42 protein-coding genes, 1 tRNA gene, 2 pseudogenes and 1 CRISPR repeat array (2 of these 46 running past the window's edge) are annotated in these 57,671 nt (G+C 28.4%); of the genes and pseudogenes, 10 read left to right on the forward strand and 35 right to left on the reverse strand.

Annotated features, from left to right (window positions below; all coding sequences use genetic code 11):
* A protein-coding gene (hypE, locus tag ACA135_RS05585; RefSeq protein WP_409197779.1) for a hydrogenase expression/formation protein HypE crosses the window boundary here: on the reverse strand, positions 1-65 show its 5' portion. It extends 946 nt beyond the left edge of the window; 65 of the gene's 1,011 nt are visible here — the first part of the coding sequence; its start codon is at positions 63-65; its stop codon lies beyond the left edge, outside the window.
* A gap of 212 nt (positions 66-277) precedes the next feature.
* Positions 278-655, reverse strand: a complete 378-nt coding sequence (locus ACA135_RS05590) for a 30S ribosomal protein S8e (RefSeq protein WP_409197780.1) — start codon at positions 653-655, stop codon at positions 278-280.
* Between the two features lie 679 nt (positions 656-1,334).
* On the opposite strand from ACA135_RS05590, the gene ACA135_RS05595 reads away from it, so the two are divergent.
* Together ACA135_RS05595 and ACA135_RS05600 are read left to right on the forward strand one after the other, a co-directional pair.
* Positions 1,335-2,012, forward strand: a complete 678-nt coding sequence (locus tag ACA135_RS05595) for a DNA polymerase domain-containing protein (RefSeq protein ID WP_409197781.1) — start codon at positions 1,335-1,337, stop codon at positions 2,010-2,012.
* A gap of 84 nt (positions 2,013-2,096) precedes the next feature.
* Positions 2,097-2,804, forward strand: a complete 708-nt coding sequence (locus ACA135_RS05600; protein ID WP_409197782.1) for a TIGR02253 family HAD-type hydrolase — start codon at positions 2,097-2,099, stop codon at positions 2,802-2,804.
* Positions 2,805-2,873: 69 nt separating this feature from the next.
* On the opposite strand, the gene ACA135_RS05605 is transcribed toward ACA135_RS05600, so the two are convergent.
* The 5 genes and pseudogenes from ACA135_RS05605 to ACA135_RS05625 all read right to left on the reverse strand — a co-directional run bounded on the left by ACA135_RS05605 (position 2,874) and on the right by ACA135_RS05625 (position 8,018).
* Entirely contained in the window at positions 2,874-3,647 is a 774-nt protein-coding gene (locus tag ACA135_RS05605) for an exodeoxyribonuclease III (RefSeq protein ID WP_409197783.1), read from the reverse strand.
* A 35-nt stretch (positions 3,648-3,682) separates the two neighbouring features.
* Positions 3,683-5,233: a phenylalanine--tRNA ligase subunit alpha gene (locus ACA135_RS05610; RefSeq protein ID WP_409197784.1), complete on the reverse strand. Its 1,551-nt coding sequence runs from the start codon at positions 5,231-5,233 to the stop codon at positions 3,683-3,685.
* Positions 5,234-5,355: 122 nt separating this feature from the next.
* Complete coding sequence (locus ACA135_RS05615; protein ID WP_409197785.1) at positions 5,356-6,258, reverse strand: triphosphoribosyl-dephospho-CoA synthase; 903 nt, start codon at positions 6,256-6,258, stop codon at positions 5,356-5,358.
* Between the two features lie 34 nt (positions 6,259-6,292).
* Positions 6,293-7,288 (reverse strand): porphobilinogen synthase, encoded by a 996-nt coding sequence (gene hemB / locus ACA135_RS05620; RefSeq protein ID WP_409197786.1) that lies wholly within the window; start codon positions 7,286-7,288, stop codon positions 6,293-6,295.
* Between the two features lie 12 nt (positions 7,289-7,300).
* Positions 7,301-8,018: pseudogene (locus tag ACA135_RS05625) on the reverse strand (endonuclease III domain-containing protein).
* Positions 8,019-8,191: 173 nt separating this feature from the next.
* On the opposite strand from ACA135_RS05625, the gene aroC reads away from it, so the two are divergent.
* Positions 8,192-9,325 carry a chorismate synthase gene (gene aroC / locus ACA135_RS05630; RefSeq protein WP_409197787.1) on the forward strand — a complete coding sequence of 378 codons (1,134 nt, stop codon included), beginning with the start codon at positions 8,192-8,194 and terminating at the stop codon, positions 9,323-9,325.
* Positions 9,326-9,338: 13 nt separating this feature from the next.
* Here the strand turns inward: aroC and ACA135_RS05635 are convergent, their stop codons facing one another.
* A complete protein-coding gene (locus tag ACA135_RS05635; RefSeq protein WP_409197788.1) occupies positions 9,339-10,223 on the reverse strand; it encodes an MBL fold metallo-hydrolase in 885 nt (294 codons plus the stop codon).
* A gap of 27 nt (positions 10,224-10,250) precedes the next feature.
* The gene (locus tag ACA135_RS05640; RefSeq protein ID WP_409197789.1) at positions 10,251-11,174 is read right to left on the reverse strand and encodes a DUF2121 domain-containing protein; all 924 of its coding nucleotides are present in this window, start codon (positions 11,172-11,174) and stop codon (positions 10,251-10,253) included.
* Between the two features lie 247 nt (positions 11,175-11,421).
* Here ACA135_RS05640 and ACA135_RS05645 point away from each other — a divergent pair, with 247 nt between their 5' ends.
* From ACA135_RS05645 to ACA135_RS05660, 4 genes are all read left to right on the forward strand, one after another.
* On the forward strand, positions 11,422-11,808 hold the full coding sequence (locus ACA135_RS05645) for a desulfoferrodoxin (protein WP_409197790.1): 387 nt from the start codon (positions 11,422-11,424) through the stop codon (positions 11,806-11,808).
* A gap of 338 nt (positions 11,809-12,146) precedes the next feature.
* Positions 12,147-14,384, forward strand: coding sequence for a DHH family phosphoesterase (locus ACA135_RS05650; RefSeq protein ID WP_409197791.1), 2,238 nt, complete (start codon positions 12,147-12,149; stop codon positions 14,382-14,384).
* Positions 14,385-15,016: 632 nt separating this feature from the next.
* Positions 15,017-15,292 carry a hypothetical protein gene (locus ACA135_RS05655; RefSeq protein WP_409197792.1) on the forward strand — a complete coding sequence of 92 codons (276 nt, stop codon included), beginning with the start codon at positions 15,017-15,019 and terminating at the stop codon, positions 15,290-15,292.
* Positions 15,293-15,339: 47 nt separating this feature from the next.
* The gene (locus ACA135_RS05660; protein WP_409197793.1) at positions 15,340-15,612 is read left to right on the forward strand and encodes a hypothetical protein; all 273 of its coding nucleotides are present in this window, start codon (positions 15,340-15,342) and stop codon (positions 15,610-15,612) included.
* 185 nt (positions 15,613-15,797) lie between these two features.
* On the opposite strand, the gene nifU is transcribed toward ACA135_RS05660, so the two are convergent.
* The 3 genes from nifU to ACA135_RS05675 all read right to left on the reverse strand — a co-directional run bounded on the left by nifU (position 15,798) and on the right by ACA135_RS05675 (position 18,901).
* Positions 15,798-16,175, reverse strand: a complete 378-nt coding sequence (gene nifU, locus ACA135_RS05665; protein WP_409197794.1) for a Fe-S cluster assembly scaffold protein NifU — start codon at positions 16,173-16,175, stop codon at positions 15,798-15,800.
* A gap of 22 nt (positions 16,176-16,197) precedes the next feature.
* Positions 16,198-17,406 (reverse strand): cysteine desulfurase NifS, encoded by a 1,209-nt coding sequence (nifS, locus tag ACA135_RS05670; RefSeq protein ID WP_409199094.1) that lies wholly within the window; start codon positions 17,404-17,406, stop codon positions 16,198-16,200.
* Between the two features lie 172 nt (positions 17,407-17,578).
* Positions 17,579-18,901: an O-acetylhomoserine aminocarboxypropyltransferase/cysteine synthase family protein gene (locus ACA135_RS05675; protein ID WP_409197795.1), complete on the reverse strand. Its 1,323-nt coding sequence runs from the start codon at positions 18,899-18,901 to the stop codon at positions 17,579-17,581.
* A 344-nt stretch (positions 18,902-19,245) separates the two neighbouring features.
* On the opposite strand from ACA135_RS05675, the gene ACA135_RS05680 reads away from it, so the two are divergent.
* Entirely contained in the window at positions 19,246-20,739 is a 1,494-nt protein-coding gene (locus tag ACA135_RS05680) for a transposase (RefSeq protein WP_409197796.1), read from the forward strand.
* 461 nt (positions 20,740-21,200) lie between these two features.
* Here ACA135_RS05680 and ACA135_RS05685 read toward each other — a convergent pair whose 3' ends face one another.
* The 10 genes and pseudogenes from ACA135_RS05685 to ACA135_RS05730 all read right to left on the reverse strand — a co-directional run bounded on the left by ACA135_RS05685 (position 21,201) and on the right by ACA135_RS05730 (position 35,510).
* Entirely contained in the window at positions 21,201-23,651 is a 2,451-nt protein-coding gene (locus ACA135_RS05685; RefSeq protein WP_409197797.1) for a hypothetical protein, read from the reverse strand.
* A 269-nt stretch (positions 23,652-23,920) separates the two neighbouring features.
* Positions 23,921-26,017, reverse strand: coding sequence for an acetate--CoA ligase family protein (locus ACA135_RS05690; protein WP_409197798.1), 2,097 nt, complete (start codon positions 26,015-26,017; stop codon positions 23,921-23,923).
* A gap of 257 nt (positions 26,018-26,274) precedes the next feature.
* On the reverse strand, positions 26,275-27,681 hold the full coding sequence (gene cysS / locus ACA135_RS05695) for a cysteine--tRNA ligase (RefSeq protein WP_409197799.1): 1,407 nt from the start codon (positions 27,679-27,681) through the stop codon (positions 26,275-26,277).
* A gap of 103 nt (positions 27,682-27,784) precedes the next feature.
* Positions 27,785-27,856: transfer RNA gene (locus ACA135_RS05700), tRNA-Cys, on the reverse strand.
* A 156-nt stretch (positions 27,857-28,012) separates the two neighbouring features.
* Positions 28,013-28,390, reverse strand: coding sequence for a transcriptional regulator (locus tag ACA135_RS05705; protein WP_409197800.1), 378 nt, complete (start codon positions 28,388-28,390; stop codon positions 28,013-28,015).
* 263 nt (positions 28,391-28,653) lie between these two features.
* Positions 28,654-29,343 (reverse strand): annotated as a pseudogene (gene cysE / locus ACA135_RS05710) (serine O-acetyltransferase); the annotation flags it as partial.
* A gap of 173 nt (positions 29,344-29,516) precedes the next feature.
* The gene (gene cysK, locus ACA135_RS05715; RefSeq protein ID WP_409197801.1) at positions 29,517-30,509 is read right to left on the reverse strand and encodes a cysteine synthase A; all 993 of its coding nucleotides are present in this window, start codon (positions 30,507-30,509) and stop codon (positions 29,517-29,519) included.
* A 262-nt stretch (positions 30,510-30,771) separates the two neighbouring features.
* The gene (gene nth / locus ACA135_RS05720) at positions 30,772-31,395 is read right to left on the reverse strand and encodes an endonuclease III domain-containing protein (protein WP_409197802.1); all 624 of its coding nucleotides are present in this window, start codon (positions 31,393-31,395) and stop codon (positions 30,772-30,774) included.
* 11 nt (positions 31,396-31,406) lie between these two features.
* Positions 31,407-32,723 (reverse strand): 3-phosphoshikimate 1-carboxyvinyltransferase, encoded by a 1,317-nt coding sequence (gene aroA / locus ACA135_RS05725; protein WP_409197803.1) that lies wholly within the window; start codon positions 32,721-32,723, stop codon positions 31,407-31,409.
* A gap of 72 nt (positions 32,724-32,795) precedes the next feature.
* Positions 32,796-35,510 (reverse strand): valine--tRNA ligase, encoded by a 2,715-nt coding sequence (locus ACA135_RS05730; protein ID WP_409197804.1) that lies wholly within the window; start codon positions 35,508-35,510, stop codon positions 32,796-32,798.
* A 263-nt stretch (positions 35,511-35,773) separates the two neighbouring features.
* Between ACA135_RS05730 and ACA135_RS05735 the strand changes: the two genes are divergently transcribed.
* Positions 35,774-36,130 carry a hypothetical protein gene (locus tag ACA135_RS05735; protein WP_409197805.1) on the forward strand — a complete coding sequence of 119 codons (357 nt, stop codon included), beginning with the start codon at positions 35,774-35,776 and terminating at the stop codon, positions 36,128-36,130.
* A gap of 64 nt (positions 36,131-36,194) precedes the next feature.
* A complete protein-coding gene (pheT, locus tag ACA135_RS05740) occupies positions 36,195-37,844 on the forward strand; it encodes a phenylalanine--tRNA ligase subunit beta (protein ID WP_409197806.1) in 1,650 nt (549 codons plus the stop codon).
* Between the two features lie 20 nt (positions 37,845-37,864).
* Here the strand turns inward: pheT and ACA135_RS05745 are convergent, their stop codons facing one another.
* The 13 genes from ACA135_RS05745 to cas1b form a co-directional block, all read right to left on the reverse strand.
* The gene (locus tag ACA135_RS05745) at positions 37,865-38,560 is read right to left on the reverse strand and encodes a 4Fe-4S double cluster binding domain-containing protein (protein WP_409197807.1); all 696 of its coding nucleotides are present in this window, start codon (positions 38,558-38,560) and stop codon (positions 37,865-37,867) included.
* 36 nt (positions 38,561-38,596) lie between these two features.
* Positions 38,597-39,286 carry a 4Fe-4S double cluster binding domain-containing protein gene (locus tag ACA135_RS05750; protein ID WP_409197808.1) on the reverse strand — a complete coding sequence of 230 codons (690 nt, stop codon included), beginning with the start codon at positions 39,284-39,286 and terminating at the stop codon, positions 38,597-38,599.
* Between the two features lie 29 nt (positions 39,287-39,315).
* Complete coding sequence (locus ACA135_RS05755) at positions 39,316-40,002, reverse strand: hypothetical protein (RefSeq protein ID WP_409197809.1); 687 nt, start codon at positions 40,000-40,002, stop codon at positions 39,316-39,318.
* Positions 40,003-40,075: 73 nt separating this feature from the next.
* Entirely contained in the window at positions 40,076-40,486 is a 411-nt protein-coding gene (locus ACA135_RS05760) for a C-GCAxxG-C-C family (seleno)protein (protein WP_409197810.1), read from the reverse strand.
* A gap of 80 nt (positions 40,487-40,566) precedes the next feature.
* Entirely contained in the window at positions 40,567-40,974 is a 408-nt protein-coding gene (locus tag ACA135_RS05765; RefSeq protein ID WP_409197811.1) for a secondary thiamine-phosphate synthase enzyme YjbQ, read from the reverse strand.
* A 263-nt stretch (positions 40,975-41,237) separates the two neighbouring features.
* Positions 41,238-41,777, reverse strand: coding sequence for a flavodoxin family protein (locus tag ACA135_RS05770; protein ID WP_409197812.1), 540 nt, complete (start codon positions 41,775-41,777; stop codon positions 41,238-41,240).
* Between the two features lie 41 nt (positions 41,778-41,818).
* The gene (gene mch, locus ACA135_RS05775) at positions 41,819-42,781 is read right to left on the reverse strand and encodes a methenyltetrahydromethanopterin cyclohydrolase (protein ID WP_409197813.1); all 963 of its coding nucleotides are present in this window, start codon (positions 42,779-42,781) and stop codon (positions 41,819-41,821) included.
* A 95-nt stretch (positions 42,782-42,876) separates the two neighbouring features.
* Positions 42,877-43,572 carry a thymidylate synthase gene (locus ACA135_RS05780; RefSeq protein WP_409197814.1) on the reverse strand — a complete coding sequence of 232 codons (696 nt, stop codon included), beginning with the start codon at positions 43,570-43,572 and terminating at the stop codon, positions 42,877-42,879.
* Between the two features lie 33 nt (positions 43,573-43,605).
* Positions 43,606-44,568, reverse strand: a complete 963-nt coding sequence (locus ACA135_RS05785; protein ID WP_409197815.1) for a methionine synthase — start codon at positions 44,566-44,568, stop codon at positions 43,606-43,608.
* Positions 44,569-44,595: 27 nt separating this feature from the next.
* Positions 44,596-44,907, reverse strand: a complete 312-nt coding sequence (locus ACA135_RS05790; RefSeq protein ID WP_409197816.1) for a DUF1894 domain-containing protein — start codon at positions 44,905-44,907, stop codon at positions 44,596-44,598.
* 2 nt (positions 44,908-44,909) lie between these two features.
* Complete coding sequence (locus ACA135_RS05795; RefSeq protein WP_409197817.1) at positions 44,910-45,380, reverse strand: DUF1890 family protein; 471 nt, start codon at positions 45,378-45,380, stop codon at positions 44,910-44,912.
* Between the two features lie 639 nt (positions 45,381-46,019).
* A CRISPR array of direct repeats spans positions 46,020-56,708; the repeat unit is 30 nt; unit sequence ATTTCAATCCTATATTAGTCTTATTCAGAT.
* 345 nt (positions 56,709-57,053) lie between these two features.
* Positions 57,054-57,317: a CRISPR-associated endonuclease Cas2 gene (gene cas2, locus ACA135_RS05800; RefSeq protein WP_409197818.1), complete on the reverse strand. Its 264-nt coding sequence runs from the start codon at positions 57,315-57,317 to the stop codon at positions 57,054-57,056.
* A gap of 3 nt (positions 57,318-57,320) precedes the next feature.
* Positions 57,321-57,671 carry the 3' portion of a type I-B CRISPR-associated endonuclease Cas1b gene (gene cas1b, locus ACA135_RS05805; RefSeq protein ID WP_409197819.1) on the reverse strand. Its footprint extends 618 nt past the window's final position, so 351 of the gene's 969 nt are visible here — the last part of the coding sequence; the start codon falls outside the window, past its right edge; its stop codon occupies positions 57,321-57,323.

Here is a 57,671-nt window from a genome sequence, read left to right on the forward strand (position 1 = left end):
ATAGTGTCTTTTATAAGGTTTTCCATAACCTCTCCACCGGCTCCATGGTTCATTCCTATTTTCATAAAGTATACTCCATTGTTTTTAATAATTTGTATTTAATTAAATAAAAAGAAACGATTAATTATCTTTTTATTTTAAAATTAGATTTATAAAATTAAAAAATAACATTATGTAATATATTATAAGTATTTAAAATAGTTTATGTAAATAAAAATAGTTTGTTTATAATATATAAAAATAATGAGTTAAATAAAAAAAAGATTAATTAGTATGCTTAAATAAGCACACCGTTAATAACACCATCTTGACCAGGACGACTAGTTACTTTTGCTTTACCAGCGCTAGTTTCAACAATAGCTCCTTTGGTTATGATGTTACGTCTAACATAGTTTGGATTAGCTTTGTTTTCAATAACATTATATATTTCAGCATTTTCAGCAGTGTTACTTTCAGGGTTTATAATGTTTATAGTGTTTCCTTCAGCTAATCTGTTTTTAAAATTACCACCGTGGGTTCTTATTTTTCTAAGATTCTTTTCACCAAGTCTGGTTTCTGCAGGATCTCTTCCTAATTCGAATTTTCTTTTTCCACGCATTGAAATGTTTCTTTTACCAGATGGTCCTCTGGTAGATTTTCCTTGACTAATTGCCATTTTATAATCACCATTTTATAAATTAATTATACATTCTTTTTTTTTAATAATAATAGTTTTTTCCAAAATTTTCTTTTGGAAAAGTTAATTAAAATAAAACTCTTTAAAAAGTTTTTTCTATTAAATAATTTTAATAAACAATAAAAATTATTTTTCTATATTTTTTATATAATTGAAAAAAATTAGAGTCTTCTTTATAAGTATAATATCAAAATATTATGTTTAATATTATATATAAATATTATGTCGAAACATACAAATTTCAAATTTTTACAAAAATTTTTCCCAAAAAAAATTTTATTAAAGGTTCTATTTTATTGTATAAACAAATATTTTTTCGAGACAAAAAAAATATTTTACTAATAAAAATTAAGCAAGTAATTAATGTTAATTATTCTAATTTATTGAATAATTTTTTTGAAAATGCAAGAATTATAATCAAAAAAACAGATAATTAGAATTATAATATAATATATGTATTTGCATATTATATAAACATTAGCATTAATTGTTAAGACTTATTAAATACTAAAAAAAAATGGAATAAACTTGATAAAATTAAAAAAAATATTAATTCTTAGAATTTAAGGCTAAATAGTTAAAAAATTTATTATAAGATAAAAAACAAATTAAATATAATTAAATTGAAAAGAAATATTTTTTCAGGTGCCACTTAAATATGGAATCTAAAACACAAACAGAAAAAGAAATTGAAATTCAAAAAAAAGTTAAAGAATTTTTAGGCACTTTTAATAGTACATTACCTTCAACTATGGAATTAGAATATGAAGGATTTTATCGTAGAGGATTCTTTTTAACCAAAAAAAGATATGCTGTAATTGAAAATGGAAAAATAATAGCTAAAGGATTGGAATTAGTTAGAAGAGATTGGGCTCCAATAGCAAAACAAACCCAAGAAAACATTTTAGAAGCTATCCTTAAAGAAGGTAACATTAGCAAGGCAGTTAAAATAATTGGTAAAAATTTAAAAAAAATAAAATCAGGAAATGTTAATTTAGAAGATTTAGTTATTCATACTCAAATTACTAAAAAATTATCAGAATATAAACAGATAGGTCCTCATGTAATAGCTGCAAAAAAAATGGAAGAAAAAGGTATGGAAATTGGAAAAGGAACCATTATACGTTATGTGATAAAAAAAGGTAAAGGATCTATAAGTCAAAGAGCAGTTCCTTATGAATTGAGTGAAGATGTAGTTTATGATGCTGATTATTATATTAATAATCAAGTTTTACCTGCTGTATCAAGAATAATGCAATCTTTAGGATATACTAAGGAAGATTTAGCTAATTTAGCAACTAATGAAAAACAGCAAAGTTTAGATGATTTCTTTTAAAATTGAAATTTTTTTTTTAATAATAATTTATATAAACTTTAAAAAATATAAATAAGAATTAATATTTATAATGTGTGAATAAGAATGACTAAATGTGGAGATAATAAATTGGATGAAAAAGCAGTATTTTTTGATATAGATGATACATTATTAGATACTTCAAGCTTCGCTGAAACAGCTCGAAGAGCTGCAATTGAAATGATGGTGGAAAATGGATTACCATTAGAAAAAGATGAAGCTTACGATTTACTTAAAGAAATAATTGAACAAAAAGGAAGTAATTATGATAAACACTTTAATGTATTAACTAAAACAGTTTTAGGAGAAGAAGATCCATTCCTCATAGCATTAGGAATGACTACTTACCATAATGTGAAATTCGCATTACTCCGACCATTTCCTCGAACTACTCAAACATTATTATACTTAAAAACTAAAGGTTATAAATTAGGAGCAATAAGTAACGGAATCACAATAAAACAATGGGAAAAATTAATCAGATTAAATATCCATGGATTTTTTGATGAAGTAATAACTTCAGAAGAAGTAGGATTCAAAAAACCAAATCGTCACATTTTCGAAGAAGCTCTATCAAAAATGAATTGTAAAGCAGAAAAAAGTATAATGGTAGGGAATAAACTAGATGTAGATATTATTGGAGCTGCAAATGCTGGAATGAAAACCGTACTTGTAAATTCAAATATTGATTTAGAATCTGAAGAAAGAATAATTGAAGAAAATATTGATTTAAAAGTTTTAAACAATATCTCAGAATTAAACACTATATTATAAAAAAATAGTAAAAATAATAGGGGAAAATATAAATTTTCCCTTTATGAAAAAAATTTCATCCTTATTTTTTTATAAATCTAATTTTAAACCTATTGGGCAATGATCAGATCCCATTACATCAGATAAAATGTAGGAATCAACTACTTTATCTAAAAATTCTTCATTTACAAAGAAATAATCTAATCTCCAACCTACATTTCGGTCTCGTGCTTTAGTACGATAACTCCACCAAGTATATTGATCAGGTTCTTGGTTGAATTCACGAAATGTGTCTACATAACCATTACTTAAGAACTTAGAAACCCATTCTCTTTCTATAGGTAGGAATCCTGAAACTTCTTCATTAGCTTTAGGTCTTGCAAGATCTATTGGATTGTGGGCTGTGTTTAAATCACCGCAAATTACAAGATTATTTCCTTCATCACGTAGTTTATTTGTATAATCTAGGAAAGCATCATAGAAATCTAATTTATATTGTAAGCGTTCTTCTCCAGATCCACCATTTGGATAGTAAATATTTAATAGGGTGAATTCATCGTAATCTATTCTTAATAGGCGACCTTCAGTATCGAATTTGTCTATTCCCATTCCGTTTATAACATTTTGGGGTTTAATTTGTGAATAGGTTGCTACTCCACTGTATCCTTTACGTTCTGCACTGTTGAAATAGCTAGTGTAGTCTGGTATATTGATTAATTTTTTTGGTAATTGGTCTATTTGGGCTTTGGTTTCTTGTATTGAAATTATATCTGGTTTATTTTCACTTAACCAGTCTATGAAACCTTTACGATGTATAGCTCTTATACCATTCACATTCCAGGATATTAATTCTAACTCAGACATTTATATTCCAACCTATTTTTTTTAATCTTTTTTTTTTAATCTAATTTTATTCCTTTATCTAATGGTAGTTCTCTTAACCATTTGATATCACTTTTATAAAGCATTCTTATATCGTTTATATCATAACGTAACATTGCTAATCTTTCTATTCCTAAACCGAATGCTAATGCTGGGGTATCTATTCCTAATGGTTTTAATACTTCAGGACGGAACATTCCTGCTCCTCCTAATTCTATCCATGAATCTTTTTCTTCAAAGAATACTTCGGTTTCTATACTTAGATAAGTGTAAGGGAAATATGCTGGTCTGAAACGTACTTGTGTGAATCCTAATTTTTTATAGAATTCTCTTAGGATTCCTAAAAGGTTTTGGAAATTAATGTTTTCACCAGCTACTACTCCTTCTACTTGATGGAATTCTGGTAAGTGTTTATAATTAATTGTTTCTCTACGGAATACTCGTCCTACACTGAACATTTTAAATGGAGGTTCATGGCTTTCTAAGTATTTTGTACTGATTCCTGTTGTGTGAGTTCTTAGTACTGATTGTTTTGCAACTTCTACATCCCATTTATAACCCCAACCTTCAGATGAAGTTTCCCCACCATCTTCGTGAGTGCGTGCAACACGTTCGACTAGTTCTTCATCAGGTAAATCTACACGTGCAGGGTTTTTAACATAAAAGGTATCTTGCATTTCACGTGCTGCATGGTCTTGTGGTTGGAAGAGTGAATCAAAATTCCAGAATGCACTGTTTAAAATATCACCATCTGATTCAGTAAATCCCATGTTTAAAAATATATCACGTATTTCTTCTATGATTTTTCTAAGTGGATGCATTTTACCAGGGAATATGTTTGGTGATTCTGCATTAATATCATATGGTCTGTATGATAATTTTTCATATTCTCCACTTTCTAATTGTTCATGTGTTAATTGTGTTGCTTGTTCTTTTATGGTTATTCCTGTTTCTAAAATTTTTGAACCTAATGGTGTTAATTTAAATGAGTGATCTACTTTTTTAGTATCTTTTAATAAATTTTTACGGTTTTTTAATTCATTTAATCCTTTTAGTAAATTATTAGGTAATTCGAATGGGTTTATAATATGTTTAATTTTTAAGATACTGAGTAATTCTTCGTCAGATCCTAAATTATTAAATGCATTTTCCCCTTTTTCTGTTATGCTTATTACACCTTTATCGATTTTAGCCCAGTTTTTACGAACTAACCAACCCATTGCAATGTTAACTTCGAATTTTTGTAATCCTGCTGCACCCATAAGGTCTTTCATTGGTATTTGTTTCTTTTCTTTTAGTACATTGATTACTCTACGTTCTGGTAGACCTTCATCTGCAAATAGTGCACCATCAGATGTTAATTGGAAATGTTCTTCTACATCTTTTTCCATGATAATTATATCTTTTGATGCAAGAGATCCTGCTGCACTCATAACTGATTTAATATCCATACCTGTGTTTTCAGCTATTTTATCTGGTGTTATGTTTTCGTCTTTTTCTAACTCTTTTAAGAGTTTTTTTTCATAAATATGTAATTCATTAATAATTTTTGTAATATCGTCACTCATTTTATGTTCAACCGTAAAAAAAATTTTTAATATAAAATAGAATAATAATGTTTTTGTTTTAATAAGTTTATATATTTTTTTTAAAATGGGGGAATTATAAAAAAATAATTTTAAATATTTTTTTATTCCATTTCATCTTTTAAGTAACTTAACATTATACTTGCAGCTGTTAAATCTGCTGTAGTTCCTGGATTATAATTATTTTCATAAAGATAGTCATCAAAGTAATTTAAATCTTTATCAAAATATTCTTCACCGTATTCGTTTAGTAAAGTTTTAGCACTTTCACTAACTTTTGATGATTCTTCTTCACCATATTTACGACTAATTAAAGTATCTGGTACTTTTGAAAGGATTGTTAAAAATGTTTGAACTGTTGCAGTGTTGGTTCTTTTCTCTTTTCTTAATTCATCAAAAGTTTTAAATCCAATATTAAATATTTTTGGCATTTTATTTGTTAATTCAAATGCTAATTGATCCCAACCTGCAGAAATTTCTAATACATCGTACATTGTTTGATTATTTTTTCGAAGTTCATCTTTTGCATTGTCACTTTGAACATCATACTCTTCTTGTTCACCCATTCCTCCGGCACTTGCAAGATTTATTGCATCATAAAGGTTTATTGCATCTTCAACTGTTGTAGCATCTAATAATTTTCCAACATTTTCTTGGATTTCAGTAAAATCATTACTAATACTTGCAGCTTGAGCTATTGGAACTTCTAACATCATTATACCTAGGTTAGTATTATTTTTAATCCAATTATCAGTTTCTTTAACTGCTTCTAAAATATATTTACCTATTTGTGCTTTACTATAATCATTATCTTTTAGTATTTCTTTTGCTTGGGTTGCTGCTGATGTGATAATGTTTTGTGTTACTACTCCGCTGATGAGGAAATCTTCAAAGGACATGTCGAAAAAGTCTCGTGTACGATGAACGTTTCCAGGTTTTGGATATCCGCTTACTTCTAAAACACTTGATATTGATGAGATTTTACCTATGAGTTCTGGTTTTAACATTAAAATTTAGCTCCTTTATTAATAATTTAATTTTTTATAATTTATCTAATAAGTCTGGTGCAAAGTTAGTTATTATTAATTCTGCTCCTGCTCTTTTAATTGCTACCATAGCTTCAATTATGGATTCTTCAGGTAAAACTCCTGCTTGTATTGCTGTTTTAAGCATAGAGTATTCTCCACTTACACTATAAGTAGCTATTGGCATGTTGAAATTTTCACTTACACGGTTAATAATATCTAAACATGGAATTGCAGGTTTGACCATTACAATATCTGCACCTTCTAAGATGTCTAATTCTACTTCACGTAAAGCTTCATTAGTGTTTGCTGGATCCATTTGATAACTTTTACGATTCCCTTCACCTGGAGCACTGCAAGCTGCGTCTCTAAAAGGTGCATAAAATGTTGAAGCGTATTTAGCAGAATAAGCCATGATTATTACATCATCATAACCATTTTCATCTAAAGCTTCTCTAATTGCACTTACTCTACCATCCATCATATCTGATGGTGCTACAATATCTGCTCCTGCTTCTGCTTGACTTACTGCTACTTTACATAAATATTCTAATGATTCGTCATTTAAAATTTTTAAATTATTATCACAGTTTTCATCTTCAGTTATTAATCCACAGTGACCATGAGATGTGTATTGGCATAAGCATACATCTCCTATTACTACGAGATTTGTTTCGGCTTTTAATTTACGAATAGTTTTTTGAACAATTCCTGTAGATTTAAATGCTGGTGTACCTATTTCATCTTTTTCTGCAGTTAATGGTACTCCGAAAACTATTATTGACTTTAAACCTTTGTTTTCTAATGTTTTAGCATATTCTACGGCATCATCTATACTGTATCGGTATTCATCGGGCATTGTTGGAATTGGTTCTTTTTTACCATTTTCTAATCCGTCTTTAACAAAGATTGGATAGATTAAATCTTCTTTTAAAAGTTTTGTTTCACGAACCATATCACGTATATTTTCATTTTTTCGTAGTCTTCTCATTCTAGTTGTTGGAAAATCCATAATTTTCTCCCCCTATTTTTTAAATTTTTTTAATAAATTGTCATTTAAACCATATGGTTTTTTATTATAATAATTTTTAGCATGTTCATCAATTAGTGAATGATATTCTTGATAATCATTTACTGAACCTTTAAAATTATTTTGAAAAAATTTTTTAATTTCCATATAATTATCTTTAGGTCCGATTAAACCTAGATTAATGAATATCCTTTTAAGGTATGTGTCTACTATGAATTCTTTCTGTTTGTATGCAAATAGTAGAATAGAATCTGCTGTTTCATTCCCCACTCCCTTAACATTTAATATTTCTTTTCTTGTTGGGATTTGACATTCTAAGTCTTGGTAGAACTCTAAAACATTAATGAGGTAATTATATTTTTGATTGTAATAACCACTAGGTTTTATAGATTCTTTAAAATTTTCTTCATTATTATAAGCATAATTTAAAATTTCAGGTGCTGTGAAATCTATTTTTTGATTTAAGTTTTTTAATGATTTAACAACACTTGACCAGGAAGTATTTTGGGTTAGTACACTTCCTATAATTATTTCAACTTTTTGTGATTCTGTCTTTGGGAAATTATAAAGGCCTGGGATGATAACCTGATATACTACCTGTTTTTGTTGGATTAACCCCATCATAATTTAGAAATGGCCACCAGCCTTGATAATCATATTTTTCAAGTAGTATTGTATAGATTGTATTTAAAATATTTTCATTAGTTTTCATATAAAAATAATCCTAAATTCTTAATTTTTTTTTGATTGTTTTTTAAAAATTAATTATAATTAGTTTATAATATTGTTTAAATAGGACTTAATATAAAATTTATATTAGTTTGTATATTATAATATTAATTTTATTTTATTTATACTAAAAAAAATTATGGAAATGATGTTTATATGGTGAATACTACAGGAAAAATGTTTCAAATAACTACTTTTGGTTCTTCCCATGGTCGAGCATTAGGGGCAGTAATTGATGGTTGTCCAGCTAATTTAGAATTAAGTGAAAAGGATATTCAAATAGAATTGAATAAAAGACGCCCTGGTACTAGTAAATTAACTAGTCAGAGAAATGAGAAAGATCATGTTGAAATTTTATCTGGAATATTTGGGGGACGAACAGATGGAACACCAATTGCATGTATTGTTTTAAATAATAATCAACATTCTAAAGATTATAGTAATCTTAAAAATGTTCCTCGTCCAGGTCATGGTGATTATTGTTGGTATAGTAAATATGGTAACTATGATTATAATGGTGGAGGTCGTGGTAGTGGTAGAACTACTATTGGGCAAGTTATTGGAGGAGCTATAGCTAAGAAATTATTAAAAACTCATGGTATTGAAATCATTTCACATGTTACTCAAATTGGAAATGTAGTGGCTGAAGATATACCTTTAAATGAAATTCCTAAGAAAGTTAAATTAAATCCTGTTCGTTGTGCTGATAATGATGCTGCAAAAAGAATGGAAAGATTGATTTTGGAATGTAAAGATTCTGGAGATAGTGTTGGTGGAATAGTTGAAACTATAGCTACTGGTGTTCCAACTGGATTAGGTGAACCTGTCTATGGAAAATTAGATGGAGATTTAGCTAAAGCTTTAATGGAGATTAATGCTGTTAAAGGTGTTGAAATTGGTGCTGGTTTTGAGGTTGCAAGTAATTTTGGAAGCGAAAATAATGATGAATTTATACTTAACCCTATGATTGAAAAAAAGGATATTAACTTAAAAAGAGATGTTATCACAACTACTAATAATTGTGGAGGTATTCTTGGTGGTATGAGTGATGGTATGCCTATAATTTCACGTATCGCTATTAAACCTACACCTAGCATAAGTAAACTACAAAATACTGTAAATCTTAAAGAAAAAGAGAATAATCCTGTACTTATTGAAGGACGACATGATCCATGTATATGTCCAAGAGTAACTATTGTAAGTGAATCTGCAACAGCAATTGTACTTGCAGATCATATGATAAGAAGTGGATTTATTAATCCATGCAATATTAAGAAAACCAGTTTCTAAAAATAATATTATTTTATTTTAAAATTTTTTTAGGTTTTTTCTCCTCAACATCAGATGGGAAAACCTCATTAAAATTACTATTTTTCATTAAATGATTTTTTAAAGCACTATATTTAGATTTTTCAATATTATTCTCATCAATATCAATTTTTAATCCATCAAAAGCTGCAATAGTTTTCACCCCAGTTTTTCTCATAACTTTTTTTGCCTCATTTACGGGATTACTATTTAACATTTTAAATCCGAAATGTGTCATAATAGCTAATTTAGGTTTAACTTCATTTACAAGGTTTGAAAAATTATTTGTACACATATGTCCTTTAATAGATTTAGTTCCAGGACGTAAAACACTTGCTATAAGTATATCAGCATCTTTATGATATTTATATAATTCAGGGAAATATTTAGTATCTGAAGTATAAGATACAGTAATATTACCTGCTTTCATTTGGAAACCTACACCTGTTGGATCTCCATGAATTGTTTTTGTTCCTTTAATTGTGAAGTCTTTAGTTCTTTTAACTTCTCCAGGTTTTAGTACTATATTTAAAGATTTACTTTTATGATAATCACTTATTGCAGGACCCCATTTTTTATATCCTTCACAAACACTTTGACTACCCATAATCACTCCATAATTTTTAGTCATACCTCGTGTCATTGCTTCGATTAATATTTCAGCATCATTATAATGATCTGTATGAGTATGTGAGACAAAAACTCCATCAATTGTTGTTGGGTTTAATCCAAATTGATATGATCGAACTAGTGCTCCAGGACCAGGGTCAATATAATAATTTTTCCCTGCAAAATCATCAATTCGAAAACCTCCAGTCATTCTTTTTTGACTGATAGTGGCAAATCTACCACCACCAGACCCTAAAAATGTTATTTTCATTAATACATTCCCCATTTATTAATTTTTTTAAAGATTACATAAAATTATATCACATTTTAAACTTGTTTTATTTTGAAGTGTGCGTAAATCTCCATCTGAAATTACTACTTTATCTCCAATTTTCACGTTTTCATTAATATTAAAAAACATTATAACATTTTCTCCAGGCCCGACTAAATGTTTCCAGTTACCGTCAAAAGCTTGAATATTTTTATTTAGTTTAACTTGAACCATATTTCCTTCAATACTTACAATATCCCCTATTTCGCCTTCATTAACAATTTTTCTTGCTAATTCTATGGTTCGTGTTTTTTCCATTAAATCTTCTTTTAATTGATTTCTGAATTTACCTAATAATTTTAAATCTCTTTGTATTACTTCATTTAGGTAAGTTTGTGAATCTTTTGAAGTTAATTTTTTTTGTACTAATATTACATCTGATTCTTGACTTACTGAGGGTGTTTTTTGTGATATTTCTCTTAATACTTTCTTAAATACATCCCCCATATATTTTAAACTATAGGATGGTTTCCAATAAGCTTTTAATAAATTATTTGCTAAATTTTTTGTGATTTTATTACCGAATAAGATTATGCTACTGTTTCCTGATTCTCTAGATGTTACTTTAGATCCTAGAAGTTCTAATATTTGGTATCCATTAGTTGTTCCATAAATTCTTTTTCTTCGGGTTTCATTTGTTCCTTTTGTGATTACTTCACCCATTACAGTTTCTTCTACACTTTTAATTTTAGCTGCATCTTCTGTAATTTTTATAGAAATACCTAATTGTGATGCTCTATTTTTTAATTCTTCATCAGAAGTTAATTCCCCAGTATATAATTCTTCTTCTAATTTTTCTCTTGCAGATGCATCCCCAAAATATGCTATTCTTCTCTTATCACTAGCCATTACACATCCTTTTTTACCTATATAAGCAATTATTAAACTCAATTTTATAACATCCCTAAACTATTTTTTCATACTTATTTTAGAATATAATTATTTTTAGATTTTGTTTATTATATTACTTATATAATTTGTTTTGAAAAATTGAATTGTTCAAAATTTAATAATTAATTAAAATAAAAAATTATTTATTTATGTAGTTACAAACTAAACTGTAACAGTCTAAAAAAAAGTTTATTAAAAATAATTTTTTAATGGACTGAAAAATTTTAAAAATAGGAGATGAATTAATATGGCAGTAAGTGAAGTATTCCAAATTTATAGATGTAATGTATGTGGAAACATTGTTGTTGTAACTGCAGTTGGTGGAGGAGAATTATCCTGCTGTGGCCAAGCAATGGAATTACTTGAACCTAGACAATTAGAAGAAGGTGGAGTAAAACACATCCCTATTATTAAAAAAGAAGGGGATAAAATTGTTGTAGAAGTTGGAGAAGTAACACATCCAATGGAAGATGAACATTATATTGCTTTTGTTGAATTAAAAGTTAATGATAAATCTTACTTTGCAACTTTCAAACCAGGTGATGAACCTAAAGCAGAATTTGATGTATGTGCTGATGTAGCTGACTGTGAAGCAATTGAATATTGTACCGTTCATGGTCTTTGGAATTCATAAAATAATTAAAATATAAATTTTTAATTAATTAAAAAAAATTTTTCAGCTAATTAAAATATAAATTTTCTAAAAAAAATTAGTCCTTTTTATTTTAATTAGCTACTTTAATTATATTCAAATTATTCTATTTTTAAAAAAAATTTTTAAAATTTAAAAAATCACTTTTTTCCATAAATTATAAATCATTAAAAAAATATACTTTAAATTATTATAAGTATTATTTTATTATTAAAAAAATATACTTTAAGTATAAATTATTTTTTAAAACTTATTCTAAAACTGATTTAATATTAAATAAATCATTAAATTTTTTTAATATTTATGAGAGGAAAGAATTTATGAAAAAATCATGCCCTAATTGTAAAGGTAATGGACACATCACAGTAGATACAAAAACCTGTCCTGATTGTGATGGAACTGGATATGCTGATACAATTAATATGAAAAACCATTTTAAAGGTATAAATGAAAAAGCAAAAAAACATTTTGATTTAGAAGCCACCGAAGAAATACCATGTGAACAATGCCATGGTAAAGGAATCATAAACGTTTATGAAGAATGCAAACAATGCCATGGAACTGGAGAAATAAATGTTTGTAAAACCTGTGGAAAAGAAATCGATGATAAGTATGAATATTGTAGGGACTGCCATATGAAAAACAAGGAAGATAAAATGAAAAACGAAAATAAAAAAGAAGAGAAAGGTAAATACAAACAGATTGTTTGGGTACTAGATCAATTATGTGGAATGAGTGATTTAGAATTAGAAAACGTGTATAAAGGAAAAGTAACACGTGTCGAAAAATATGGTGTATTTGTAAGTTTAAATAATCAAGTTTGGGGTTTAATGAGAACAGGAAATCCTAAACAAAAAGTAGGAGACAGTATTTTTGTTCGAATTATACAAATAAAAGAACGTAAACATGAAGTAGATATGGCTCCTGCAAGATTAGATAATTATGAATTAAAAACTCTTAAAAAGGATATTAAACGAACCCAAATAGGAAGTTTAACTGAGGATAACTTAAAAAGTGTAGTGAAATTACAAGCTCAAGTAATTCAAATACAACAAACTAGTGGTCCAACAATATTTACAATTACTGATGAAACTGGAATCACCTGGGCTGCAGCATTTGATGAAGCAGGTGTTAGAGCATACCCTGAAATAGAAATTGAAGATCTTGTAGAAATCATTGGAGAAGTAAACACTCATAGTGGAAAAATACAAATCGAATCCCAATCTATTGAAAAATTAGATCCTAATGATGCTGAAAGTTTAAAAGAATTAATTGATAAAGCATTAGATGAAAGAGCACAACCTGAAGATGTAGACTTTTTAATAGAAAGTCCAACTTTAGATAAGTTAAAACCTAAAATGTATGAAGCTGCAAAAGCTATTCGTCGTGCAATTCTTGATGGAAGAACTATTCTTATTAGACATCATAATGATGCAGATGGAATCTGCTCAGGTGTAGCAATGGAAAAAGCTGTAGTTCCTATTTTAAAAGAAATTAATCCGGATAATGAAGCTGAATATCATTACTTTAAAAGATCCCCTAGTAAAGCACCATTTTATGAATTAGAAGATGTTGTTAAAGATTTGAGTTTTGCACTTGAAGATTTAGATAGACATGGACAAAAATTACCTTTAATTGTTTTATTAGATAATGGTTCTACAGAAGAAGATATTGTAGCATTAATGCAAGCTAAAATTTATGATATTGAAATTGTTGTAATTGATCATCATTTCCCTGGAGAAGTTGTAGATGGTAGAGTTGCAGTTGATGATTATGTTGATACTCATGTAAACCCTTATCTTGTTGGTGGAGATTCCCAAATTACTGCTGGAGCTTTAGCAACTGAAGTAGCCCATATTATTAATCCTGAATGTAAAGATCTTATTAGTCACCTACCAGGTATTGCAGCAGTTGGAGATCATGCTGAGTCTAAGGAAGCTGAAGATTATATTAAACTTGCTGGTGAAAAAGATTATGATAGAGAACAATTAGATAAGGTTGCTGAGTGTATTGATTTTGAATCTTACTTTTTACGTTTCATGAATGGTCGTGGAATTATGGATACTATTCTTGGTGTGGATAATATTGATAAACATGACAAGATGATTAATGCATTATATAAAGAGTATCGTAGACGGGTTGATAATCAATTGAAAGCTGCTATTCCTAATCTTAAGAAGAGTAAATTGGATAATGGTATTTACTTTAATGTTTTAGATGTTGAGAAGTATGCTCATAAGTTTACTTTCCCTGCACCTGGTAAGACTTGTGGTTTTGTTCATGATAGTGTTGTTCAAAGTATTGGTGAGGATAAACCTATTGTTACTTTAGCTTATGGTCCTGATTTTGGTGTTATTAGAGCTACTGATGCTGTTAATGAAATGTTTGGATTTAATTTAAATGATGTTATTCCTAAGATTGCTGTTAAGGTTCCTCAATCTGGTCTTGATGGTGGAGGTCATGAATGTGCTGGTAGTCTTAAGTTTGTTGAAGGTTTAAGTGAAGATGTTTTAAGCACTTTTGCTGATGAAGTTAAGGCTTTAACTAAAAAGGAATAATTTTAATCCTTTTTTTCTATATTTATTTTATATTATATTTGATTCTTTTTTTATTGTTTATCTACTTTTATCTTTAAATCATTGATAAATTCTTCCCATATGGGTAATTTGTTTAAATGTACGATTTTTTCTTGTGTTTTTTCTAGGAATAGATTTCCTTTATCTGTAATTGTGTAAATTTTAATATTTTTATTATTTATAGATAGTGGAATATTTTAAAATTATTATATTCCATTTTATTTAATTATTTTTTGAGCATGAATTTTAAATTAGGATAAGATTATTATATGCTTTAATAATTTTAAATGGTTTAAAAGTAATATATTTTTATTTATCTTAATTGACATTGTAAGTGTAATATTTTATTTTAGATTGATGTATATGTGTTTATTGATTTTTAAATTTTTAATAAAATTTATTAATCCAATTTTTAAAATCTTTAACAAATAAATTTTACGTCAAATTAGGAGTAATTGAAAGATTAAATTAATGCTAAAGCTTTTATTAAGCTTTTATATAATAATTTATTAATATAATCACTTTAAATATTTTAATAATATATGTATTTTAAACATATACCTTTATAATGAATAAATTATAAAGTAAGTATTTACAAATAATTTTTATAGGTGATGAAAACGTTAGAAGAATATTTACCCTTTTTAGGATTGTTAATCTTTGGAAACATAGAAAATTTAATCTTAGCTTCCCAAGGAGTAACAAAAGGAATGAATCCATACAAATTAGGTGGAATCAGTATAATATGTGTAATTATATGGTTACTTATAGGAACTTTAGGAACACAATTAGCAATGGAATACGCGAATGTAATTGAATTCATTGGTGGGCTTGCAATATTCCTTTTAGGTTTACAATCAATGATTGAAGCAGTAAGAGATAAATCCTAAAATTATGAAAAAAATAAAAATTTGTAATAAAGTGAGATGAGAATAAAATGTCTTTTAAAGAATACACTCCGTTTTTAGGATTATTAATTTTTGGTAACATTGAGAACTTAGTTTTAGCTTCACAAGGAGCAGTAGCTGGAGTTAATCCCATTATATTAGGAGGATTAAGTTTACTTATTGTAGTTATATGGTTAGTTGTTGGTACTGTAGGAACTACTGTAGCTATTAAATATGCAAGACATATTGAATTTATTGGTGGGCTTGCAATATTCCTTTTAGGTTTACAATCCATGCTTGAAGCATTTGGAGTTCCAATATAAAAAAATTTATAATAAACTAAAATTAAAAAATACAATCCTTTTTAAATTAAATAAAAAAAAATAATCTTTTAGCGAAAAAAAATTATGAAAAAAAGATTTAAAGAATCAATAGAAAAAAGATTTTTATTGATTTTTTAAATGATTATTCTTAAGAATTTAACTTTTTTTAAATGAAAAAACTTTTTTTATGCATTTGCTTGTTTTTCTTGATAATTTTCTATAGCCTTTGTTAATGCATCTGCAGCTAAGTTTGAACAATGCATTTTAACAGGAGGTAAGCCGTCGAGTTCTTCTGCTACATCGTTTCGACTAATTTTTAGTGCTTCATCTATTGTTTTACCTATTGCCATTTCGGTTATCATGCTACTTGTTGCTATTGCTGCTCCACAACCAAATGTTTTAAATTTAATATCTGTTATTACATTTTCATCATTTACAGTTATGTATATTGTCATTAAATCTCCACATGTTGGATTTCCAACTGTTCCTTCTCCACTTGGGTTTTCAATTACTCCTGTATTTCTAGGGTTTGCAAAATGATCCATTACTTTTTCACTATACATTTTTAATCACATCCAATAAAATTTATTTTGATAATCCGTATTCTTCATCACCCGCAATAGATAAGTCACTTTTTCCGTTTTTACTATTCCATAATGGTGACATGCTTCTTAATGTGTTTACTACATTTATTATATCATTTATTACTTTATCTGCATCTTCTAATGTATTTTCTACACCTAAACTTAATCTTAATGATCCATGTACATTTACTGGTTCTAATCCTAAACTTGTTAATACATAGGATGGTTCTAAGCTTTGTGAAGAACATGCTGAACCTGTTGATGCTTCTATTCCTTTAGCATCTAACATTAAGACTAATGATTCTCCTTCGATTGCTGAGAATCTGAAGTTTACATTGTTTGGTAATCTTTTTTCTGGATCTCCATTTAGGTAGGCTTCGTCTACTTGTGATAGTACTCCTTTTATGATTTTGTTTCGGATTTTAGTTAGTTTTCTTGTGTTTTCCTCTAGGTTGTCATTTGCTATTTGGCATGCTTTTCCAAATCCTGCTATTCCTGGAATGTTTTCTGTTCCTGATCTTTGATTGTTTTCTTGTCCTCCTCCATGGATTAATACTTCAGGTCTTACTCCTTTTTTAATGTATAATGCTCCTATTCCTTTTGGTCCGTAGATTTTGTGTGAGCTGATACTTAGTAAGTCTATATTTGATTTTTTCACATCTAATGGTATTTTCCCTACACTTTGTACTGCATCTACGTGGAATATTATATTGTTTTCTTTTGCTATTTTCCCTATTTCTGTTATTGGTTGGATTGTTCCGATTTCATTGTTTGCGTGCATGATGCTGATGAGTATTGTGTCATCTCGGATAGCTTTTTTTAAGTCTTCAATGTTGATGATTCCATTTTCTTGGATTGGTAGATATGTTATTTCATATCCTAATTTTTCTAACCATTTACAAGTGTTTTTTACTGCGGGGTGTTCTATTACACTTGTTATTATATGTTTTCCTTTGTTTCTTTTTTGGAATGCTATTCCTTTTATTGCCCAGTTGTCGGATTCTGTTCCTCCACTTGTAAATTTTATTTCTTCTGGTTCTGCATTTATTAGGTTTGCTACTCTTTCTCTTGCTAAATTTAGTGCTTTTTTGGATTCTCTTCCGAGACTGTATAAGGTTGATGCATTCCCGAATTCTTCTTTGTAGAATGGTTCCATTTCTTTTAGAACTTCAGGGTTGACTGGAGTTGTTGCTGAGTTGTCCATGTATATCATATTTTTTTCCTCCGTGAGTTTTTTTGTGAAAATAATTTTTTATAACTATTGTTATATAACTATAGTTATAATATTATTTGTTTTAATATATAAAGATTACAGTTAAAAAAAAACTTAAAAAAAATAGATTAAATCTAAAAAAAAAGAATAAAAGAAGTATAAAAAGAATTTATACTTTTACTTTATCTAAAGCTTGATCGATATCAGCTATAATATCTTCTACATCTTCAATTCCAACAGAAACACGAATGAAATCAGGAGTAACTCCGGTTTGTGCTTGTTCTTCTTCACTTAATTGTTGGTGAGTAGTACTTGCTGGGTGAATAACTAAACTTTTTGCATCTCCAATATTTGCTAAATGAGATAATAAATCTACATTATCTATAAATTGTTTTCCAGCTTCTAATCCTCCTTTAATTCCGAAACCTAATATTCCCCCATAATTATCTCCTAAATATTTATGTGCAGTTTCATGAGATGCATGGGATTCAAGTCCTGGATAATTAACCCAACTAACTTTTGGATGATTTTCTAAGTGTTTAGCTACAGCTAAAGCATTTTCTGAATGTTTTTTAACACGTAGTGTTAATGTTTCTAATCCTTGAAGGAATATGAAACTATGTACTGGTGCTAGTGTTGCTCCTAAATCTCTAAGTAATCTTGCTCTTATACGGGTAGTGTATGCAACATTTCCAGATGGAGAATCTTCTCCAAATGAATCAGTAAATATTAATCCGTGGTAAGATGGATCAGGTTCGGAGAGTGTTGGGAAGTTTCCATTTGCCCAATTGAATTCTCCACTATCTACTACATATCCTCCTACTGCAATTCCATGTCCTCCAACAAATTTAGTTGCTGATGCTGCTATTACATCTGCCCCATGTTTTAGTGGTTGGACTAATCCTACAGCTGATGTATTATCCACAATAAGTGGGATATTGTGAGAGTGAGCTATTTTTGCTAATTTTTCAAAATCAGGTACATCAAGTTTAGGGTTTCCAATGGATTCTACATAGATTGCTTTTGTTTTATCAGTTATTGCATTTTCAAATGCATCAATATCTTGTGAAGGTACAAATATTACATTTCTTGCAAGGTCTTTGAAAGTTGTTTCAAATAAAGTGTATGTTCCACCATATAAGTTGTCTGCAGATACGATGTCATCTCCAGGTTGTGTGATGTTTAATAAGGCATAAGATATTGCTGCTAATCCACTTGCTGCTGATATTCCAGATTTTCCCCCTTCTACTGCTGCTATTCTTGCTTCGAATGCATCATTTGTTGGATTGGTTAATCTTGAATATATTTGTCCTGGAATTGTTAATCCAAATCTTCCTGCTGCTTCTTCTGCATCTTTAAATACATAAGATGCTGTTTGATAGATTGGAGTGGCTCGTGCTCCTGTTGCGGGGTCTGGTTGTTCTTGACCTGCATGGACGCTTAATGTTGCTACTCCTAAATCTTTTTTGTTATTTTTGTTATTATTAGTCATTATTTTTACCTCTTTAATTATATCTTTAATATTGTTTGAGGGGCTGTCCCATAATTAATTTTTTCTTTTTTTACTTTTTTGATTTTGTTATTTTTCTTATTTTGTATAAATTTTGATTGATAGAAGTTGTTTTAGTTATTCTATCGTTTAGAAATAGTTAATTATAAATGTGTGGATTGATAAATAGTTTAATAACGACAAAAAACAAAAACCAAATCCACATTACTTTTTTATGTGTTTTGTGGCATTTAAATTTTTTGGTTTTTTTTATACTGTTTTTTTGTGGTTTTTAAAATTTTTTTTTTATACAAAATTGAAAAAAAGTAGGGGTAGGTTTTGATTTTATGGTTTGTTGTAGTTTTAAAGCTGATTTGCAGGCTGATTTTATTTTAAATGTTCCTGGGTATAATTTAAAGGATGAGGGTTTGGTTTTTACTGTTAAATTTATTGTGAGTAAGTTTAAAGAGGATTTTCCTTCTTTTTTTGAAGATTTTAATATGGGTCGTGGTCGTCCTAAAAAGTATTTGCCTGATGAATTATTGGGTTTGTTTGTTTGGGGTGTTTTTAATAATGTTTTAAGTTGTAGGAAATTAGCTGATTGGTTAGATAATAATGATGAGTCTTGTAATTATATTTTAAATAATAAGAAGCCTAGTAAATCAACTATTTCACGTTTTTTTAAATATAATAAGTTTTTGATTGGTGAATTATTTTATTATACTGTGTTTTTGGGTTTAAAACTTAAATTGATTGATAATAATTGTGTTGCGGTTGATGGGACTATTTTAAAGGCAAATGCTAATAATTTTAATTTAATAAAAATTGAGGAAATAAATTTCCTAGAAAAACTGATTAAAAAATATTCAGATAAGAAAAGTAAGAATAGTACATGGTTTAAATTAAGAAAATTCTTTCAAAAAGGTAAATCATGCCTAGATTTAAAACCTTTAGTGGATAGGATAGATGAAAATTTGAATAAGAATGGTTTGAAACTTTTAAAAACTTGTTTAATTAGTAAAAGTAAATTAGACTATGTTAAGGGTTTTCTAATTTTTTTAAAAGAAAATTATGATGGTAAGCATACGATTAGTTTCACGGATCCTGAATCCCGTTGGATGAAAGATAAAGAGGATAAAATGGGATTAAACTATAATTATCAAGTTGCAGTGGATAGTCACAATGGAATGGTGGTTGCTGAGTATTTAACTCAAGCTCCAACTGATCATCATCAGATGCTTAAAATGATGAAAATGGTTGAAGAAAATTTAGGTCAAAGACCAAAATTTTATTTAGCAGATAATGCATATTTAAACAATCAAGCACTAGAACACGCTTTCATTAATGGTTCCATACCATTAATCCCAAATCGAGTGGAAAGCATGAAACATAAAAAAGGAAATAAAATAAAAAGCTATAGTAAAATTAATTTCATTTATAATGAAAAGGAAGACAATTATATTTGTCCACAAAACCAAATACTAAATTATCAGCATAATCGAAAGATTAATAATGTGTTTTATCGTGTTTATTCTACCAGTAGGTGTAAAATTTGTAAATTCCACAATGATTGTACAAAAAGCAGAGTCCGGGAAATAATGGACAGAGAACACCCATTACGGAGTAAATTAAGACAAGATTTCAACTCAGAACTAGGGGAAAACATGTATCAAAAAAGAGCACCCTTAAGTGAAGGATACTTTGGATCTCTTAAAAAAAATTATAAATGCAAAAAAGTAGAACGCAAACACCTTAAAAATGCAAAACACGAATTAACACTTAAAGCAATAGCACACAACATACAAAAAATACATAAAAATTTAAACACAACACTCATTTAAAAAAAACATCACATATAAAATAAATAAAAAAAATAACAAACCTATTTAATCTAATCTACAATTAAATAAATCAACACTTAATAAACAGAAGTTTACTAATTAAAAAAATGGTTAGGTGCTATTTCAAGTGTAAAATTAACATAAATACACCCAAAAACAGCACATCCCCTCAATTTTTTCTAAAAAAAATTTTCACTTATGGGACAGCCCCGTTTGATTATTTTTTTTTAATCATTTACTATTTTATATATTATATTTTTTGAGTTAAATGTTTTATACTTTTAAAAAATATAACAATTGTTAATTATTTTGTTTTAAAAAAAACTTATAAAAATCTAAAAGTTTAATGAAAATATTTAAAAATCAAACAATATATAACAATTGTTATTAATCATATATAAAACTAACCCCTCTCCTTCTAAGAAGATACTCCAAAAAAAATAAAAATAAAAAAAATATTTTTAATTATTTAAACAATTATTAACCCAATTTATAAAGTTAAAAACTGAATTCCCATTTCTTTCAGCAAAAACATGATCTTGATTCCACACATCCTGGAAAATAATGCTTTTAACACCACTACATTGTTTTAAAGCCAAATATAAATTTACATCATCACTTAAAGAAGCAATCACTTGATTAATACCAGAAGATATTCTCCAATATTTAGCAAGCTTTGTATCCTCACTATTTTTATAAAAATCACATAAATAATATAATGGATTATACATATCCACACGAGATTGTACTGAATTATTAAATGAATCTAATACTTTTAAATCTTGTGCATACTCAATTGCATATTTACCCTCATAATCAGGGTAAGTTGAATATTTTAATGAATTATTTATGAGTAAATCTGACATTATCTTATTAAAATGTAGTGAATCAAATCCATAACATCCAAACAAATTATTTACAGGTGAAACACGAGGAAAATTATCGAATACTCCAACCATATTAAGAACAGGTTTACAATGATTTATAAAAGCTTCAATACTTGAAATCTTCACAGTATTAGTCAGACTATTATACATAATCCACTCGTCATTAAAATTTAGGGAATTAATATAATTTTTAGAAGTTTTATAAGGTGTAAATTCAAATTGAGTATCATTCAAATAATTATTAAATGAATCATCTATTACAGATAATAAATAATCATAATATGTACCAGAAGTATAAATCCCATTACTAGATTCATTAAGAGTTAATAAATTTCCATTAGGATCTTTTAATCCTAAACGATTAATGTAAAATGCAAATTCTTTTGCTAAATCTTTAGATAAACTTGAAGTCCAAGAATTATTAGCTCTGACCCCTGTTGTGCAATATTGACCTATATTCCATTCATAAGCTGCATCAAAATAATCCCAACTAGAAATTGGACACCAACACATAGCACCACAAATACTATTTGAAATCTTATCCCCATTCTTATCAACCATACAAGCACCTATTGATTCTAAATATGGGCGATATAATGAACTATCCCCACTAACACCCATTAATGCACTTTGAGCTCCACCACCACTAAATCCAAATGTGAAAATAGATTCAGTATTTCCAGGTAAGCAATCCTTATTAAATTTCAAAAAGGATACAGCAGCTTTCAAATCAGTTACTCCCCAAGGAGCTCCACCAACATAATCACAAGTATTGTCTCCTCCTCGACATCCTGCAAGAACATAAACAAAACCAGAATTAATATAATCAATAATTTCATTACTATTATAATTAGTTACAATTTCTTGTGCAATAAATTCAGGAGTGTGAATAGGCATAACTATAGGTGCTGTTTTAACATTATAGTTATTAATTTCATTTGTAGTATTTAACTTACAAGTATAAGTCCCATGAGAGTTTTTAACACCATTAAAGTATTCACCTGGAACATAAATTGCAAGGGATTCATAATTTTTTGTATCAGGATCTGCACAGTAAGTAAGTCCTAATTGATAATAAATATTATTTATATTATCATAATGCCAATTATCCATATTTAATGACAATTTTTTTGTTAATTCACTTACATTATAAGATACATTATTATTTTTAAGTGGATCATAATTGTAGGTTTTAATAAGAATTGTAGTTGATTGTGAACTACCAATATATTTATTATCATTATTAAAACTTACATTAATACTATAAAGACCTGGAAATAGGTTTATTTGTAAATTAACCCTACCTTTATTATCAGTAGTTTCCCAGTAAACTTTACTTGCACCATCACTTAAACGTGTAAGAGTTAATGATAAATGCCTACCTATAACAGGATTACCATCAGCATCTATAAGAATTGTTTTAAAATCTTCACCTGCACCATAAACTTTAATAAAAGGCTTCACTACCAGTACTGTACTTTTTTGATTTAATGTTGAATTGATTGCAACAATTATATTGTTAAAACAATTACTTGAACTATAATTAAAAGCAAGATTCCCAGTAAAACTTCCAGATACAGTATAAACTCCAGGTGCTAAATTAATCTGTAAACTAGCTATACCATTAGTATCAGTAGTTTCCCAGTAAACTTTACTTGCACCATCACTTAAACGTGTAAGATTTAATGTTAAATGTTGTCCAGCAATATGATTTCCATTATTAGTTGTTAATCTCACAGTATAATTTTCACCAGCACCATAATTAACTGTAATATTACCTCCAGTTAATATGGTATTAGTATTTTGATTCTCAATAGAATTAAAATTAGAATTATTAAGAGTACTTTGCTCTTTACTTAAAATAGGATTTTCACTAGTGTTTAAGTTATTTTCTAAAACTGTAAGATTTGTGGAGTCCGAACTTATATGATTAGTGTTAATATCCATAGCAAAACTTACAGGTAATAAGAATAAAGTCATAAGCATGACTAATAACAAAGACATTAGCAATGCCTTAGTTTTCATTGATTTTCCCCCTTTAACTAAATTTTATTCCCTTTTAAATTAATAAATAAAGAATAAAATCCTTTTATTTACCCTTTTTATAAATAAAAGAAAACTGTAAAAAAAAATTTTTTAAACATATGTTTTTTTATACAATTCTATAATAAGTATGAAACCTAATTATATTTAAGATTTTATATTTAATTTTTAGAAATGATTTTATAGAATTGTTAAATAATAATTATAATTTAAAAAAAAAAATAGAAAAAAAGTAAAAAATGGAAAAAGTTTTATAATTTAATTTTAATATCTAAAGCACTAGATCCGTTTTCATATACAAAGATAGGGTTAATATCTAATTCTGATATTTCTGGGAAATCTAGGGTTAAACGAGCAACACGTTTAATAGCATTACGTACACTATCCATATCTCCAGGAGCTTCTCCACGGAAACCTTTAAGTAATTCCACTACTTTTGTATTGTTTATTTGTTCATCGATTTCATCAGAAGTTAAACCACTAGCTAGTTTAAATGATGCGTCTTCAATAAGGTTAACATAAACTCCACCCATACCGAATGCTATCATTGGACCAAATTGTTCATCACGTATCATACCAACTAATACTTCAATACCAGAATCCATCATTTTTTGAACTTCAATTCCATCAGGTGTTATGTCTGGATGTGCTTTATTAGCATTTGCCATGATTTCATTAAAACTGTTTTCTGCTTCATCTCGAGTGGATATTCCTACTTGAACTCCACCAATATCGGATTTGTGTAAAATCTTATCAGATGCTATTTTTAAAACAACTGGGAATCCCATTTCTTCTGCAACATTTGCTGCTTCTTCTGGGGTTTTGGATAATATTATTGGTGCTGCTTCTATACCGTATTCTTTTGCAACAGCATATGCTTCACTACCAAGTAATGTATCTCTTCCATCTGCTTTTACTTTATTAAAGATTTCATTTACTTTATCTTTATTAACATCATTGATTTCTTGTATTGGATTATCATAGGTACGTTCTTGTACTGCATTGAATCTTTCAAGGAAATCCACTACTTTTACTGCTGTTTCTGGGAATACATATGTTGGTATGCTGTTTTTTCTAAGTAATTCATTAGCGTTATCGAAACTTGATCCACCCATGTTAACTACGATGATTGGTTTGTTGAATTCTTCATTACCTTCAAGTATAGCATTTGCTATTCCATCTGGGTCTGCAGATGCTGTTGGACATACCATAATTACTAAACTATCTACATCATCACTGCTTAAAACTATTTCTAGTGTTTCTTTGTATCTGCTTACTGGTGCGTCTCCTAAAACATCTATTGGGTTTTTAACGCTTCCTTCTTCAGGGACAGCTGCTTTAAGTTTTGCAGTGGTTTCTTCATCAAAGCTTACTAGGTTTAATCCATTTCTTTCCATAGCATCTACTGATACTACTCCTCCTCCACCTGCATTTGTTATTATTGCTAGGTTTCTACCTGTAGGTAGGGGACATTTACTGAATGCTAATCCTATATCAAATAATTCTGCCATGGTTTGTACACGGAATATTCCTGATTGTTTAAATGCTGTGTCAAATGCCACGTCACTTCCTGCTAATGCTCCTGTGTGTGAAGATGCTGCTGCAGCTCCTGCTTGTGAACTACCGGATTTTAGGATAATTACTGGTTTTTTACTTGAAACTTTTCTCATAGTTTCAATGAAGTTATGGTCTTGTGAAATACTTTCTAAGTAACATATTACAACTGCTGTTTCAGGATCATCTGCTAAGTATTGGATACATTCTAATTCAGTTACTCCTGCTTTATTTCCTATACTTATAACTTTACTGAATCCTATTCCGGCAGTTATACTCCAATCTATTATTGCTACCATCATAGCTCCACTTTGGCTGAGGAATGCTATGTTTCCTTTTGGTGGCATCATTTGTGAGAATGAACCATTTAATGGTGTGTGGGAATCTGTAATTCCTAAACTATTTGGCCCTATTAAACTTATATCGTACTCGTTTGCTAGGCGGACTAGTTCTTCTTCTAATTTTACTCCTTCTCCACCGATTTCTTTAAATCCTGCAGTTATAACTACTACATTTTTTACTCCTAATTCTCCACATTGTTTTACTGAAGGATTTACTGCTTTGGAAGGTACGACTACTACAACAAGATCTGGTACGGTTGGACATTGTGTTACATCAGTATATGTTTTTAGTCCTAATATTTCTCCACCTTTTGGATTGATTGGGTAAATTTCTCCTTTGTAACCATCTTCTATTAGGTTACTGACTACTATGTGCCCAACTTTATCGGGGGTATTTGATGCTCCAATGACACCTACACTATCTGGTTTAAACATCTTTTCAAGATCTCTCATAAGTTAAACTCCTTATTATTATATTTTTGTTTAAAATAATTATAGAATAATACTTCAAAAATAATCAATTGAAGTCAAATATCGATTTTAATACATTTTTGTATATTTTTTTATATTTATAATGATAAATAATTATAAATTACTATTAATAAATTAATTTATTATAATATATAAATATTTTTATTTAAATAAAAAAAGAAGAATAAGAAAAGAAAATTAAAAATAAACCTTAAAAAAAGGAGATAAAAAAATGATATTTAACTATCATTAACTTCAATACCATGACTATTTAATTCATCACGAATTTCATCAGATAATTCATATTGTTTATTTTCTCGTAATTTTTCACGAATACTTAAAATAATTTCAAGTAAATCATCACTATCAGAATCAGTTTTACCTGAATCAGTAATATTTAAGTCTATACCGAAAATATAACTTATACTATTAAACCATTTTTTAATTGTTAAAAGATTACTAATTGAATAAGTGTTTAAATCATTAATTTCTTTTATAAATTCGAAAATAGAACTTATAGCTTTAGGAGTGTTGAAATCATCATCCATTGCTTCAAAGAAACTATCCATAATAGTAGATGGTAATTCATCATTTTGATTAGCATTGACGATTTTATCAGTTAATTCATCAGAATCTTCAAATTCCTCGGTTAATAATGTATTTAATGAATCTACAAATGTTTGTATTTTATTTAAACTTTTTTCTGCTTGATGAAGGGAGTCTTTACTGAAATCTATTGGACTTCTGTAATGAGTGGATAATACAAAGAATCGGAAAACATTTGCATCCCAATCTTTTAGTAATTCTCTAATTGTTATGAAGTTTCCAAGACTTTTACTCATTTTTTCCCCAGATACATTTAAAAATCCTGTATGCATCCAATAACGGACTAATGGTTTTTTCCCACTTACAGCTTCGATTTGTGCAATTTCTGCTTCATGATGTGGGAATATTAAATCTAAACCTCCACCGTGAACATCATATTGTGGTCCAAAGTAATGTTCAGTAATAGCAGTATCTTCTATATGCCATCCAGGTCTTCCTTTACCCCAAGGTGAATCCCATTTAGGTTCTCCCTCGAATTCTGGTGCTTCTCGTTTTTTCCATAAAACGAAATCATTTGGGTTGTGTTTTTCTGTGTTTGCTATATCTCTATGGGATTCTAATTCATCTATTTTACGATTTGATAATTTACCGAAGTCTTCAAATTTATCTATGTTATAGTATACTCCATCTTCAGTTTCATATGCATAACCTTTCTTTATTAAACGAGTGATTTGGTCTATGATTTCATCCATATGATCTGTTGCTCGTGCAAATAAGTTGACTTTATGAACATTTAATGAGTGCATATCTTCTATGAATCTTTTTTCATATTTTTTAGCTAGAGTACTTGAGTCTATTCCTATTTCTTTAGAACGATTAATGATTTTATCATCAATATCAGTGATGTTTTCAATATAGAAGACACTGTACCCTGAATATTCTAAGTATCTTTTAATTGTATCAAATGAGATATAGGTTCTTCCATGACCTATGTGTGCATCATCGTATACTGTAGGGCCACAGACAAAAAGTTTGACTCTATTGTTGTTTATTGTTTTTAAGTCTTGTTTTTCTCTTGTCATTGTACTGTATACTTTCACTTTTTCTAAATCTCCTTTTATTATTAAAATTGATTATTTATATTAGAATAAAAAATTTTTTTAAAAATTAGTAAATATATATAAAATTTGTATTTATTATGAGAGGCAAGAGAGGGATTCGAACCCCCGTATCATGGTCTGCAGCCACGCACCTAAGCCGCTCGGTCATCTTGCCATTGAAAAATTAAAATATCATATAAAATAAGATACAATCTATATTCTGATTATCATCTTATAAATAGTTTTTGGAAAATGGAAAAAATTTCTCCCTTAATTTAAAAAAAATATTTTATATTAAAATGGGAAAAATGAAAAAATTTATTTCTATTTTTTAATCTTCTAAATCAGATCCTAAACATGCATGACATTCCCAGTTAACATCTCCTTTAGTTTTATGGATTTGACAGAGAATATCTTCTGCTTTAATTTTTTTACAAATATTACAAGTTCTAGGAATAATATCAAATTTAGTTGCATTTTCATCATATAAATCTTGAGCAAAACTTTGTATTAACTGATTTACTTCATCACTAAACTCTATCCCACTACCTCTTTTATCTGTAATGTATTGTGATACGGCTGGTTGAGTTATATCCATAAGTTCTGAAATCTTTTTCTGTTTCATACCTAAGGTTAATAAATCTTTTGCAAGCTCTGATCTTATAGCTGGTATTACATACCATACTACCATTTCACATGGGGGTTTCATTATCTCTCTTCTCCTTTTATATTATTTTCCTATAATCTATATCTTAATGATTCAATTTTATCTTCTAAATCTTTTATTTCTTGTTCTAATTCATTTTGATGAACTAATAACTTATTTATTAAATCTGCAACAGTATCATAATCTTGTGAATCATCTGAGACTTCTGAATTATCTTTTCTAAATATTTCTTTATATGATTTTTTAGGTTTTGATTTTTTATCTTTAAAAATAACTTTATCTGCATCTATCTCGTCACATTCTGTTTGGAAAACATCTTCAAGATTGGGTTCTGTGTCTAATCTATTTACAGGTAAGTTTTGTTTAAGATCTAATTCTGCGATTTGTTCTTCTAATTCGTTTTGTCTTTTAAGTAATAAGTCTATTATATCTGCTACTGGATCTGGTAGTTTTGCATGTTCTAAAAGTAATGCTGGTTCTCTTTTTTGTTTAACAATTCTACCTGGAATTCCAACACATGTTGCACCTGCAGGTACATCTTTTAGGACTACTGAACCTGCACCTATTTTTGCACCATTACCAATGTTTATATCACCCATTACTTTAGCTCCAGAGCCTACTACTACTTCATCACCAATTGTTGGATGTCTTTTTCCTTTAGATAAACTAGTTCCTCCAAGAACTACTCCTTGGTATAATAAAACATCATTTCCTATTATTGTAGTTTCTCCTATTACTACTCCCATCCCATGGTCTATGAAGAATCTTTTCCCAATTGTTGCTCCTGGGTGTATTTCTATTCCAGTAAAGAATCGTCCCATATTGGAGAAGAATCTTCCAAGTTGGTAGTGATTTTTTTTCCATAACCAGTGGGATAGTTTATACCACCATAGTGCGTGAAGTCCAGGATATGAGAAGAATATTTCTATATTATTTCTTGCAGCAGGGTCTCTTTCTTTAACTGCTCTCATATCTTCTTTTAGCCCTTCAAACATTATTTAGTTTCTCCACAAATATTTTTGTATTTTAATTAAATTTTATTTATTTATAGTTAATTTTTAAATTTTTAAATATAAATAACTATTGTTAAAAAAAATAAATTATTTTAAAATAAAATATAAAAAAAGAGGAAAAAAAAGTGGGGAGGGAGGGTTTTTATGGGTTTTCTTTATTGTTTGAAGATTTCTGGATATTCTTGGTAGATGTCTTTAAATAACCAGTCTACGGATAAGTATCTTTCACCTGTATCAGGTAAGATTGCTACTATTGTTTTTCCTTTGTTTTCTGGTCTTTTAGCTAATTGTATTGCTGCATATGTTGCTGCACCTGAGGATATTCCTGCAAGTATTCCTTCCTCTTTAGCTAGTTTAAGTAAGGTGGATCCTGCATCTTCATCTTTTACTGGGAAAATTTCATCTACTAATTCTGGTTTGAAGATTCCTGGTATGAATCCTGGTCCGATTCCTTGGATTTTATGTGCTCCTTTTTCACCTTTACCTAAGGTTTGACTTGTTTGGGGTTCTACTGCAACTGCTTTAAATCCTGGTTTTTCTTTTTTTAATACTTCAGATATTCCGATTAATGTTCCACCAGTTCCTGCTGCTGATACTAATATATCTACTCCATTGTTGGTGTCTCTTAATAGTTCTTGTGCTGTTGTTTCTGAGTGTACTTTTGGGTTGAATTTGTTATTGAATTGTTGTGGTATTACTGCATTTGGGATTTCTTTTGCTAGTTCTTCTGCTTTTGCTACTGCTCCTCCCATTCCTTCAGATCCTGGTGTTAGTACTATTTCTGCACCGAATAGTGCGAGTAATTTTTTACGTTCTATAGACATTGTTTCTGGCATGGTGAGTATTAATCTGTAATTTTTTGCTGCAGATACGAATCCTAAAGCGATTCCTGTGTTTCCACTTGTTGGTTCTATGATTACTGAATCTGGTTTGATTAGTCCTTCTTTTTCACCATATTTTATCATTGCCACTCCAACGCGATCTTTCACACTGCTTACTGGGTTGAATGATTCTATTTTAACTAGTACTTCTGCTTCTAATCCTTCAGTTAGTTTGTTCAATCTTACTAGTGGTGTGTTTCCAATTGTTTCTGTAATATCGTTTGCTATTCCTCTTGTTAGTTCTGGTATGTTTAAATCATTTGTCATTATTAGTATGCTCCTATTAGTTTTATATTTTTTTGAAAAGTGAATTAATTATTTTTAATTATATCTTGTATTTGTTTTTTTATAATTAAAAAAATTTTTATTAATTGAAATCTTTTATTTTATTGGGTTATATAATTTTGATAGTTTATTTCTATAAAAATATAACTATTGTTATATAACTATTGTTATATTATTTTTTTATGCTTATAAACTTAACCCTAAAAAAAATATTAAAAAAATTTAAACCTTAAAAAAAAATAGTTTAACCATTATCAAAAGCACATAATCCAATTAAAGGACAATCACCACATTGAGGAGAAGTAGGTTTACAAATAGTTTGACCAAACTGAACCATAATATCATTCAACTCAATCCACATATCCTTAGGAACAATCTTCATTAACTCTAATTCAGTTTGTTCTGGTTTACTAGTATCAACTAAACCCCAACGATTACTAATACGATGAACATGAGTATCAACAGGAATAGCAGGTTTACAAAACGCGAAAACTAAAACACAATTAGCAGTCTTACGACCAACACCAGGTAAATCCAATAATTCCTTCATATTATCAGGTACCACACCATCATACTCATCAATGATAATCTGTGAAACCTCTTGAATTCTAGCTGCTTTAACATGATAAAAACCAGCAGGATGAACTAATTCCTCTATATCTTCAACTGGTGCATTAGCAACACTATTAATATCAGGGTATTTATTAAATAAATTAGCAGTAGCTTGATCTGTGTTTTCATCACGTGTTCTTTGAGAAAGAATAGTTCTGATTAAAACCTTATAAGGATCTTTACCCTCAAAAATTCTTATAGTATAAATCTCTTTTAATCTTTTAAAAATTTCAATAACTTGTTCAGTTTTATCCATAAAAACACTCCTTATTTTAGTTCTAATTCTACTCCAATTTCACCCATACTAGTTAAAAAGTTAGGATATGAAACATTGAAAACTTCACCATCTTTAATAGTGATATTATGTTTTAAACCTATTAAAGTAAAAGCCATAGCTAAACGATGATCCATATGGGATTCTACTATACCATCATTTACTCCACCATGGATAAGCATACCATCTTCAAATTCAACAAGTTTTACACCTAATTTTTTAAGTTCCATACAACTAGTTGCAATACGATCAGTTTCCTTCAAACGACCATGTTTAACACCTGTAATAAGAGTATCTCCACTTGCAAGACATCCTAATGCTGCAACAGTTAAAATCAAATCAGGAGCATTAGAAAGGTTAACTTCAACTCCTTTTAATTCACCATTAGACTGTATAGTAACACTATCATCATTTGATTCTATTTTACATCCCATTTTAGCTAAAATATTTAAGATATATTTATCTCCTTGTTTAGAATCCTTAAAAAGATTACCAATAGTGATTTCACCACCACAAATTGCACAGGCTGCAAGTAAATAGGAAGCACTAGAATAATCTCCTTCTACTTGATAGTTTATTCCATGATAATAAGATGATGGTATTTGGAATTTGTTTATACTACAAGATTTAACTGTTTTATCACAATCTTCATGTTTATTTACTTCAAACTCTTCGATTTTAACACCGAATTTTTCCATAATATCAATTGTCATATTAACGTATGGTTTACTTACAAATTCTGGTAAAACAGATAAACACACACCATCTTTGGATAATGGTGCAGATATTAATATACTTGAGATGAATTGAGAACTAATATTTCCTGGAATACTTGTTTTACCACCAATATAACCAGGATAAACTTTTATAGGTGCCTTACCATTATCATTAATGGATTCTGTTTTCACACCTAAATCATCTAAAGCATTTAATAATGGATTCATAGGTCTTGTGAGTAATGAATCATCACCAGAAAACTGTACAGTATTATCAGATAAACCTGCAATTGATGTTAAAAGACGTAAGCTTGTTCCAGAATTACCTAAATCAATAAAATCTTTAGATGTATTATGTAATTTACCACCTGTCCCTATAATTTGGATGTGGTCTTTTTTGTTAATGATTTTTGCACCTAAACTTTCACATGCATTTATAGTTGATTTAACATCTTCAGATAAAAGAACATTATATAATTTACTTTCACCTTTTGCAAGTGATGCTAAAATTACTGCTCTATGACTGTAACTTTTACTTGATGGAGCTTTAACTTTCCCTTGGATTTTATAAACATTTTTAACTTTAAGAATCATAAAAAGAAACCCCTGCACTTTTAACTTCTATATAAAAAAAAGAGTAATAATGGGAAAAAATATTTAAATTTTTTATTTTATTACTTCTAAAATAACATCTAAATCTTTAGAGTGGAAGACATCTACTTTTTGACCAGATTCACCTTGAACTTCTTTTTCAATTCGTAAATCATCAATTACTACAGGTTTATCAGCAATAATGATTTCACCTTCACTTTCTAATTTACTTGCAATACTATCAGGATCATTAGATTTAATATATCCAATTACTTTTCCAGCATCACCTTTAAATTTAGGTCCAATTTTACTCATATCTGGTTCTATTTCAATTACTTTCTCATGAACTTCAGGTTTTCCAGATTTAATATTTAATTGGCCAATTTTTAAGGTTCCTTTAATATCATCAAAGAATTCATTGAATATTCCAGTTAAATCCTTATTATCAGTATAAACATTTACTGTGTTTAATGGTTGGTTTAATGCTATTTTATTTGAAGATTTAAATCTTCTAATTTCACTTATTAAGTTAATAGCAGTATCACCAGTTGTTAAATTAGTTTCACTGGTTCCTTCTTCTAAACTTGGCCAAAGTTGATTATGAATACTTTCATCAGTATTGAAGTATTGGTAGACTTCTTCTGTAAAGTATGGAGTGATTGGTGCAAGAATCTTTAAAGTATCTTCAATTACATTATGTAATGTGTATTTTGCAGCTTTTCTAGATTCTTCAGTGATGTCATCATTGTATAATCTGTATTTTACTGCTTCTATGTACTCATCACAGAAATCATGCCATACAAAGTCTTCAATAGTGTTTATTACAGTTGCATAATCATAAGTAAGGTATGCTTCATCACAAACTTTATTTACATTGTTTAATTTAGAGAGTATCCATTTATCAGTAGGGTTTAAATTATTAACACTATCTGGACTTATTTCTTCATCAAATATGTGCATGCTTATGAATCTGAAAGCATTCCAGAATTTTCTTATGAATTTATAACCATATTTTATATCATTCCAATCAAATGCCACATCTGAACCAGGTATACTGTTTGCGGCCCATGTACGTATAGCATCTGCACCATATTTACTAACTACTTCATCAGGTGCTATTACATTTCCACGAGATTTACTCATTTTAAATCCATCTTCACCAAATACCATACCATTTATAACTATTTCAGAAAATGGTTTTTCACCTGTAAGTGCTAAACTTCTAAGTATTGTGTAGAAGGCCCATGTACGAATAATATCATGTCCTTGTGGACGAATATTACTTGGGAAACATTCTTTATATGATGGGTCTGGCCATCCTGCAATAGATAATGGACTTATTGAACTATCCATCCATGTATCAAGTACATCTGTTTCTCCAATAAACTCAGTTGATCCACATTCACATGGATGTTTTGGTTTATCTACTGTTGGGTCTACTGGTAAATCTTCTGCATCTGGTAGGTGGACTTTTCCACATTTTTTACAATACCATACTGGTATAGGTGTTGCGAAAAGTCTTTGACGGGATATACACCAATCCCATTCCATATTATCAGCCCAATTTAATAGACGTGATTCCATGTGTTTTGGTACCCAGTTAATTTCATTTGATGCTTTTTTGGTTTCATCTATTAATTTTCTAACTGCAATGAACCATTGTTTTTTCACTAATATTTCTATTGGTGTTTTACATCTCCAGCATCTTCCAACATTTTGTTCTACATCTTCTTGTTTTATTAAGTATCCTTCTGATTTTAAATCTTGGATGGTTGCTTCTGCACATTCAGGGAGGGTTAATCCTTCATATTTTCCACCTGCACTGGTTATGATTCCTTGTTCAGAGATTGCTACTATAATATCTAAATCATACTTGTTTACCCATGCTACATCCGTTTTATCCCCAAAGGTACATACCATTACTGCACCAGTACCATATTCAGGGTCTACTTCTGTATCTGCTATGATTTTCACTTTTTGACCTGATAATGGTACTTCCACGTATTTATCTAATAATTGGTTGTATCTTTCATCATCTGGATGTATTACTACTGCTACACATGCCATCATTAGTTCTGGACGTGTAGTTGCAATAAGTATACCTTCATCTTCTGGGTTTGCGTGTTCACCATTTGCTGGGACGTAGGAGTTTCCTTCAGGTTTATCTTTCACTTCTGCTGGTGGGAAGTTCACATAATTTAATTTAGTTACATTATCCCCATATTCTACTTCTGCAAATGCTATAGCTGTTTCGCATCTAGGACACCAGTTAACTGGGTGTATTCCCCGGTAGATTAATCCTTGATTATACATTTTAAGGAAACTGTATTGTGTTCTTCTCTTATACTCAGGGGTCATGGTGACGAATTCCCTACTCCAGTCTTGTGAGAATCCTAAGCTTTTCATTTGTTTTTTCATCTTTGCAATGTTTTCTGTTGTTAAATCAACACACATTTGACGGAAATCTTGTAGGGCCACATCATTCTTTTTAATGTGATGTGTTTCTTCTACTTTTACCTCTGTTGGTAATCCATGACAATCCCATCCTTGAGGGAACAGTACATCGTTTCCTTTTTCTCTTCGGTATCTTGCATTGAAATCAATATATGCCCAGTTTAATACATGACCTAAGTGTATGTTTCCTGTTGGATATGGTGGTGGAGTGTCTATTATGTATCTTGGACGTGTTCCGTCTCCTATGAATTTATATATTTCTTCATCATCCCATTTTTTTTGCCATTGGGCTTCGTTTTTATGGTTATAATCTTTTGGAATATCCCTTTCTGTCATAAATTTTCTCCCATATTTTTAAAAATAAAAAATTTTTTTTTTAATTAGTATTAATTATAATATTATAATGTATTTTTTGTATTTCTTATTTAATATAATATTATGATAAATATTTATAAGGGATTATTAAAAATTCTGTATTTTGGGTATAAATTTATAAATAAAGGAAAAATCATAGATACTTATAATATAAAAAAATTTTTTTTATATCAATAAATAATTAATTATAATTTAATAAAAAAATTTTAAGGATTAAAGTAAAAATGAATATGTTATGGTTTTGGATTCCAGTAGTATTAGCTATTAGTGATGAAATCCATGGAAGAATTGTGTGGAAAATAGGTCATGATTTTTACATTGTTCTTGGAGGAATAATCAAAAAAACATTAACTTCAGCAGTGCAAACCTGGTTAGTTCATGAAGTCTTAGAATCAATATTCCATTTCCTTGTACTTACTATAGTGTTCCAATCATTCCAAATTGGAATTTTAGGAGGATTAATACATTTAACCTTAGATATAGCTCACAGTGCAGTGCCTTATCATATACCTCCACTTGCACATAGAGCATTACACTTTGTCATTGAAGCATTATTCTTCATGGCAATATACGGATTATAAAAACCCACAATTTAAGAGGGTTTTTTTACTTTTTTATTAGAAATTTTATGGAGAAAACAATAAAATGCCAGTAATAACATTTGAATATGATGATTTAAAAGAATTCGGAATCAGTATTGAAAAAGATAAATTAATAAACATAATACCTATGATGGGAAGTGACATAGAAGATCATGATGATAATGAAATCAAAGTAGAATTCTTCCCAAACCGGCCAGATAATTTAAGCGTTCCAGGAGTTGCAAGATCACTAAAAGGATTCCTAAACCTAGAAACAGGCTTACCTGAATATGAGGTTTCTGGTTCTCTTGAGAAGGTATATGTAAGTGAAGAAGTAAGTGAAATCAGACCATATATAGCATTTGCTAAAATTGAAGGTGTGAATTTTAAGGGTAATAAATTAAAACAAGTAATGGACTTTCAAGAAAACCTTCACTGGGTAATCGGTCGGGATCGTAAAAAAGTAGCTATTGGTATTCATAATGCAGATGTAATTAATTCTCCATATAATTATATTGCAACAGAAAAAAATGAACACAAATTCATACCCCTCGAAGAAACAAAACCAATGAGTCCTGAGGAAATACTTGAAAATATTGAAAAAGGAAGTAAATATGCACACTTAATTGATAAGTTTAGTAAATATCCTTTAATACTTGATAAGGATGATCAAATTTTAAGTATGCCTCCAATAATTAATGGGGAATTAACTAAATTAACTGAAGATACTTGTAATATTCTTGTTGATGTTACAGGTACAGATGAGAAAGCTGTAAATCAAAGTTTAAACATTATTTGCAGTAGTTTTGCAGAAGAAGGAGGGGAAGTTAAAAGTGTTGAAGTAATCTATAACGATAAAACTATTACTACTCCAGATTTAAGTCCAAAAACTAAGGAAGTTCACCTTTCAACTGCAAATGATTTAATAGGAATAAACATCACTCTTGATGAGGCGGAAAAATTATTAGCACAAGCTAGAATGGACTCAGAAAAAATTGATGATGATACTTTACTTGTGAAAATACCATCTTATCGTACTGATATTCTTCATGAATATGATATAGTGGAAAATATTGCAATACAATATCGTATAAATGAGGTGAAACCTGCATTACCTGAACTTTCAACTGTAGCATATGAACATGATTGGTTTAAATCTGATAAAACTTTAAGAGAAATAATGATTGGACTTGGATATCAGGAAATAATGAGTTTAATGTTAACAAGTGAAACCAGTCATTATGAGAAGATGAATCGTAGTGAGGATAGTCATGTGGAAGTTTCTAAACCTATCACTATTGATGGAACTATGATTAGAAAAAGTTTAATTAATACTTTAATGGAATTTTTAGAAGATAATAAACATCAAGATTTACCTCAAAAAATATTTGAAATAGGAGACATCTTATATTTAGATGAATCTGAACCATTAAAGGTTAGACCAAGTAAAAAGCTTTCAGCTTTAAGTTGCCATACAAGTGCTAACTTTACAGAAGCTAAATCCTTAACTTTAAGTGTACTCGGTAATCTTGGATACGGTGTGGAAATTGGTGAATCAGAGGATCCAAGTTTCATTCCTGGAAGAGTAGCTAGTGTTAAAGGTACTAGTAATAATGGTGAAATCAAGGGAGTGTTTGGTGAATTATCTCCTGAAGTTATTACTAATTTTGAACTTGAATACCCAGTTGTGGGATTTGAAATAGAATTCCTCTAAAAACTTTTTTTTACTCTTTTTTATTTTAATTCTTTTTTTAAATATTTAACTGTAAATGGACAGACTACTATACATTTACCACAATAGTAATGGTCTATGCCAGTTTTAAGGATAGATAATTCTAAAGCTTTATCCCCACACTTCTTTTGATTGTATAATTCATTCCGGTCTACTCCTTCATGCCAATCCACTCCAGTACAAGCATCCCCTGGACATGCTTTTACACATGCATCACATTCGCCACAATATGATTGTTTTACTGGTTTTCCAAAATCTAATGGTGCATCAGTATAAATACTTGCTATACGTACAGCTGAACCATAATGAGGATTAACAAGTAAGGCACATTTACCTATCCAACCTAAACCTGCATGAGTTGCAGCAGTTTTATAAGGAATTTTACTTCTTTTATCATCCTCAACTACTGTTCGAGGTTTAGTTTGACCATAAGCATTATACCCCTCTTTTTTCAGGAAATCCTCACCAGCCAATAAGATATCATCAAGGATATCATTGATTTCTAATAATTTATCTATATAAATTTTTGTTGGATATTCTTGTATAGTGTTTATTATTTCTGCTGGAAACTTGATTAGGATACTTACAGCATTTGGCATAGTGTCAGGTACATTTTCTAAGCCTTTAAGATTTGCAAACCCTACCTCTGTTGCACCTTTTGATATTAATAATTCTTTTAAATCTGTTGATAAACTCATAAATTTTATTACTCCTCATAATTTATTTTTTAATAATTATTTTTCTACATATCTTTGAGTATTAGGACATACAGAAATACATTTACTGCAAACTTTAACATTGGGATTATGGAATTCATTTTCTGCAAGTTCCTCTAAAACATTTAAACATTTTTTATATTCAAATAAATCATTACGTTCCAATTTAGGATTCCATGTTAAACCTGTTATTGCATCAGCTGGACAATTATCTTGACATATTCTACACATACCACATAAAGAAGTAGTTATTGGTTTATTAAAATCTAAGGGTGCATTAGTTAAGATTGTTATTAATCTTACTGCTGAACCATATTTAGGTGTTATGAATAGTGCGGATTTACCAATCCAACCAAGACCTGATCGTGTAGCAACTGTTTTAAATGGAATTAAAGTTATTTTATTATCTGGTACTGATACTCTTTCTTTAGTTAAAGCATAAGCTTTATAACCCTTATTTTTTAAGAATTCTTCCCCTTTAAGGGCAAGTTCATCTAATATTGGATATGAATTATCATATTCTTTTAAATATTCTTTTTTACCTTTAACCTCTATTGATTTAATTGCTTCTTTAGATAATTTAATAAGTATTGATATTCCATTAGGCATGTCATTTGGCACATTTTTTATTCCTTTAAGATTTGCAAACCCTACACCTGTTGCACCTTTTGATATTAATAATTCTTTTAAATCTGTTGATAAACTCATAAAAATAGTATGCTCCCTTTTATTTTTTTTTATTTTATATAGTTTTGAGTTTTTGGACAAACATACACACATTGGCTGCATAACTCAAAACCTTCATCTTGTGATTGTTTTTTACTTAATTTTTTTAAATGTTTTAAACATTTTTTATGATTAAATAATGTGTCACTACTTGTATTAGTATTCCATAATATACCATTTATTGCACCTGGTTTACAGGAATCCCTGCATTCTGTACACATTCCACATAAACTTGCTTTAACAGGTTTAGCATAAGTTAATGGTGCACTTGTTAGGATTGTTATTAATTTAATTGCTGAACCATAATCAGGGTTTATTAATAAGCAGGATTTTCCAATCCATCCTAAACCTCCACGAGTTGCAACCTCTTCAAAGGATATTTGACTTGCATTATCTTCTGTAATAGATAATTTATCACTTGTTAATGCTTCTGCTTTATAACCTTTAGATTTTAAATATTCTTCACCTTTAAGTGCTATTTTATCTAATATCTTATCTAAACCTTTATATTCCTCAATATATTTGGTATTGTTTTTAGTGTTAATTGATTTAATTGCTTCTTTAGATAATTTAACAAAAATAGAAACTCCTGAAATGTATCCTGATGGGACATTGTTTACTCCTTTAAGGTTTGCAAATCCAACACCTGTTGCGCCTTCACTTTTTAATAAATTTATTAAATCCTTTGATAATGACATGACCCTCATAATCCTTTTTAAAAGTAGTTTTAGTATAAAAAAAATAGTAAATGAAAAAAAATAATTTAATTTTTTATAATTCATTGTATAATTGTGCGAATTTTTCACCAATAAATGCACAACATGGATCACAAATAGTTTTATCTTCACCATTATGAGTTAATTTTCCACATTGAAGTGTGGTGAATTCGTCTTGGAAGAATTTAAGTAATTGTTTACTTAATGCAACATTCATTTTAGGATCATTTGGATATATTAATCCTAAAGCGATTATTGCACCAGTTAATGCTCCACAAGTACCTTCATCAAAGGTTCCACCGATTCCACCAGAAAATCCTTTACCTAAACTTAATAATTCTTCTTCACTTAATTTACAGTCAACTGTTGTGCATATTCCAGTTAAAACTGATTGTGAACAACTTTTACCATTATCTCGATAGTTTTGTATTTTATCAGTTAATTGTTTTGAATCTATTTTACCCATAATTAATCACCTATCACATAAAATTCATTGTATAATATTTTTATTCTTTTTATTAATTAAAAATTTCTAAAATAAAATTTTTAGTTTATTATGGTTAGGATTATTTCACGATTTGTTCTTGGTCCATCTAATTCTATAAAGAAAATTGATTGCCAAGTTCCAAGTAATAGTTTATTGTCCTTAAAAGGTATTGTTTGTGAAGATGATAAAAATAAGCTTTGTAAATGTGAACGAGCATTATTATCTATGCTGTTATGATGGTAATCCTTATTTTCGGGTATTAAATTGTTTAAGGTGTTTTTGAAATCTTTTATTAGGCCTGTTTCGTTTTCATTAATGATTATTGCTGATGTGGTGTGTTTTGTGTAAATATTTATTAAACCATCACATAGTTCTTGGTTTTCAAGATATTCATTTACCTTTTTTGTTATATCAATGATTTCAAATTGTTTTTTAGTGTTTATTTTAATAGTTTCCATTATTGTCATAATAATGTTTTATTATTTTTTATAGGTTTTAAAAATTACTCACACATAGTAAATGGTTTTTATGGTTAATATTTTATTATGTTTAAATTAAACTTAAGCTTAATAATTAAATTAGATTAAGTGTAAAACTAGTGTTTTAATAAAGAGTAAAATGTTTATTTAGAAAGAGCATTAAAAATTTGAAGTTTTAACTAAGTTAAGATAGATTGATATATAATAGAAAAATAGAAAAAGAGAAAAAAGTATAGGAAATAAGATTTTTTTTATAATGCTTTTCCTATTTCAAATGCTTCTTTCATTTTATCCTCAGATTCTTTTATGGGACCTGGTTCTTGAATTCCACCAGCATCTAAAGTGCTTACTACATCCCAACCAGTATGACCGAATGGTGATGCTTTAGTAGCTTCAATATAAGCATCATATACACCAGTTGGTGCCTCATGAGTGAATACAAGTACTGCTTTTCCATTGAATTCTTTTTGTGGGTTTCTACTTACACTATAGAATCTGTCAGTTATGAGTTTTCCTTGAGCTGACATTTGACCATAATAGATTGGTGTTGTGAAAATTAATACATCAGTATCTAAAAGATCATCAATGATTTTTGCCCCATCATCCTCGACTTTACAGTCTATACCATCACCACAGTGACCACATGCATGACATGGTTCAACATCTAATTCATCAATATAATATTTAGTGACTTCTGCACCGTTTTCTTCTGTTCCTTTAATTATTTCATCTACAAGAACATCCCCGTTTCCACCTTTACGTGGACTTGCAATTATTGCTGTTACTTTCATAACTATTAATACCTCCAAAAATATTTTTAAATGTTTTCTTTTTATAATCCGAAGGATTTTTTAAGTAAATCTGCGTTTACATATCCTTCTTTATATAATTTTCCAGTAGTTAAATCGTTCATAACTACTTCTGCAGGTGCGAACATTCCTTTATCTATTTTATAGAAATCAAATCCTGCTTCTTTAAATACATCGAAAAATGGTTTTCCATATCCATCTGCTGCAGATGATGGTAATTGTGCTGCAACTGAAGCAATATCATCACCTTCTTCAGATTCAACATAGTAATATGTTCTTCCACCGAAGAGTACTGCATCATTAGTTTTTCCCATAGCTTTTAATCCATCTGGGTCAACTGGAGCGATAGGTGCGATTCCTGCTGCATGTTTGATTTTTTTAACATCAAAATTGATGAACTCCATCATTTTATATGTACCATTTTCAACTACTCTTCCTGCAATTTGAATAGATCCAACAAGACTACTAGTTGGTGCAACAAGTAAGTATACATTAGAAACATCCACATCACATTCTTTAGCTATAACATCAGCTACATCTTCACCAGGTAATACATCAGATTCTAATGCAAGAATAGCTATATCTGCATCGTCTTTGTAATCTATTGCTTCATAGGTTTCTCCAGGTTTTAATGCTAATGCTCTTGCAGGTCCGGATCCTAATGCGAAGAAGTCACCAACACTTACACTCCATCCAGCTTTTTGAGATCCAAGAGTTGAAATTGATGGGAAATCTGTTTTTATTTTAACACTAGGAAGAGCGAATTTTTCAGATAAATCTCCAGGGATGCTTATTCCAACATCAGCTAATCCTCCAAGACATACCTTAGTATATAATTCTCCAGCTTTAAAACTTCCATCAACATTAACTCCACAATCAAGAACAGTTGCCCCATTTGAGAGTTTGGATATTTGTATGTTTATTTCATCAGCTTTTTCAATCATTACATCTACAGTTTTTTTAGCTTCTAAGTTTACACTTACCATTTTTTCTAAACCTCATTTCAATATTCATTTATTTAATTTTTTGTATTTATTTTATATTAATTTTTTATATTTATATATAAATTATTATTATTATTTTATTTTGGTGGATTTTTTATTTTAACCTTCTCTGCTGAAGGTAAATCATTTTCATAAATATGAGCACTTATGGAATGGATTGTTACAGAACCCATTTTCACATCTCCACCTAATTCTTCAGAAACATAATGTGCAAGGTAAGATAATCCTACAGCATTCGGGAACCATGCACCATAAATATCATGACTTCTCCATAAACCAGTAGTGTATAAAATATTATCACGTAATTTGAAATCTACAAGAATCATACAAGGTACTTCTTCACGTTTAGTATCCTGGGTTGGATCCCATGTAACACTTATAGCACGACGAGACTCATTACAATTTTTTAACCTGTCAATTGCCACACGTATTTGATCTATACCTTCAAAGTGTGCTCTTAAACGATTACCATAAGTATAGACGAAACCTGGATTTTCACTACTTGTGAATTGTTCACTATATGTTCTAAGTTTATCCCCTTCCCAGAAATAATTATCAGGTATTCGTATTTTCTCAATTCTAGCTAGTTTATCACCAAAACCGAAAAAGTCCCCACCTAATTGGAAAGGATCATTAATTGTTGTTACAACATTTAAAATTTCCTTGGTTAATGAACCACGTTCATCATTAACAAAATGTCCATCTTTAACTATTTGGGTGACTATTTGCTCCCATCCATCTGCTATTTGCTCAGCATCAAACTTATAAGACATATTAATCCCATTAAACTCCCATTATTATTATTATTATTTTGTGGATAATTCATTATTTAATTTAATCATTAATTTTAATTTATTTTTCGCAGTTTCCAATTTCATTTTCTTTAAACCACAATCCGGATCAAGTAAAATATTCTCTTCACCCATTACTTCAATACCAGTTTGGATAATTTCACGAACCCTACTTTCTTCATCTAAGTCTTTAGATGCAGAATCCAGACAACCTAATCCTAATTTTTTACCTTTTAAAAGATTTTTATGCTCCTTTAAAAGTTTAATATTATCATTATTTCCAGCAAACTCAAAATCCAATATATCAACAGGAAAACTTGTTAACTGTTTAAAAACACCTTTAAGATTACCACAAGCATGCATAGCTACTGGAATATTAACCGTATCAACGATTATACTAATAGCTTCCTTAGCAACTTTCAAATCAACCATACCAGTAGAAAGGAAAGGTTCATCAATTTGAATATACTTACAACCAGCACCCTCCAAAGCAGAGGCTTCCTTACTTATTGCATGAGCATAATCAAGGATAGCATGACCCTTCTCCTTATAAAAAGATTCAATACGTGAACTATGAACAATAGTAGAAGGACCAGTAATAATACCCTTAACACCTTTACGCTCAGCCTCCACACTTGATAAATTAGAATTCTTAATTAACTCATCAAGTTTATGTTCTGCAATCCGAACATCACCTACAGTAATATTATGATTTGAAGGTAGGATTTTACCAGTAATAACAGAAGAATTATGCAAGTATGTGAAACCTGGAATATGCTTTACAAAAATTCCAATCATATCATCCCGAACTTGACCCTCAGTAACAATATCCAAACCTAAATTAAATTGTAACTCAACAACCTCTTCAATAAGACGTTTATACGGATCATAAGCACCAAAAATGTTTAAAAACTTATCCCTACCAGATTCAGGGCTTTTAACTTCTAATGGAAAACTTCCAACAACAGTAGTAATCATGAAAAAAATATACTCCCCATTAAAAATTTATTTTTTATCAATACTTAAAGAACGAATCTTCCGGATATCATCATCAGAAACAGGTAACTCAATAGCACCAGTACCATTACAAGGTTTAGTGTAAGTTAAAAGAACAGTACCCTCATCAGGATTCAAACCAATAGGAATCGGAGGCACCCCAATAATACGAACACCTAAAACCTTCTCACCAGGCTTCACATGAATAACTTCCTTAGAATTCTTAGTAATAACATCCCGAGCCAACTTAAAAGTAGATTGAGCTAAAAGAATCTTATAATCATCAGACTGCTGCAAATATGTTTCCAAACAAAAAGACAAAGCTAATCATCCCCTTCAAAATAATCCTTAAAAGCATTATCAACCTGAACACGCAAAGGAGTAGGATTATGATAAGCACGAGCACTAACAATACCCGCATCAGTATTCTCACGAACCTCATCTGTGAAATTATCTAATTCACCTTGATCACGTTGGAAAATAATAGCCAAAGAATCAATATTTAACAACTGATAATAAGTAACAAAATAAGAAACCGCAGCATCCTTATGAATAATACCAACAAGCAAATCAAAAGAACCCTCTTCCAAATGATCAATTTCAGAATCAATATTCACCAAATCCTGAAGATAATATCTTTCAGGATCAGAAACCTTCAACAACTTAGAAGCAGCAGGATTACTAGAAACAGTAACATCAAAACCAGCCTTTCTAAGCTTATCCAAAACATACAAAGTAATAGGAGTCTGAGCAGGAGCCTCAGGACAACCAATCAAAATCAACGCTTTTTTCATAATAAATTAATACCTCACAAAAAAATAATTATATTAATTTATGATATCTGACTAATAAAATAAAAAGGTTTTTAAAAATAGAAAATTTGACTCTTATAAAAACATAGAATATATTTTTTAAAATTTCCTAATTGTTTATTATAATTTGAATTTTCCTATTTTATTACAAATTTCTTATTTATAAGCTTTTGAAAAAAATATCCTTTATAAATCTGATTTTTATTTAAAATTTTTATAAACTTTTATTATGTAATGCATTAAATATAACACATATTTCTAGTCCGATATAAACAAGTTTTGCAAACTTTATGTTTAACTTTAGAGAATGAAAAATTTAATCCTATAATTAGTCTTATTCAAATGCAAATAATTTTATATTCACATATATTATATTAATTTCAATCCTATAATAAGTCTTATTCAAATAAAATAAATGTTTTAAAATATGAACACTTACTTAATTTAATCTTATATTAATCTTATTTCAATATATATCTAATGAAAACAAAATGTTTTACAACTTAATTTCAATAATATATTCAAAAATAATTTTTAAAAGAAAAAATCAAATAAATCAAATTCAATTTATATTAACCACATTTAAATAAAACATACTACTGGTTTTAAAAAGAAATTCAAATTTCAAATCTATATTAATCTTATTCCAATGAAGTAGTCCCTATATTCATGTATTACGGATTCAAAATTCAATCCTATATTAGTCTTATTCAGATTCATTTACTCCAAAGTCTACATCTGCTGCAGTTAAATATTTCAATCCTATATTAGTCTTATTCAGATAATAATGTAACTTACCATTTATACGCTTCTTAATAATTTCAATCCTATATTAGTCTTATTCAGATTTTGTTTGATGTGAGTGTAAGTACTGTATCTACTGTATTTCAATCCTATATTAGTCTTATTCAGATATTGTCCTGGTCATTTTTATAATGCTATACAGGATAAATTTCAATCCTATATTAGTCTTATTCAGATAATTCAAGCAGTATAAAACAAGAAACACTTTATTGGTGATTTCAATCCTATATTAGTCTTATTCAGATGTAGTTATTACACTAAAACCGAGATTGATACTTTGATATTTCAATCCTATATTAGTCTTATTCAGATAATGTACGAAGCCGTGCAGTTAAAGCCTCATTAGTAATTTCAATCCTATATTAGTCTTATTCAGATTTGTTGCTTTATCATATTCTTCTTGAAGTTGGTTGGATTTCAATCATATATTAGTCTTATTCAGATACTGAAACAGATAATTTATTAAGTACTAAAGCAAGTAAATTTCAATCATATATTAGTCTTATTCAGATTGAATCAAACAACACGACTAATTGAAATAGAAAGTTGATTTCAATCCTATATTAGTCTTATTCAGATTGAATCAAACAACACGACTAATTGAAATAGAAAGTTGATTTCAATCCTATATTAGTCTTATTCAGATCATATCTAGCATTTTTAACTGACTTTCTCACAATGTGATTTCAATCCTATATTAGTCTTATTCAGATACCCCATCATTGTAGAAAATGATTGCACGATTACTTAATTTCAATCCTATATTAGTCTTATTCAGATCATATCTAGCATTTTTAACTGACTTTCTCACAATGTGATTTCAATCCTATATTAGTCTTATTCAGATACCCCATCATTGTAGAAAATGATTGCACGATTACTTAATTTCAATCCTATATTAGTCTTATTCAGATTGCTGCTATTTTCCGTTGTTCACGAATAGTGTCTACAATTTCAATCCTATATTAGTCTTATTCAGATTTTATGATTGTAGTTTTAGTGGGAATACAGCTTCTTAATTTCAATCCTATATTAGTCTTATTCAGATATCCTTTCTTAATTTTTTCAATAAGCTTTGTTTCATCATTTCAATCCTATATTAGTCTTATTCAGATTAATAGTAAAAATATTCCCATACCATTTCCTATATCGATTTCAATCCTATATTAGTCTTATTCAGATCTTAGAATTGATTTTACAGTGTTAAATTGTTGATTTCAATCCTATATTAGTCTTATTCAGATTTTAACTTATAAATATTATATAACTTTCAGTACTGAATTTCAATCCTATATTAGTCTTATTCAGATGGTTGTAACAACATTAGATCCTGGACATTTGGTTGATTTCAATCCTATATTAGTCTTATTCAGATCAGATGCTACATTTGGTGGAATAGTATTTGCAGTTTCATTTCAATCCTATATTAGTCTTATTCAGATTTCGTAAAAGTTCTGTAAAAAAAGTCTGTAAAAATCTATTTCAATCCTATATTAGTCTTATTCAGATGCATCAAAGATATGATGTACTGCTCAATAAATACAATTTCAATCCTATATTAGTCTTATTCAGATTACTTTTTATTGATTTCATCAAGAAACAAATTGTTCATTTCAATCCTATATTAGTCTTATTCAGATAATACTTGGACTCTTGTAGGGAATTTAAAAGGGTCTGAATTTCAATCCTATATTAGTCTTATTCAGATGTGGTGGTGAACCTGGAAGACTAATAATATATATTGCATTTCAATCCTATATTAGTCTTATTCAGATTAAGAAATTATAAAATTGAAACCACAATTGAAACCAAATTTCAATCCTATATTAGTCTTATTCAGATCTTTAGCAGATAATTTTAAAATGTTAGTAATTTCCTTATTTCAATCCTATATTAGTCTTATTCAGATGAGTTATAAAATAATACTTGATGGGAAAACATTACTAATTTCAATCCTATATTAGTCTTATTCAGATATACACTACTAATACACAAGTTAAAGCTACAGTAGATATTTCAATCCTATATTAGTCTTATTCAGATCAATACATCTTTCTCCTTCAGGATTTTTTGGTAATTAATTTCAATCCTATATTAGTCTTATTCAGATAGTTTAATGGTTGATGATGATACAGTCTTAATACTATTTCAATCCTATATTAGTCTTATTCAGATTTTACTGAGTTGAAATGGGCGAAATATCATTATAATAATTTCAATCCTATATTAGTCTTATTCAGATATTACCTTCAATTACAACCCATAAAGTTGATAATGGATTTCAATCCTATATTAGTCTTATTCAGATATTAATACTAATAATAATTATTTCATGATTGATTATTTATTTCAATCCTATATTAGTCTTATTCAGATATAGTAACCTTGAAACATACCCATATTTCATTAGTATATTTCAATCCTATATTAGTCTTATTCAGATTGTTGGATCCACTGCAATAGGTGTGAAATTAACTCTATTTCAATCCTATATTAGTCTTATTCAGATTTGTTCACCAGAATTGACGTATTCATCCCATATTTCCATTTCAATCCTATATTAGTCTTATTCAGATAGTAGTATCATTTTTCCAAAGCACAGGATATACATGATTTCAATCCTATATTAGTCTTATTCAGATACACTAGCATGATACACCCCATCAGTTTGTTTCAAATTTCAATCCTATATTAGTCTTATTCAGATATTACTTTGAGTGCTAATCCTACTAGTGTAAGTAGATTTCAATCCTATATTAGTCTTATTCAGATTTGAAGAAATAAATGGTGAAACAATCTGTACAAATTGATTTCAATCCTATATTAGTCTTATTCAGATAAAGGTTAACAGCATTCACAAAACAAGCCTTTTCAACATTTCAATCCTATATTAGTCTTATTCAGATTATTTGAATAAATTTTAGTACCTGCACTGTCAATGGATTTCAATCCTATATTAGTCTTATTCAGATAGATGGTTGCATTATTAGATGAGTTAGTGGGAATAATTTCAATCCTATATTAGTCTTATTCAGATTTTCATTACTATATTTTTCTATTTCAAGATCTAATTTATTTCAATCCTATATTAGTCTTATTCAGATAAATTAATACCGAAAAAGATGATGTATGGGGAGGTAATTTCAATCCTATATTAGTCTTATTCAGATTGAATTGTTACGATTTTATGCTAGTTTTGAGGTGAGATTTCAATCCTATATTAGTCTTATTCAGATTTTAATTGATCCTTAACCTCTTCAGGTATCCTTATAGATTTCAATCCTATATTAGTCTTATTCAGATGTTGTTACTGAGTTGTCTGATGATGTTATTTTATCAATTTCAATCCTATATTAGTCTTATTCAGATTCAGTTTTATCATATAATAATGCTCCGACAATGTTTCTATTTCAATCCTATATTAGTCTTATTCAGATATATTACATTTATGCAAATCCAAGATATGGTACTAAATTTCAATCCTATATTAGTCTTATTCAGATCATTAAATTCCCATTAAGATGTTGTTGTTGTAGATTTCAATCCTATATTAGTCTTATTCAGATTTGTATCATATTAAGAAGATTAATGCTAGTAAGGATATTTCAATCCTATATTAGTCTTATTCAGATTCTAAAGTCATCATTAATTGGATGTGTAATTTTAAATTTCAATCCTATATTAGTCTTATTCAGATATAGTACAGCAGATGTAAATGCAGTAACCGATACTAAATTTCAATCCTATATTAGTCTTATTCAGATGTGATGAATTACAAAACAATTCAGATTATACGGCATTTCAATCCTATATTAGTCTTATTCAGATTTTGTTCCTTATAATATGAGGGTAATAATCCATTTTATTTCAATCCTATATTAGTCTTATTCAGATAACTTATAGTGGAGATGATTATTTTGCACCGAATTAATTTCAATCCTATATTAGTCTTATTCAGATTAAAATTTTTCAACCCCCTATTTAATATTATATGATGATTTCAATCCTATATTAGTCTTATTCAGATTGGGGCAGTGTTGAGTACGATTTTACAGAAACAAATTTCAATCCTATATTAGTCTTATTCAGATTATTCTTTCCATTGTTTACAATAACATCTAGGTTGGATTTCAATCCTATATTAGTCTTATTCAGATATAAATTCTAATTGATTAATATCTTCTGCTAAACATTATTTCAATCCTATATTAGTCTTATTCAGATGTGTTTAAAATGTTAAAACCTTATAAAACAATATTTCAATCCTATATTAGTCTTATTCAGATACCGTACTGATGAAGATAATTTTACTGCTTATCGTAGATTTCAATCCTATATTAGTCTTATTCAGATAGGAATTTAACAAAATGATAAACGATTATAAACAAAATTTCAATCCTATATTAGTCTTATTCAGATGTGTTCCTTCACTTGTTCCACTACTTAATGATGCTACATTTCAATCCTATATTAGTCTTATTCAGATCTTATTGGATTCCTTGTTTTGTTACATTGTATTGTATTTCAATCCTATATTAGTCTTATTCAGATCTTTACCTGTACTGTCGGTTTTGATTGGATATGTTTATTTCAATCCTATATTAGTCTTATTCAGATAATTAAAATGTTACCCATGTAATAAGTGTATTTATGATTTCAATCCTATATTAGTCTTATTCAGATCTGAACTATTAGTTTTCTCTATTGCTTGGTTTTCATTATTTCAATCCCATATTAGTCTTATTCAGATAATAAAATTTATTTTAATCTTAAAGGGTGTTTAAATGATTTCAATCCTATATTAGTCTTATTCAGATGTGTTGAGGAATTGGATAGTGTTCCTGAATATGTTTAATTTCAATCCTATATTAGTCTTATTCAGATGTAATCCCCTACATCAAGTGTACTAATTTTAGCAGTAATTTCAATCCTATATTAGTCTTATTCAGATTGTACGGCGGTATTCATTACTATTACTTACAATGTAAATTTCAATCCTATATTAGTCTTATTCAGATACAAAGTCTTATCTTGAAAAGGAGTGATTTTTTTTAATTTCAATCCTATATTAGTCTTATTCAGATATTATCGCAGTAGGAGGAACCATCACAGTAACACAAATTTCAATCCTATATTAGTCTTATTCAGATTAGAGTTGGAAAACTTAGAAGAAAACCAAAAATATATAAATTTCAATCCTATATTAGTCTTATTCAGATCCTTGAAGGTAACGTCCCTTACAAGTATGATAAAATTTCAATCCTATATTAGTCTTATTCAGATAGAAATATTGTAAGGAATTAATTGATAAAAATAGGAAATTTCAATCCTATATTAGTCTTATTCAGATATAAAAGACTTAACAGAGTAGATTACTATGAGCATTATTTCAATCCTATATTAGTCTTATTCAGATACGTGTGGAAACTATCACGGCTTCAGTTTTATCATTTCAATCCTATATTAGTCTTATTCAGATAAGAAGTCATCAAAACAGCAGGCCTTATACCAGTAGATTTCAATCCTATATTAGTCTTATTCAGATTTAATCCTGATTTCACTGATATTTACACTATTAATGTATTTCAATCCTATATTAGTCTTATTCAGATCAGAGATATTACCCTTATTGGTCAAACTGGTGATAATATTTCAATCCTATATTAGTCTTATTCAGATCACTACCATCATTACCACCAGTATTAGTTAAGTTTAAATTTCAATCCTATATTAGTCTTATTCAGATGAGGGTACACGGCTTGGTATTAAGAATAGTGTTGATTTCAATCCTATATTAGTCTTATTCAGATACGACGGTATTCATTACTATTATCTAATAAATAAATTTCAATCCTATATTAGTCTTATTCAGATCTCCAATATACCTTTACTATCTATTTCATCATAACTTATTTCAATCCTATATTAGTCTTATTCAGATTTGGGTTATCTTTCATTTGTCCAACTGCATGACAAGTATTTCAATCCTATATTAGTCTTATTCAGATTTGGACAGAATTACCTGATGACTTTGTATTGTCATTTCAATCCTATATTAGTCTTATTCAGATCATTAAAAGCAGGTTGTGCAAAAGGTTTCGGAGTTGAATTTCAATCCTATATTAGTCTTATTCAGATTGTGATATCAAAGTTGAGAGTTTCTTCGGCTAGTTGATTTCAATCCTATATTAGTCTTATTCAGATACAATCTTTACCTGAAAAATTATTTAATGATATAGTATTTCAATCCTATATTAGTCTTATTCAGATTCTGCACAGTTTGAACAAATAGGACAACAAGAAAATTTCAATCCTATATTAGTCTTATTCAGATTGTTAAAGGAAACATTAAAAACAATACTAGAATTATATTTCAATCCTATATTAGTCTTATTCAGATTTTGAAGAATTTACAAGGAGAATGAGGTTTTTTTTAATTTCAATCCTATATTAGTCTTATTCAGATCATTTCATCCCCACCAATCCATAACACTGTACCATATTTCAATCCTATATTAGTCTTATTCAGATTTGGTACTTGTATTGGTAACCGTGTAGATAGTGCTTCATTTCAATCCTATATTAGTCTTATTCAGATGACCTGAACGACGATATAAACAAATCAAAAGTAAATATTTCAATCCTATATTAGTCTTATTCAGATGACAATAACAATTACTCCAAATACTTGCCCCTAGCATATTTCAATCCTATATTAGTCTTATTCAGATTTAGAAGAATTAACAGACATAAGAGAATATATAGAAAATTTCAATCCTATATTAGTCTTATTCAGATTTGATCAGTATCATTATAATATTGCATCCATTCCATATTTCAATCCTATATTAGTCTTATTCAGATTAGGATTATTAACAGTACCACCAGTCATAACTGAATTTCAATCCTATATTAGTCTTATTCAGATAAGATTTAAACTTTAATGGATTCAGTAATGATGAAGAATTTCAATCCTATATTAGTCTTATTCAGATTTTAGTAAAACTTCTAAGTTGTGATGCTTATGTTTATATTTCAATCCTATATTAGTCTTATTCAGATAAGGAGTATGATGAATATGAATTCTAATGAGTTAAATTTCAATCCTATATTAGTCTTATTCAGATTGGAATACTATAGATACTGGAATACTATAGATACATTTCAATCCTATATTAGTCTTATTCAGATTAGTCCTGAAGATGTAGAATATAATATATTGCTGCATTTCAATCCTATATTAGTCTTATTCAGATTAGAAGAAGCTTTAAAAGATTATTAAAGCTTTTTTTTATTTCAATCCTATATTAGTCTTATTCAGATAAAGTAAAAAAGTAGGTAATTTAAATATTAAATGTAATTTCAATCCTATATTAGTCTTATTCAGATCCCCCCATCAGTGGTTCCATATTCAGTATAATTTAAATTTCAATCCTATATTAGTCTTATTCAGATTAGTACTGATTGATACTCTTATAACTGACCCTCCATAATTTCAATCCTATATTAGTCTTATTCAGATATATGCAACGGCTTAATATTTTTTTATTTGTATGTTATTTCAATCCTATATTAGTCTTATTCAGATTTGTGCTTCGTTCTTTCATTCATTGTGGTTGTCTGATTTCAATCCTATATTAGTCTTATTCAGATCTTGAAATATGCTTATAATCAGTGGTTAGATTTAATATTTCAATCCTATATTAGTCTTATTCAGATTATACAATCTTCTGTTGTTTCTTCAAATATATATACAATTTCAATCCTATATTAGTCTTATTCAGATGAATTAAAATGTTACCCATGTAACAAGTGTATTTATGATTTCAATCCTATATTAGTCTTATTCAGATAAGAGTTATATAATCAAGCTGAGATATTAAATTTTGAGTTATTTCAATCCTATATTAGTCTTATTCAGATCCCTTAATTTATTAAACCGTTTTCCCTTTCGATTATATTTCAATCCTATATTAGTCTTATTCAGATTTTATTTTTTTTGGAGTTCCTTTATAATAATATAATTTCAATCCTATATTAGTCTTATTCAGATATGGATAAAGAAGAAGCATTATTTAATTTAAATTAATTTCAATCCTATATTAGTCTTATTCAGATATATTTAAAGTCAGAATCTTTAACACTAAAAGGAGATATTTCAATCCTATATTAGTCTTATTCAGATACCTCGTAAAGTTATGTTATTGGTTTTAATAGTACAATTTCAATCCTATATTAGTCTTATTCAGATTTATCTCTTTTGGATTTGTTAACTTCAAGTTTAGCAAATTTCAATCCTATATTAGTCTTATTCAGATTATTTGATGGTGGAGTATACAACAATATTGAATATGAATTTCAATCCTATATTAGTCTTATTCAGATTTACAGGTGTTGCACAAGCAAGTACAATTAGTTTAACATTTCAATCCTATATTAGTCTTATTCAGATTACACAGATTGTAGCAGCACAAACAGTAGCACTCGAATTTCAATCCTATATTAGTCTTATTCAGATATTTGGAAACAGTAATCACAATACCAGGCATTATACTATTTCAATCCTATATTAGTCTTATTCAGATCTTGAAGATTTAAAACCATTTTTAGATAGAAAAGATTTCAATCCTATATTAGTCTTATTCAGATCAGAATATTTATCCTTCAATAAAGCAGATACAAATCTATTTCAATCCTATATTAGTCTTATTCAGATAAGATAAGGTATTACATCATTTATATCAGTGAAGTTAATTTCAATCCTATATTAGTCTTATTCAGATAATCTCCTACATCTAAAGTTTCCACCTTAGCAGTAATTTCAATCCTATATTAGTCTTATTCAGATTACCTAATTTTGGAGATACTTATAAATTAGTAAGAAAATTTCAATCCTATATTAGTCTTATTCAGATTCAATTGAGAATATGAAAAAGTTTACGTTATAATAGAATTTCAATCCTATATTAGTCTTATTCAGATAGATGAACGAATAGATGTTTATACTAGTAATAAGAGTATTTCAATCCTATATTAGTCTTATTCAGATTTCAATATTTTCATATTCATCTATCATTTCATCTTGTATTTCAATCCTATATTAGTCTTATTCAGATAGATATGAAAGCAAGAGTAAACAGTTTCATTGCAAAATTTCAATCCTATATTAGTCTTATTCAGATAGAGTACTGAAACTATTACAATTGCTCAAGGTCTTTCATTTCAATCCTATATTAGTCTTATTCAGATATTTTTTATGGACCAAAATGCTCGGTTGAATAGAATTTCAATCCTATATTAGTCTTATTCAGATGTATACTACTGAGAATGATTTAGTTTTAAACTTCATATTTCAATCCTATATTAGTCTTATTCAGATACTGAAGATTTAGATGTTGAAGAATTAGCATTTTTTAATTTCAATCCTATATTAGTCTTATTCAGATATTTTATGAGTAAAGGTCAATTTGTATGTCCATACTGATTTCAATCCTATATTAGTCTTATTCAGATTAATATTCCTTTAAGTTTTATTAATTTAAGTAATCCATTTCAATCCTATATTAGTCTTATTCAGATCAGGAGAATTAAATCATACCAGTAACGTAGTGAATTTCAATCCTATATTAGTCTTATTCAGATCATACTTATTAAACATACTCGGTTACTTAATTGCTGTATTTCAATCCTATATTAGTCTTATTCAGATTTAATGATTAATTTTTCTTTGATGGCATTTGGGAAGATTTCAATCCTATATTAGTCTTATTCAGATTTATTCATTTAAAATATAAAAATAGGGGTTTTATTAAATTTCAATCCTATATTAGTCTTATTCAGATCAACAACAGTTAATAGGGAAACTCCCCAATTTAAGTTATTTCAATCCTATATTAGTCTTATTCAGATTTTACTAGTTTTTATTATAAATTTAGGTATACAATTATTTCAATCCTATATTAGTCTTATTCAGATAAAAAAAAGTATATATAAAAAAATAGTTGTAATTTTATTTCAATCCTATATTAGTCTTATTCAGATTTTCACAAGTGAGGATATAGTTAGTATTTATTATCAATTTCAATCCTATATTAGTCTTATTCAGATAAATTTAACTATTTACAGTGAGAATGCTATTTTTGAATTTCAATCCTATATTAGTCTTATTCAGATACTATAATTTGTCCCATTATAAACCGTACTAGTTGAATTTCAATCCTATATTAGTCTTATTCAGATTATTACATAAGAAAAATTAACTAGTACCAATTGGAATTTCAATCCTATATTAGTCTTATTCAGATTTTATGTCATCATTAGTAGTATTCATGTATTTATCAAAATTTCAATCCTATATTAGTCTTATTCAGATTTACTTTGTTTAAGTAGTCATTTTTCTTATAGTTGTAATTTCAATCCTATATTAGTCTTATTCAGATCTGAAAAAATTAAAACATCAACCTTATACAAACTAATATTTCAATCCTATATTAGTCTTATTCAGATAGGGCAAATTTTTCCCTTATTTTACTCACACTATATAGAATATTCTTTTTTATAAGGTATATTTTTTTTGGTTCGGAATATGGAATGTTTTATTTAATAATCAACAATTTATTATTTTGGAGTGAATATTAAAATGAAAAGTTAAAATTAGTTTTTTAAGGTTTATATTATTTTTATAAAGGGGAATAAATATTTAAATGGGAATCATTTATTCTTAATAATTTTTAGAGGATATAATTTTTTGATAAAAAAAGGTTTTGTTTTTGAAAAATAGATATTAACGATTGCTGTGTTGGTGGTTTTTTTTAAAATGGTGAGGATTTTTTATTTATAATGAGTGATATTTTATAGTATTGTGTTTATTGGTGCTTTTTCGATTCCTATTATGTTTCTTTCCATCATGTCTTCCATTGGGAATTTGTATATTATTATGGAGTCTTCTTCTTCGTTTATGATTTCTTTTAATTTTTTGGTTATTTTTTCATATTCGCTTGGGGTTATTTCTCCTTCAAATACTGAGTTTTGTACCCAGTAAATGTTTTCTCTAAGGTAACTTTTGACTTTGTTTACTCTTTCTACTTTGATGTCATATACTATTATAACAAACATTTTTTACCACCATATTATGAATGGTTTGTATTTTTTGATTCCTAAGATGTGTTTTTTGAGTTTGTAGGCTTCTAATCTGATTAGTCTTTGGTATGATACTTTTTTGTTTAAGTCTTTGTGTTTGATTGTTTTTTCTAATCTTTTATTATATTCATTTATAAATATATTTCGCCCTTTATCGTTTAATAGGCAGCAGTTTAAATCTTGATTGAAATGTTCTTCTTTTATCATTTTCTTGTTTACTAAATAGAATATTAATCTATCTACGAAAAATGGTTTGAAAATTTCACTAAGATCTAGGGATAATGAGAATCGTCTTTCTGATGGTTCATGTAAATAGGAGATTGTTGGATT

Source organism: Methanobrevibacter acididurans, from assembly GCF_046197875.1.
Classification (GTDB): Archaea; Methanobacteriota; Methanobacteria; order Methanobacteriales; family Methanobacteriaceae; genus Methanobrevibacter_A; species Methanobrevibacter_A acididurans.

Coding starts and splice junctions, on each gene's coding strand:
- ACA135_RS05590 (WP_409197780.1), bottom strand. CDS start 655: ATGGCAATTAGTCAAGGAAAATCTACCAGAGGACCATCTGGTAAAAGA.
- ACA135_RS05595 (WP_409197781.1), top strand. CDS start 1,335: ATGGAATCTAAAACACAAACAGAAAAAGAAATTGAAATTCAAAAAAAA.
- ACA135_RS05600 (WP_409197782.1), top strand. CDS start 2,097: ATGACTAAATGTGGAGATAATAAATTGGATGAAAAAGCAGTATTTTTT.
- ACA135_RS05605 (WP_409197783.1), bottom strand. CDS start 3,647: ATGTCTGAGTTAGAATTAATATCCTGGAATGTGAATGGTATAAGAGCT.
- ACA135_RS05610 (WP_409197784.1), bottom strand. CDS start 5,233: ATGAGTGACGATATTACAAAAATTATTAATGAATTACATATTTATGAA.
- ACA135_RS05615 (WP_409197785.1), bottom strand. CDS start 6,258: ATGTTAAAACCAGAACTCATAGGTAAAATCTCATCAATATCAAGTGTT.
- hemB (WP_409197786.1), bottom strand. CDS start 7,288: ATGGATTTTCCAACAACTAGAATGAGAAGACTACGAAAAAATGAAAAT.
- aroC (WP_409197787.1), top strand. CDS start 8,192: ATGGTGAATACTACAGGAAAAATGTTTCAAATAACTACTTTTGGTTCT.
- ACA135_RS05635 (WP_409197788.1), bottom strand. CDS start 10,223: ATGAAAATAACATTTTTAGGGTCTGGTGGTGGTAGATTTGCCACTATC.
- ACA135_RS05645 (WP_409197790.1), top strand. CDS start 11,422: ATGGCAGTAAGTGAAGTATTCCAAATTTATAGATGTAATGTATGTGGA.
- ACA135_RS05650 (WP_409197791.1), top strand. CDS start 12,147: ATGAAAAAATCATGCCCTAATTGTAAAGGTAATGGACACATCACAGTA.
- ACA135_RS05655 (WP_409197792.1), top strand. CDS start 15,017: ATGAAAACGTTAGAAGAATATTTACCCTTTTTAGGATTGTTAATCTTT.
- ACA135_RS05660 (WP_409197793.1), top strand. CDS start 15,340: ATGTCTTTTAAAGAATACACTCCGTTTTTAGGATTATTAATTTTTGGT.
- nifU (WP_409197794.1), bottom strand. CDS start 16,175: ATGTATAGTGAAAAAGTAATGGATCATTTTGCAAACCCTAGAAATACA.
- ACA135_RS05675 (WP_409197795.1), bottom strand. CDS start 18,901: ATGACTAATAATAACAAAAATAACAAAAAAGATTTAGGAGTAGCAACA.
- ACA135_RS05680 (WP_409197796.1), top strand. CDS start 19,246: ATGGTTTGTTGTAGTTTTAAAGCTGATTTGCAGGCTGATTTTATTTTA.
- ACA135_RS05685 (WP_409197797.1), bottom strand. CDS start 23,651: ATGAAAACTAAGGCATTGCTAATGTCTTTGTTATTAGTCATGCTTATG.
- ACA135_RS05690 (WP_409197798.1), bottom strand. CDS start 26,017: ATGAGAGATCTTGAAAAGATGTTTAAACCAGATAGTGTAGGTGTCATT.
- ACA135_RS05705 (WP_409197800.1), bottom strand. CDS start 28,390: ATGAAACCCCCATGTGAAATGGTAGTATGGTATGTAATACCAGCTATA.
- cysK (WP_409197801.1), bottom strand. CDS start 30,509: ATGACAAATGATTTAAACATACCAGAACTAACAAGAGGAATAGCAAAC.
- nth (WP_409197802.1), bottom strand. CDS start 31,395: ATGGATAAAACTGAACAAGTTATTGAAATTTTTAAAAGATTAAAAGAG.
- aroA (WP_409197803.1), bottom strand. CDS start 32,723: ATGATTCTTAAAGTTAAAAATGTTTATAAAATCCAAGGGAAAGTTAAA.
- ACA135_RS05730 (WP_409197804.1), bottom strand. CDS start 35,510: ATGACAGAAAGGGATATTCCAAAAGATTATAACCATAAAAACGAAGCC.
- ACA135_RS05735 (WP_409197805.1), top strand. CDS start 35,774: ATGAATATGTTATGGTTTTGGATTCCAGTAGTATTAGCTATTAGTGAT.
- pheT (WP_409197806.1), top strand. CDS start 36,195: ATGCCAGTAATAACATTTGAATATGATGATTTAAAAGAATTCGGAATC.
- ACA135_RS05745 (WP_409197807.1), bottom strand. CDS start 38,560: ATGAGTTTATCAACAGATTTAAAAGAATTATTAATATCAAAAGGTGCA.
- ACA135_RS05750 (WP_409197808.1), bottom strand. CDS start 39,286: ATGAGTTTATCAACAGATTTAAAAGAATTATTAATATCAAAAGGTGCA.
- ACA135_RS05755 (WP_409197809.1), bottom strand. CDS start 40,002: ATGTCATTATCAAAGGATTTAATAAATTTATTAAAAAGTGAAGGCGCA.
- ACA135_RS05760 (WP_409197810.1), bottom strand. CDS start 40,486: ATGGGTAAAATAGATTCAAAACAATTAACTGATAAAATACAAAACTAT.
- ACA135_RS05765 (WP_409197811.1), bottom strand. CDS start 40,974: ATGACAATAATGGAAACTATTAAAATAAACACTAAAAAACAATTTGAA.
- ACA135_RS05770 (WP_409197812.1), bottom strand. CDS start 41,777: ATGAAAGTAACAGCAATAATTGCAAGTCCACGTAAAGGTGGAAACGGG.
- mch (WP_409197813.1), bottom strand. CDS start 42,781: ATGGTAAGTGTAAACTTAGAAGCTAAAAAAACTGTAGATGTAATGATT.
- ACA135_RS05780 (WP_409197814.1), bottom strand. CDS start 43,572: ATGTCTTATAAGTTTGATGCTGAGCAAATAGCAGATGGATGGGAGCAA.
- ACA135_RS05785 (WP_409197815.1), bottom strand. CDS start 44,568: ATGATTACTACTGTTGTTGGAAGTTTTCCATTAGAAGTTAAAAGCCCT.
- ACA135_RS05795 (WP_409197817.1), bottom strand. CDS start 45,380: ATGAAAAAAGCGTTGATTTTGATTGGTTGTCCTGAGGCTCCTGCTCAG.
- cas2 (WP_409197818.1), bottom strand. CDS start 57,317: ATGTTTGTTATAATAGTATATGACATCAAAGTAGAAAGAGTAAACAAA.